The organism is Pantoea sp. AG1095, from assembly GCF_003208415.1.
In the GTDB taxonomy this organism is placed as follows: Bacteria; Pseudomonadota; Gammaproteobacteria; order Enterobacterales; family Enterobacteriaceae; genus Pantoea; species Pantoea leporis.
The window spans coordinates 114,688-172,218 of record NZ_QKMJ01000003.1 but is presented as its reverse complement, the minus strand read 5'-3'; the positions used below and the strand labels follow the sequence as shown (position 1 = coordinate 172,218).

Here is a 57,531-nt window from a genome sequence, read left to right as displayed (position 1 = left end):
AGTTTCACAATCAGCGTATAGCTGGCGGCAGCAGTCACCAGGCCAATCACCGCTTCACCGAACTGTGGGAAAGCGATATGCGCAATCACCGCACACAAGCTACCAATCGCCCAGGCGGCAAAGGCGCTGCCGCGCATACGGCGCAATTGGCGCTGCTCGCTGATTTTGGCCATGAAGATCAAATCAACAATCATCACTGCGCCAAACGGCGGCACCACGATGCCGAGCAAGCTCAGCCATTCGAGGAAATAGGACCACACGCCAGCCAGCGCCAGCGCCCCGCCGATCACGCCGAGGATCACCGTCCACAGACGCATTTTGCTGCTGAACAGATGACTAAAGCCGACTGCGCCGTTATACAGGCAGTGCGTACACACCGAACCGAGATTGATAAACACAAACAGGAAAGCAATCACAGACAGCAGCATGCCGTGCCCCATTAGCATTGGCAGGAAGTTGCCGCCGTTACTCGCCGGATCAACCGCCGCGCCCACCGCCACAATCACCACGCCAAACAGATAAGAGATAACGTTCGCCACCGGGAACGCTGAGAACGCGGCAATCACCGCCGATTTACCGTCTTTTGACCAGCGGGTGAAATCTGCCGTCATGGTGCCTGAATCGGCGAAACCGGCCACCACCATGGTGACGGCGGTGCCCATGCTCATCGCGCCCACTGCGCTGCTGCTGCCGGTAAACTGCGTGATGGTGCTGAAATCGTGATCCTTACTGATCAGCCACAGCGCCACCAATCCCAACACCACGAACAGCGGCGCAGCGATCATGCCGAGCACGGACAATGCGCGCACGCCGAGGAAGGTGATGCCGGTATACAGCACCATGGCAAACGCCGTCACCGCCAGCGCATTCCAGCCAAAGGTTTGATTAATCACCGTGCCGGTTAACCCGGTCTGGAAGGCGTACCAGCCGATCACCACAGGTGAAAGGAAGCCCGAAACCAAAATGTAGCCTTTGGTGCCAAAGGTGCGTTTCGCCTGCAGCGCGAAATTCATGCCGGTATTACCGGCGAACCAGCTCAGCGCACCCACATAGGCAAACAGCACCAGATTTCCCAGCAGAATGGCGATAAGCGCCGGCCAGAAGCCGAGATGCCAGGTAATGATGCCGCCAAATAGCGCATTAGTGAGGATCATCGGGAAACCAAACCACACCGCCGATACCGAACCCGTCGAGTGGCGATGGCTGAGCGGAACCGGTTCATGCTCGAACTCCTGCTCTAAAGCCGGTGAATTTTTGTTAGTCATGGGCAACTCCGATTGAAACAGGTGTGATGTGATTCCAGGGTTGTATGCGCTCGAACGCGGCACTCGCCGCCAGCACCAGGCCATCGTCCAGATGACGACCCACGATTTGCATGCCAATCGGCAATCCGCTGGCGGTAAAGCCCGCAGGAACAGACGCCGCCGGTTGGCCGGTGAAATTGAACGGGAAGCAGAATGAGAGCCAGTGATCGCTGCGCACCATGCGGCCATCGATGATCTCGGGTCCCTGCATATTGAGCGGAAACGGCGGTACCGCCAGCGTCGGCGACAGCAGCAGATCGTAATGCTGCATAAAGCGCCACATCTGATTACACAGCTTTTTGCGTGTGGTATTGGCGTCGGTAAAAGTTTCAGCGCGCCAGTCGCGTTGCAGTATGGCGCTGAGATGCGGTGACATACGTGAGCCGAGTTCAGTCTGCATGTGGCGCATGCCGGTGAGATCGCTCTCAAAGGCCACCAGCGCGGCAAAGGTGGCACCTTCATCGGCGATGCCAGGATCAACTTCATCCAGTTCAGCGCCGAGTTCTCGGGCAAAACGACGCGCGGCTTGCGTGACAATGTCACGCACTTCGGGATTAACGGCGATGTAACCGAAATCCGCGCTGAAAGCGATGCGCAGACCGCTCAATGGCTTATCCAGCGAGCCCAGCCAATCCACATCGTTGCAGGGAATCGAATGGCGATCGCGCATATCTGGCCCCGCCATCACCGACATCATCAGCGCGCTATCGCGCACCGAACGCGTCATCGGGCCGATATGCTCCAGCGACTCCCAGCTGGAAACGCCGGGATAACGCTCGTCGCGACAGCCCGGCCATAAGGGTACGCGCCCCATCGACGCTTTCAGGCCAAACACGCCGCAGTGCGCGGCGGGGATTCTTACCGAACCGCCGCCATCGCTGCCCAGCGCAATCGGACACAAGCGCGCCGCCAATGCCGCACCGGAACCGGCGCTCGATCCGCCCGGCGTTTTAGAGAGATCCCACGGATTACGCGGTGATGGAAACAGTGGATTGTGCCCAACGCCGCTATAGCCAAACTCCGGTGCGGTGGTTTTCCCCAGCAGCACCGCATCGGCCGCCAGCAGGCGCTCAACGGTGATGTCATCTTCTTCCGGGACAAAATCAGCGTAGGCATGCGATCCAGAAGTGGTTTTCACGCCTGCGGTACAAATCAGGTCTTTCACCGCCAGCGGAACGCCCGCCAGCGCCCCCAGCGTTTCGCCGCGCGCGCGTTTTGCATCAACAGCGGCCGCCTGTTGCAGCGCCAGCTTTGGCGTAGCGGTACAAAACGCCTGAATCTGCGGCTCGCGCTGCTCCATGCGATTGATGGCGGCTTGCGTCACTTCCTGCGCCGAAACGTCTCCGCCGCGGATTAACGCCGCCAGCGTAGTGGCATCTTCATCCAACAGTGCATCAAACATGCGAATACTCCCGATTTATCACTTATCGGAAACGTTGCAGTTTGCGTGCCAGAAAATTCCATAAACGAGGGCGCTAGCGGCCAGGCCAGATGGGATACGCTCTTGGATACAAGATCGAATACTTATGTTTCTTTACAATGCAGCGGTTGCGATAGGAAGCACGAAAATGGCGCAGCCATGCGCCACAATGGAGAGCGTCTTAATCAGCCGCAGGAATTAACGCATCCACAACCTGTTCGATCACTTCCACCACACGTTTGACGCGCCGCGGGATAAAGCGCGCATCGGGGAATACCGCGTAGAGAAAACGGTCTGGCAGACGGTATTGGGGCAAGATACGTACCAGCGAACCTGATTTTAATGCCTCCTGCACCAGCGGTAACTGCATGCCGCCGACGCCGATGTCCGCCTGCAGCGCCTGCAGCAATCCTTCGCTGCTGTTGGCGCGAAACACGGTATTCACGGTTAGCGCTACGGTTTCCTGGTTGGATATCAGGCGCAGCGGTGCCTGTTTGTCGATACCGCTAAAGCGAACCTGCGGATGCGCGGCCAGCTCTGCCAGCGAGGTAATCGGTGTTGCGCGTACCCGCTCAGGCGCAGCAAACAGCGGCGTTTCAATACGCGCCAGTAATCTCGCCGGAAACATCTCCGGCGGCATTTCACTCAGGCGCAACGCGATATCCACGCCTTCACTCACCAGTTCGGCCACGCGATCGTCGAGCGCGATGGTCAGATGCAGTTCTGGGTTCGCGCGTTGCAGCGCCAGCAAAGGCGGCAGCAAGCGCTGGCCTAATCCGCTGGGTAATTGGATATGCACGCTGCCTTGCAGCGCTTGCTGCGCCGGGCGCAACTGGCTTTCAACGTCCTGCATCGCGGCCAGCAGCGGCTGCATCTGCTGTAAGTATCGCTTGCCCTGCTCGGTCAATTTCATCGCGCGCGTGGTGCGGTGCAACAACACGATGCCGAGTTCCTCCTCCAGCGCCGCGATTTGCTGGCTCACGGCGGATTGCTTCATCCCGCTCAGGCGCGCTGCTGCCGAAAACGATCCGGCTTCCGCCGCGCGAATGAAGGTATTGATGGCATTGAGTTTATTATTCATTTAATGATTTTTCTGATAAGTGGCATCTGGATAGTGGGATATCAGCAATAAAAATAATAGATAACACTGTGCCTGTCTTGTTCACAGGAGAATCATCATGTCGCAAACACATCACGTCGCGCTGGTCGCGGGCGCAACCGGCATTGTCGGCAGTGAGTTGGTAAAAACGCTGCGTCAGCAGGATTGGCAGGTGATCGGCCTGACGCGCCAGCCTGCAATCTCAACGCAGAATATCCCTTTCATCCATGTCGATCTGCTGGATGCGCAGCACAGTGCACAGGCGCTGGCCCCGCTCAATCAGGTCACACATATTTTCTACAGCGCCTGGCTGAATGCTGCCAACTGGCGTGAAATGGTCGAACCCAACGTGACGATGCTGCGCAATCTGGTGGTTAACATCGATAAAAGCGCGCAGTTGCGCAGTGTCAGTTTGATGCAGGGATACAAAGTTTATGGCGCGCATCTGGGACCGTTCAAAACGCCCGCGCGCGAAAGTGATCCCGGCGTCGCGGGAGCCGAATTCAATGCGCAACAGCTGCGTTGGCTAAGTGACTTTCAGCGCGGTAAAAGCTGGCACTGGCACGCCTTGCGTCCCGGTGTGATCGGCAGCGCGGTACCCGGTAATGCCATGAACCTGGCGCTGAGCATCGCGCTCTACGCATCGCTGTGTAAATCTCAGGGCTTACCGCTACGTTTTCCCGGTTCATCGCACGCCTGGCACAGCATGGTCGATCATACCGATGCGGGATTACTCGCGCAGGCCACGCTGTGGGCGGCCAATGCGCCTGGCGCGCGCAATCAAGCTTTCAACGTTAACAACGGCGATTTATGGCGCTGGAGTGAGCTGTGGCCTGCGATTGCCCGGTGGTTTGAACTGGAAAGCGCGCCGGCGGTGAATCTGTCGTTTTCTCAGCTGTTTCAGGATTACCGCGCGCTATGGCAAACCATCGCTATAGAACATCAGCTGATAGAGTCAGATATCTTGCAGCTGAATGATGGGCAGTTTGCCGATTTTGTCTTTGGCTGGAATTACGACATGTTTGGTGACGGCAGTAAAATACGGCGCGCGGGTTTTAACGGCTATCAGGCAACGGATGAGATGTTCTTTGCTCTGTTTGCGCAGTTACGCGCAGCACGCATTATTCCTTAACGCTAACAGGGAAGCCTGTGCTTCCCTGTTATTACTTCATTAATGCAGAATGGTTTTGGAGAAAACCTGAATCACCACAATGCCTAACCCGATTAACATCAAGCCCGCCATTGCAGCGAAATCTAGTTTCTGGTTGTAGAAAAAATAAGACATGACCGACACCAAAAATATACCCATTCCGGCCCAGATAGAATAAGCAATGCCGACATTCATCTGTTTAACCACTTGAGATAATCCATAAAATGAAATGGCATAACCTATTACCACAACCACGCTGGGAATAAGGCGTGAGAATCCTTGCGAGGCCTTCATCATGGTTGTGGCAATCGTCTCAGCGACGATGGATATCGCCAGTATCACGTAAACATTATTCATAAAGTCCTCTTAAATGCCCGAGAGTAAACACGCGTTATAGAGTAGCTGTTAGAGGTTGTTTTTCCAACGGATTAAATCGCGCTTCAGTAATGTCAGACCAATCGCCACCACCATAATATCTTTAAAAATAAACGAATCGAGTCCGCCTAACTGCGGTAACAGGCTCAGCGCGACTAACCCGGTGAGAATCAACAATCCAGCGCCTATCATGCCTAAATCCGGACGTTTGAAACCCGCAATAAGCAGAATAACCGTGATGAGTTCAACCAGACCAAGAAAATAGCTGCTGCCATGCAGGCCAGGGAAGTAGGGAAAAATACTCAGCCATGTTTTGGTAAATATGGGTTCCAGAGCCTGAACTTCGAATTCAAACCACTTCGCCATACCAAAACCAGGAAATAATAATCACCGATAATCGCAATACCATCAGTTCTTTGCTCGCGTGGAAATAGACCACTCGTGAAATTCAGACTTGATTAGCTGTTGTCAAAATAAACTCTTCAGTGATTTATGCAGCCAGCTCAATAAGAAATGAGCTGGCATAAAGTCATGGTTCATGATCTCGATTACATCTCAACGCTGTCGTAATAGGTAGCGGGCGCTGACACATCTGCTGCGTCCCGGGCCGTCCTCGCGCCGCCGGTCCGTCAGGCAGACGAGCGAAGTGAAGGTACCGCGCAAGCGGCGCGAGGACCGCCGGACCAAAAGTGACTTCGGCCTGCGCACTCGTCGCTGGCTTAACTGGCAAACATGAGGCCATGTATTGTGATGTTAAAAACAGCCATATCTCCGCTTACTTAATCGCTATATACTCCGGTGCATATCGAATTCAGGAGCTTTTATGCATACCTCTTTTAAGCGGATTATTCTGGCGGGATTACTCACTTTCACCTCGTTTCATAGCTATGCCAGCCGCATCGTCACCGATCAAATTGGCCGTCAGGTGGAAATTCCGGACAGGATTGATCGCGTGGTAGTGCTGCAACATCAAACCCTAAACTTGCTGGTACAACTCAACGCTACCGATAAAATTGTCGGTATCCTGGCGAACTGGCAACAGCAGCTGGGCGAAGGGTACGCGCAGCTGGTGCCGGAACTGACGCACAAAGCGATGCTCGGTGATTTGACGCATGTCGATCTCGAAAAGCTGGTGGCGCTGCATCCGCAGGTGGTGTTTGTCACCAACTATGCGCCGAAAGAGATGATCGACCAGATTTCTGCCCTGGGCATTCCGGTACTGGCGATTTCACTGCGTCACGATAACGCCGGTCAGCAAGGCAAAATCAATCCCAGCATGCAGAATGAAGATCAGGCTTACGATCTCGGCATTAAGGAAGGCATCACGCTGATTGGCAATGTGGTCAACAAGCCAAAACAGGCGCAGGAACTGATTGATGCCGCCTTTGCCGGACGCAAAATTATCAGCGATCGATTAAAAAATATGTCTGAACAGCAGCGCGTGCGTGCCTATATGGCGAATCCCGACCTCACCACTTACGGCTCGGGCAAATATACTGGCTTGATGATGGCGCATGCGGGCGCATTCAATGTCGCGGCCGCGACCGTGCAGGGTTTCAAACAGGTCAGCATGGAACAGGTAGTGGCGTGGAATCCGCAAGTGATTTTCGTGCAGGATCGCTATCCCAACGTGGTGCAGGAGATCCAGCAGGATGCGCGCTGGCAAACCATTGACGCTGTGAAAAATCATCGGGTATGGCTAATGCCGGAATACGCCAAAGCGTGGGGCTATCCAATGCCAGAAGCGATTGGCCTCGGAGAGCTGTGGATGGCGAAAAAGCTCTACCCGGAAAAATTCCGCGACATCAATATGCAACAACAAGCCGATCGCTGGTATCAGCGCTTCTACCGGACGCACTATCATGACCACGCTGAAGATTCTGGCGGCCGGTAGTTTGCGCGGCGTATGGCCGGATTTAGTGGTGGCATTTAGCGCGCTTTCCGGCCTCAAAGTCACCACCGATTTCGGACCGGCGGGCCTGCTGCGCCAGCGCATCGAAGCAGGTGAACCCTGCGACTTTTTTGCTTCCGCCAATCGACGGCATCCTAAAGCGCTGTTGCTGTCGGGACGCGCAGCAGAAGTAGGATTGTTTGCCGCTAATATGCTGTGCCTGACAGTGAAGCGTGACAATGTCACGCAAGCGGATGATTGGTTATCGTTGCTATGCCGGGATGATTTGCGCTTAGCGACCTCAACGCCGCTCTGCGATCCTTCGGGCGATTACACCTGGCAACTGTTTGATAACATTGAGCAACGCCATCCCGGATTAGGGATGATGCTGAAAGCCAAAGCGCGTACTTTGGTCGGCGGTACAGATAGTTTGGTGATGCCTACTGGTAAGCTGGCGGCACAATGGTTAATTGAGCAGCAACATGCTGACATGTTTATTGGTTACGCCAGCTATGCGCCGCGTTTGCGGCGCTACCCGCAGCTACAGGTGATAAACATCCCCGTGCCCTTCAACATTCATGCCGAATACGGCTGGGCGTGCTGCTCAGCTGCCGCGCAGCCTTTTGCAACTTTTCTCTCATCCGCAGCAGCGCAAACGATTCTGCAGCAGCACGGTTTTATGCCGTTTACGGATCGGTAGCCGAACGCTTATTACCAAGTTGCTGCTGCAGCCAACTCGCCGCCCTTTTATAGCGACTCAAGCGCTCTGCCGGTGCCAAAACCTGGCGCAGCAGCAGGCAATAATCCATCACCAATCCCGGCGTCCAGGTCATGCCTTCCGCGCGACTGCGCACCAGGCTCAACAGCCAGAAGTCAGGATTGAACAGCACCCATAAACCCTGCAAACCGCGCTCGCCCAATAGACCTTCGGTGGCGACATCCAGCGCCTGAATCACGCTGGTGGAACAGTTACGTGAGGTCAGGTTATAGCGCGTGTCACTGGCGTTGCTGAGCCAGAAATTACGCAGCGCCTGCTGATTGTAGTGAGGCAGCGTCAGGCGTTTGTCGGGCCGACACCACGCTTTGATCTCTTTCTCCAGTGAAGGCAGGAAACAACCTTCTACATCAAACTCCTCTTTCGCCCGCAACGTTTTCAGGAAGCCACGAAAATCGCGAGAAACGTCATCCGCAGGATAGAGGCTGATGTAAATCTCTTCGCCCATCTCCAGCGAAGTATGGCCGGTAGAGACTTCGCCGCGATGGTCAATCGCTGCCACCCAGCGATCAAACCACGGACGACGCCCCACCACATCGCCGGAACCCACCGGCGTCCAGATGTAGACGTTAAGTGGCGTGCTCACCGCATGCTGACTCATCGGCGGATGCACATAGCCTAATCCGTGCGGCGCACGCAGACCGGCACGCGTAAATATTGGCAATGCGGTGACGCTGGTGTTAGCGGGCAAGGCGTGGATTTGTGCCGTCATCACCAACAGATTGATGCCCCAACCCAACAGCAACAACGCAAAACACAGCGGCACAATCATATGCGGTGATAGCGGCCAGTTGGTGGCAATCAGCACGCTGAACACCAACTCGCTACAGCCGAGCGTTAATTTGCGCGTCCAGCGCCGACAGCGCATCAGGCAACATGAGATGACGCGGAAACCGCCATCGAGTAAAAACACCGTGGCGAATGCCAGTGAAAGGCAAACGCCGCTGTCGTGAGGAGCGAGAAACACCAGCGCGCCAAAGATCAGCAATACCGTTGATTTCAGCAGTGACGGCCAGGCGATACCGGCAGGTGCGTAAAATGCATTTAACGCTTCCGCTCCGCCCTCTAATGCCAAAAACATGCCTAAAAGCTGCAAGGGAAAGGAGACCGTTCCTTGTTGCAGCAGATCCATCACGATCCCGGCACTGGCCCCCAGACAAATCACACCTAACGCGGCGAGATAAGGCCAGCCGGATCTGAGTGCCGGCCCACCCATTAGCAGAAACAGTAATCGCAACAAATGAACACTCCAGCGCTTAACTCAAAGCTCAGTAAGCTCTGTAGACGCGGGCAACCTGCAGGAGTTCGGCGATCGCCCTCTCATTCTGACTTCGTTTACTGATGGTTGTAACAATGAGGGCACTGTACGTGGCGAAGCTTAGAATTGGCTTAACGATTAACCGGTTTACACAGCGATGGCCAACAATACCATGCACAACAGCAGCACATAGATACGCGCATGCCAGACATCTGGCACCGCCGGAATACAGCGACGGGCAAAAAGAATTCCTAAAAATCCGGCGACCACCAGCAGCAACAATATCTTCAGGCTGATAAAGCCGAGATAACCGCTGACGGGAATCTGCTGCCAGCCGCTGATGGCGTAAGTTATCGCGCCAAAAACGGCGACCGGCAGCGACAGCGGATTGGCCGCGCTGACGCAGTCGCGCATGGCATAACCATGACGCCGCAGCAGCGGCACGGTCATTACGCTGCCGCCAACGCCGAGCATGGCGGCGATCACACCAATCATTGTGCCGCCCGCGCTGACGGTCAACCGCGACAACCTTCGCAGTGCAGTGCGGCTAAAGAAGCCTCTCCGCAGCAGGCAATCAGCGATAGTCACCACCATGTAAACCATAAACAGCCTGCGCACCCAAATGTCGCTCATCACGCCCGCCAGCCACGATCCCATCACCGCTCCGAGCGCGATAAACCAAATTAGCGGCAACAAAGGAACATCATGCAATTTGCCCGCCCGCCAGTTTTGATAACTGGCCCAGCCGGCGTTGAAAATCATCACGGCGGTCGAGGTCGCCACCGCGATATGCATCGCCTGCGCCGCCAGTAACGGCTGCTGCAACGACAATTGATAGACAAACGGCACCACGACAAAACCGCCGCCAAAGCCAAATAGCATCGTGGTAATTCCAGTGGCAAAACCCGCCAGCCCAATAATTAACAGCTCGTTCATCGCTTTTCTCTGCATCATGAAAAGAGTGATGCAGCTTACGCAGCAAGCTGACCACTTCCCATTTGCGCAGCGCTCATTTACCCTTGCAAATCAGTCAAATTGCGGTGGATGTCGGGGATGCGAAATAGCCACATTGATGAATACGACCATATTGATCGTGACGTGGTGGCGCTGGGCAATGACTACGCGCAGAGATTTGTGCTGCCAGAGCATCGCCATCGCCGCGCGCAGCTGCTTTATGGCGCTATGGGCTTGATGCACGTCGCAACGCAGGCGGGCGAATGGGTGGTTCCGCCGCAGCATGCGGTGTGGATTCCGCCTGACACCGCGCACAGCGTTAAGTTTGTGGGTGTTTCTACGCGCAGTCTGTATATCGAGCCGGTTTGTGCGGCAGCTCTGCGTGAAAGCGATCGCTGTCGCGTCATCAGCGTCTCGCCGCTGCTACGACAGCTATTGATTGAAGCCGTTGATTTACCGCTGTTATACGCATCCGATCGCGATCAATCTCTGATGCAGTTGCTGCTGCTGGAGCTTGCGGCGATGCCTGCACAGGAATTCGATATTCCACTGCCGCCACATCCGGCGCTGTTGGCGCAATGCCAGAACTTCTTACAAGCACCAACCATTCACGACCCGGCCGATCGTTGGGCCAACACACTGTTTATGAGTCCCAGCACCTTCCGCCGCCATTTCCTGCAGCAGACCGGTTTGTCTTTTTCCGCCTGGCGACAGCGCGCCTGCGTGGTGACGGCGCTGGCGTGGCTGGTGGCGGGCAAATCCGTTAACGACGTGGCGCTCTCGCTCGGCTATGACAGCAGCTCCGCTTTCTCCACCATGTTCCGTCGCGTCACCGGTCAGGCGCCATCATTTTACATCGACCATGACTGAGCAAAGTTTCACCACTCATTTGGCGATTTCAGGCTGAAACTCGGCTTTTAGAGGCTACGATCTCATGCATAACACACTGAAAATAATCTTATTCCTTTTGAAACAGATACGTGTCGAAATTCAGTCGGTTAACTGCTGCTGCACCGCATCTAAAAACGCCCGCAGCGCCGCCGGTTGCCGTTCGCGTGACATGTAGAGGCCATAGATCGCCAGCGTTTTTGGCTGATAAGCCGGCAGCACGGTTTGTAGCTGTCCATTGTCGAGGGCGTGACGCGCCTCCATTTCCGGCACCATCGCTAAACCGCAACCGGCAATCGCCGCATCACACAACACCGACGAGATACCGGCGCTGAAATTCCCGTGCACTGCCGCTGAAAGGATTTCGCCCTGCGCATCGGAAAACTGCCAGCTCTGCCCGGCGAAACGGCTGTAATGCAGGCAATTATGCTGTGCGAGATCGGCAGGCGTTTGCGGCGCACCACGCGCCTGCAGATAGCCAGGCGAGGCGCACACCACCGAAACACATTCGCCTAAACGTCGGGCAATGGCGCCAGGTTCGGGATCGTCGGTAATCCGCACCGCCACATCAATGCGTTCGCCGATTAAACTCACCAGTTGATTGTTGATCTCCAGTTCGATACGCACCGCCGGAAAACGCGCGAGAAATGCCGGAATTATCGGGCCCAGAATATGCGTGGCGGTGGAGTGCGCGCAGGCGACGCGCAAGGTGCCGTGCGGTTCGCTATCCGCGCCCTGCTCGGCAATCTCTTCAGCCAATCTCACCAGCGCGCGCGATTTTTCGAGGATCTTCTCGCCAGCGGGCGTAATGGTCAGTTTGCGCGATGAGCGGTGCAGCAAACGTGCACCAGCCCACTTCTCCATTTCATCCAGATAGCGGCTGACCATCGGCCGCGAAATATCCAGCGCACGCGCTGCGGCACTTAAGCTGCCCAGCTCGCAAATACGGTTAAATACCGTTGCCGCCGTGACTCTGTCCATGTTGGCTCCATCTGATCGTTTTATGAAACTGATCATATCCAGTTTCGGGAATTCTACCAGCCAGCAATTTCTCTACAATAAAGCCCTCAAAGACGGCGAGGTGCCGGATAAAGGAAAATTCGATGAAAATGAAAACGTTGACGCTGGCATTGGCCTTTGCCGCCCTGCCGGCCTTCGCTGCGCCGCTCAATTTAGACGTGTATAACCCGCAGAAGAACGGCATTTTCCCGGTCTCTTCGACGCTGGTTTCTGGTCCGCACGAAGCGATACTGTTTGATGCACAGTTCAGCACCAAAGACGGCGAGAAGCTGGTGCAGATGATCAAAGCCAGCGGCAAGAAGCTGACGCAGATTGTTATTACCTCCGGCGATCCTGATTTCTATTTTGGTCTGGAACCGATTGTAAAAGCGTTCCCGCAGGTAGAAATCGTGGCAACGCCGGAGGTGGTAAAACACATAGAAGCCAGTAAAGCCGCCAAGCTGGCATATTGGGGGCCGCAGATGAAGGACGGCGCGCCAAAGCAGCTATATGTTCCGCAGATTACGCATGCCACGACGTTTAAAATTGATGGTGAAACGCTGGAACTGCGTCACGCCAATGATTACGCGGCTTACGTGTGGATCCCGGCGAACAAAGCGATTCTTGGGGGAACCGGCGTGGCTTCCGGCATTCACGTCTGGACCGCCGATACGCAAACGCCTGCTATTCGTCAGCAGTGGCGCAATGTGCTGAGCGAGATGCAAAAGCTGCAACCTAAGCAGGTGATTCCGGGCCATTATCTCGGCGAGCGCCCGGCGGGTGATGCGGCTGTCACCTTTACCCTTAACTATCTGCAATCCTTTGAGAAAGCGCTGCAGCAGCACAAAGGTTCGGCGCAGGTGATCGAGACCATGAAAGCCGCTTATCCGCATCTGCCGGAGGAGAGTTCATTGGATTTGAGCGCCAAAGTGAATACCGGCGAGATGAAGTGGTAATTAATGTTTCAGTGAGTGTAGTCGCCATTAATGGCGACCAGCATCGCAGCAGTAAATCGAGCAAATACAAAGCGCGTTTGATTTGATAGGATTTTGGCCCGAATTTGCGAAATAAGGTGGCGGGTCATGCCTCAAAAGAAGGCGACGCTGATTGGCTTGCTGGCCATTCTGCTGTGGAGCGCGATTGTAGGACTGATTAAAAATGTCAGCGAAGGATTCGGCCCGGTGGGCGGCGCGGCGCTTATCTACAGCGCCAGCGCTATTTTGCTGATTTTCACCGTAGGCTTGCCAAAGTTGCGCACTTTTCCGCGCAGCTATTTAATTATCGGCAGCGTGCTGTTCGTCTGTTATGAACTCTGCCTGTCACTCTCATTAGGCTTTACCCACAGCGGTCGCCAGGCGATTGAAGTTGGCATGGTCAATTATCTGTGGCCAAGTTTAACCATTGTTTTCGCGGTGATAGTCAATCGACAAAAAACCCATCCGCTGATTATTCCGGGTTTGTTGCTGGCGGTTGCCGGCATTTGTCGCGTGTTGGGCGGCGACCAAGGTTTTTCATTCAGCGAAATCACCCATAACGTGATGGCTAATCCGTTGAGTTACGGCCTGGCGTTGAGCGGCGCGATTATCTGGGCGGTGTACTGTGTGGTAACCAAAAAAATTGCCAACGGCAACAATGGGATAACGCTGTTCTTTATCCTGACTGCGCTGACGCTGTGGCTGAAGTTTTTGCTCTCGCCGCAGCCGCCGTTTGTGCTATCCGCTGAGGTTTGCATCAGTCTGGCGCTTGCTGCGATGGCGATGGGCTTTGGCTATGCCGCATGGAATGTCGGCATACTGCATGGCAACGTGACCCTTTTGGCCGCTGCGTCCTACTTCATTCCGATCATCTCTTCGATTCTCGCCGCCTTTATTCTGCGCTCGCATTTGACCGTCGCCTTCTGGCAAGGTACCGCGATGGTCAGCCTGGGATCGCTTATGTGCTGGTGGTCAACGCGGGTGCAGCAAGCATAATGCTTATCCTTAGAACAAAATTAACTCGTTGATCCTTTCCTGCACAAATGGCGATCTGTTGCTATTATAGCGACGCAACACACAGCAATGCGTTGCTACGAGAATTTCAGATTGGTAACCTTTACCTGGCCCGCGCTTAGCGGGCTTTTTTTTGCCGGTTATAAATAACGCGGCTTTTCGGTGCGGAAGCCGAGGCCAATCAAGCGGCCAAACAGATGGCGCAGGAACGGAAAGCGGCTGATGATCTGCGGCACTTTACTTGGTGTGCTGCGTTTGCGCTTGTTGCTGCTCATTTTGATTTGCAGGAATTGGGTGGCGACGGTTGGGAACTGGCGGCGCTGCTGCACTTTTTGCAGATGGTGCAAGGCTACATTGCCCTGCTGCAGCGGTTTGGTCAGCATATTGGCTGCGGCCACCGCATCCTGAATCGCCAGATTAACCCCCACGCCGCCAATCGGCGACATGGCATGCGCAGCATCACCGATACAGAGCACGCCAGGTTTCATCCAGCGATCGAGTCGGTCAATGCGAATCGACAACAGCTTCAGTTTGTCCCAACCATCGACCTCCGCCATGCGCTCTGCACTGAACGGAGCCACCTGCGCCATGGCGCTTTTCAGCGCATCCAATCCCGCCAGTTTTAACTCGTCGAATTGGTTTTTCTGGATGGTGTAGCCGCACTGCCAGTAATCGCCGCGATCGATAACGATAAAGTTTTGCTTCGGTCCTTTATGACCCATGCCGAGTTGCGGATCGTCGGGATGTTTCTCCAGCCGAAACCACAATACATCGCGTGGCGCACCAAAGCTTTTTCCGGTTAATCCGGCTTTGGCTTTGACCTGCGAATTGCGGCCATCCGCACCTATCACTAAAGCGGTGCGAATGATGTGAGGCTCGTTACCCTGTAACGTTTTTACGCCACTGATTACGCCATTTTCATAAATAAAGTCATCAAATGCGGTGGATTGCAGCAGGGTAAAACCTGGAAATTCGGCGGCTTTTTTAGCGAGAAAATTGAGGAAATCCCACTGCGGCATAAAGGCGATAAAGCGGCACTCAACCGGTAGACGTGAGAAATCCGCCATAGTGATCTCTTCACCCGCCACTTCCGCCTGCAGCTTCTCCGCGCGCTGGTGCGGCAAGGTGAGCAGCTCATCGAGCAATCCCAGCTGGCGCATGATCTCCAGCGTTGAGGGGTGAATGGTGTCGCCACGAAAATCGCGCAGGAAGTCGGGGTGTTTTTCAATAACCACGGCGCGTAAGCCCGCGCGCGCCAGTAAATAGCCCAGCATTAATCCCGCCGGGCCGCCGCCAACGATACAACAATCCGCGCTTATCGCGTTTTCCTGTGCTACCTGCATCCTCTGCCTCACGCCAAAAATGATAATCGTTATCATTTATAGCATAACCTGGCGCTAATGTGATGAAACGAACGTCGATGCCTGATGCGCCGGCGGCACGGCAAAGTTGCGCTGCATGCGTTTGATCTCTTCGGCCGGCGGTAAACCGAACAGGCGTTTGAACTCACGATTAAACTGCGAGGCGCTTTCATAGCCCACCGCGTGGCTGGCCGCCGCCGCGGTCATTTCCTGACGTACCATCAACATGCGCGCCTGATGCAATCGTACCGACTTCACATACTGCATCGGCGGCTGATTGGTGATGCTTTTAAAATGGGTGTGAAAAGTGGGCACGCTCATGCCCGCCAGCGACGCGAGTTGTCCCAGCGTTAGCGGCTGCGCATAGTGCGCGTGAATGTGGCTCAGCGCTTTACCCACTTTGCCAAATTGGCCTTGCAAGGTTAACGCCGCTCGCAGCGCGCTGCCCTGCGCACCGGTCAGCACGCGGTAATAGAGTTCACGCACCAGCGCTGGGCCGAGCATCCTCGCATCCAGCGGATGATTTAGCGTTGTGAGAAAACGCAACACCGTCTCGCGCAACGTCTGATCCATTGGGCTCGACATCATGCTTTGCGCCGCCTGGCTCTCAAGGGCCACATCTTGCTGCTCCAGCACCAACAGCAATTCCGTCGCCACGCTGAAATCGAGATGCAGGTAAATCGCCAGCAGCGGATGTTCCGCCGATGCCGCGGTTTCCATGGTAAAAGGTACCGGCACCGCAACCGCCAGATAGTGCTGCTCATCGTAGAGATAAACCTGATCGCCAAAGAAGCCGCGTTTCGATCCCTGACAAACAATCACGATGCCCGGGTCGTACAGCACCGGCGTACGCGCCAGCGGCCGATCGGAACGCAGGATGCGTACGTCCGGCAGCGCGGTGAGGTTGTAACCTTCCTGCGGCGCTAACGTTTTAAGCAGTTTTACGGTTTGCTGCTGGAGCGTTTCTTTCATCGAATAACATCACCTTCATAATATTAGGCAAGAATTAAACAAGATAAGGCCTTATAGCTGTTTCAGCGCCAGAATATTATGCATCCTCTACTTTTTTGAGGAGAAACCGCAAATGTCCAACGTTAAAACATTATTCATCACTGGCGTCAGCAGCGGATTTGGCCGCGCGCTGGCACAGGTTGCGTTAAATCGTGGCTATCGCGTAGTCGGTACGGTGCGCAATGCTGCGGCAAAAGCCGAGTTTGAAAATTTGCATGCGGAAAATGCCTTCGTCTATGAATTGGATGTCACCCATTTCGCCGCCATTGAGGCGGTAATTGCCGATGTTGAAACCCACGTTGGCCCAATTGATGTGTTGGTGAACAACGCCGGTTACGGTCACGAAGGCGTGATGGAGGAATCACCGCTGCACGAGATGCGCCGTCAGTTTGACGTCAACGTGTTTGGCGCGGTGGCGATGATTAAAGCGCTGCTGCCCTTTATGCGCCAGCGCCGTCAGGGCCACATTCTCAACATCACCTCGATGGGCGGTTTTATCACCCTGCCTGGCATCAGCTATTACTGCGGCAGCAAGTTTGCGCTGGAAGGGATTTCGGAAACCCTGAGCAAAGAGCTGGCGCCGTTCAATATTCATGTGACCGCCGTCGCACCCGGATCGTTTCGCACCGATTGGGCCGGGCGTTCGATGGTGCGCAGCGCACGCAGCATCGCCGATTATGATGCGCTGTTCGATCCGATTCGGCAGGCGCGTGAAGAGAAGAATGGCAAACAGTTGGGCGATCCGTTTAAAGCCGCCAGCGCGATGCTCGATGTGATCGAAAGCAGCAATCCACCGGCGCATCTGTTGCTGGGCAGCGATGCTTTGGCATTGGTGCGGCAGAAGATGGAATCATTTAGCGCGGAGATTGATCGTTGGGAAGCACTGACGCGATCGACGGATGGCTGATGGAATAATTGCGGTGATATTCAGGTGCGCATGAATGCGCACCCTATAAAATCTCGCCACGCTGACATTCATGGCGACCGATTTACCCTCAACTGACAGGCATTATTGCAGCACTTCCAACCCCTTTCGCTCGATAAGATTGAGCAATCGCAGTGCTGCTCCGTTAGGTTTTTTCTCTTCTCGTTCCCACTTCACTACCGTCCCCACTGACATGCCGACGTAGGCGGCCAGCATCGCCTGGCTCAGATTATAACGTTGACGTAACTTATTTATTTCATCTCCCGACATCATGTGCAGGACCGGTAGCGAAGCGCGCAATTCACGCAATCTCACACGAGAATCAATTTTTTCTTTAAGCTCATCGGTGACCACGCCAATTTCATTAAAATCCTTGGCGATCTCTTGTAAATCTTTCAGATGATTAACCATCACATTTTACCTCACGCATCTTGCCAGTCTTGATGGCTACTTTTGCTTGTTCTGATGTCATTTCAAACAGTTGTTTGGCCACTTCCTTGTAGAGAGCGAGATCAGATTCAGATATCTCTCGACCACTACTTTTGAATGCGGATTTAGCATAGCCGTTGACGAAAAAAAGATGTTTTTCAGTTTTAAAGGCTACAACCGCCCGGGCCCCGCCACTTTTTCCAGCAACTAAAGGAATGCGCTTCTTGTAAACTCCCCCGCCGAAACTGGCTTCATAAATCCCTGCCATGACTTCCAGCGCCGCTTTGCATAATTTTGCACTATCGATAGCGTCACCTTTAGTGTTTCTATCGAATGGCTTTAAGACATAAATTGCCATGTGTTCCCTCCGTTCTTAATGAGGACTCTCCTTGTCCTGGCATGAAAACCTATTGTACTAAGTGCAATACATATACTCAAGCACAGTCTTCATCACTGAGCATTGTATGAAATACACTCAACCTCCCTGACCTGTTCATTAAGTGATTGTTAACAATAAATTAGCACTTCTGGCCAAATGACTAGGCAACTGATTCGCCATATTCCTGTACATATTAATTAAACTTGTATAAGTTTGATGGCTAAAGTTATACGTCAACCTTGAGGATGGAACCATGCGTCAGGATCGTAACTTTTCCACAGCGTCGGAAGCTATTGCACGCTACTTCAAAGAAGCCTCTTTGCCTTCGCAGCAGGAAACGCTGGGGCAGATTGTGGTCGAGATCTTGCGTTCAGGCCGAACGTTAAGTCGTAAAACGTTGTGCACCAAGCTGCTGTGCCGTATGGAGCAAGCACGCGGTACTGAAGCGGAAATTCACTATCAGCAATTAATCGGCCTGATGTTTTCCGTAGAACGAGAAGCCTAAATCAGGCGCCGCTGGCCTGAGAATTAACCAAGTGGTTTCCGCCTCATTCAGCTACTGGTTAGACTGAATCCACTTCGTTATTTGCCGCAGGTCTGCCGCGGTAATCAGAGAGAATATATGTACAGAAGTGATGAAGAACGGCTCACCGACATCATCATGGGCGATGCGATTTTACAGTTGCTGAAAAAATCCGGCCCGGTTTCTACTCGCGCGCTGCTTGATAAATTGCGCGTGATGGCTTCGATTGAACGCGATCCGCCGCGCCAGCAAGCGCTGAGCCGTGCGATGTCGGAAGTGATGAATCATATCGAAACTCCGCAGCAGAGCGGAATAGCGATCAAAAACACCGATAACGTGACGCATATTTTCCGCAATCGTGACGGTTCAGGTAATGGAACCAAGCACTAAACGTTGGGCGAATGCTGATTGATCCGCGTTCGCCCTTTTGTTTTTCAATGTAAACACATCACGCTTGTTTTCTTCGCGCGCCACACTGGACCGGAAGGATCGCCTTTAGCCGAGAGCAGCCTGCTGACTCAGCTTATTCCTGAAATGCAGATGGATGCATTGCAAGATCGGATATTGGTGAAGCGTTATCCTAATAAACCTACATCAACTCAATACCCAAACGCTTGAGCAGCGTGGCCCAAAGTAGAAATAGCAAGATGGTGAGTACGCAACTCGCGATCAACGTCGGCCAGAATCCGAGGCGTTGATAGAGAAATGGAAAGGCAATAAACATCGGCAAGGTCGGCACCACATACCAGAAGGTGTACCACGCGTGACTGGCAATTTTGGCCTGACTTTGGCCTTCCAGCTTCATCCAGATCAGCACCAGCACCGTCACCAAAGGCAGTGCGGCAATCAGCCCGCCAAGGCGATCGCTACGCTTAGCCACTTCAGATATCAGCACTACCATGCCAGCGGTTATGGCGTATTTGGCGATGAGCCAGAGCATCCGATTATCCTTCCTGCTTCAGGCGATTAATGCCGAATCGCACATCCGCACTGCGACATTTCGCCCGGCACATGTTTGCCGTGATGCGAATGGCGCACCTGCATTTCGCCCTGCTGCCAGGCGTTACTGGTATCGGCACGGTTTTCCAGTAAACGATTCAGCGCTTCGGCGACCAGCAGATCCCGTCGCTGCGCCCAACTGGTGAGATGCCAGGTTGACGCGCGCGCCTCATCGACATCATCAAAACCCACCACCGCAACATGTGCGCCTTGCGCGAAGTCGCGCACCGCTTGTAACGCGCCGAACGCCAGCACATCGCTTTCGCAAAACAGCGCATTGATGCGCTCGGCAGCGCGCGTTTTCTTCAAGTACGCCATCATTGCCTGATAAGCCAGTTCGCGATCGTTGCCACCGGCAGAGAGCTCGATATTCAGTTCTTTCTGTTCAGCTTGCAGGCTAGCGACAAAACCGTCCATCTGGCGCGCGGGCGCGCTATTTACCTGACTGTGCATAAAGCCGAAACGTTGATGACCTTGCGACAGCAGCAGCAATCCCATCTCTTCGCCTGCATCATAACCATCCGCAATCACAACGTTAGCATCCGCGCTGGCGCTGTGGCTGAGATGAACCGTTGCCGTCTGCGGCAGAATATCGGCCACCACACTCAGTTCATCGCTAAACAGCGAAGTCAGAAAAACCAAGCCGCCAACAGGAAGTTGCGCCGCATTACGCAGCGCGCTTTGAAAACTTTCGCGGGAATTCGCATTCAGCAGCAGCGTAATAAAACCACGCTCATTCAACTGGCGCGTGACTTCATTAAGCAGCTTTACGGTGTGGGGGTTGATGAACTCATCGCTGACAATGCCGACGATAGTGGAATTAACGGCCATGTAATGACTCTCCTGCAACTTAGCGTGCGGTAATTATTTGTAGGTAACAAAGTTAAGCATTCCACGTTACCCGAATAATCCGCGAGCGCCAATCGCTGGCCGTTATTCTTGAGACGAATTTGTTAACGACGCGTCAGCGCCAGGCGTACGCCTAAACCGATAAAGGTGATGCCCACCACACGATCAAGCAATTTCTGCAACATCACATTGCGCGACACCGCGCTAGCCGCGCTGCCAGCAACCAGAGCAAATATCACGTCAGTCATTAAACCCACAACCGCATACGTCAGGCCGAGCAACAGAAACGAGCTGGCATGATGATCGCCATCAACTACCACGAATTGTGGAAAGAAGGAGATGAAAAAAAGCAATACTTTTGGATTGGTAATCGATGTAATAAAACCGCGAATTAATAAGCTGCGCGTATTAGAGCGTGGAATTTCAGCCTGCGGTGTTTTCTCTTCTTCACGGCTAAAAAAAGTTCCCCACACCATTTTACTGCCCAGATAAATTAAATACGCCGCACCAATATATTTAATCACCGTAAATAACAGTGGCGAAGCGGTAATTAGCGCCGTTAACCCGATTGCGCTGGCAATGGCATGCGTGCAACTTCCTAGCGCTACGCCACTGGCTGATATCACACCGCTACGTCGTCCATTCGCTACGCTTTGTCCTACGACATAAGCTAAATCCGGTCCCGGTGTAATACACAGCAGAAATACGGATGCGAGGAAAAGCGGAAAGTGCGTGATATCCAGCATAGTGACTCCTTGTAAAAGGTGAATAATTCCAGCACCTATCGTAGCGGCGCAATTAATTGCGCACAATAGAAGTAAGAGACACACAATGATTAAACATATCGCGATAAATCGCGTAAGGCCGATAAATTAAGTACCGCATCAAATCACCGTACATTTCGTAGCGACGCGAATTATCGCGCAATAAATTGCGCCGCTACGGTTCACTGCAGTTGCAAATACTCAACTACGCCTCCAGCAAAATCGCGAATCCGCCATAGATCATACGCTTACCATCGAACGGCATATTCTCGCCCATCTCTTTCATACGCGGATCGGACATCATTTTGGCATTGGCGGCGTCACGTACTTCCTGCGATGGGTATTCGATCCAGCTGAACACCACCGTTTCGCCCTCTTCAGCTTTTACCGCGCGATAAAAATCGGTCTGCGCGCCTTCGGGAACATCGTCTGCCCAGCACTCGACAACACGCGTGGCGCCAAACTCTTTAAACAGCGGTGCGGCTTTAGCCGCCATGGCACGATAATCCTCCTTATTAGCCTCCGGCACCGCTACAACAAAACCATCTACATACGACATAGCTCGTTACTCCGTCGTCATTTGCGCGGTCAGTAATAACCGCCCATTCATTGTATGAATAACGCGCAACAAGAGCCGAAACAGAGATGAAAATTTGCGCGCTTACTCGCAGATTCTGCGCGCGCCAGACGATTTACGTTACACTGACGCCTTTGATCGTTACGTCACCGAGAAATCTATGCGCATCACCATTGAACCGGCCGATCAGCCGTTTATTCACCGTTTGTTGGGTGAAGAGATTGAGAGTATTGACACCGCATCCACCGATGCCACGCTATTACAGCAGGCGCTGCACAGCGCACGACAGCAGAAGAATCACGAAGCCGACCTCGACTGGCGCCGCAACGCGCTGTTTCTGCTACTGTTTGTATTTTTATATGCCGCACTCGGTGCGTCGTTAACGCTGGATCTCACGCCGCAGGCATCGAGCCATAAAAGCCTCGCTTACGCGCTGGAAGCGGTGCCGGTACTGATTGCTTTTTCTGGTTTATTCATCTCGCTGCTGTACGTATTTCTGACTCGTAGCGGCGCTCGACGCTTGCGTAACTGGGAACAGGGAATTTTTGTGCTGGAGAAATACAGCGGCGTGAATTTCAGTCGGCAAATTAATGAAATGGGATCACGCACCACGAATTATTCGCAATCGGCAATTAACGTTGCGCTGGCGCTGTTTATTTGTGTGACCTGGGTGGTGATGTATAACTATTTCACTTTCACCACCAGCGGCGTGATTGGCAGCGTGATTTCACTGTTCATCACCACCATGACCTACGTGATTCTGGATATTCAGCTGCTGAAATCTAATTCATCCATCGCTATTGATGAACCGCTGATTCCAGTTGAAGACGAAAAAGAGAAGCCATAAGGATCTCAATGTGCGACATCCCTGTCGCACATATTTCGCTAGAGTTCTTCGCCGTTGCTGGCGATGACCCGGCGATACCAGTCAAAACTCTTCTTCTTTGAGCGGGAAAAATCTCCGCTACCATCATCGTTTTTATTTACGTGAATAAAACCATAGCGCTTACTGTATTGGCCGGTGGTGAAAGATACGCAGTCAATACATCCCCAAGGGGTATATCCCATAAGATCGACGCCATCTTCGGTCACGGCTTTCTTCATCTGTTCAATATGCGCCCGCAGATAATCGATGCGGTAGTCATCATTGATCTCGCCCTTTTCATCCATTTTGTCGATGGCACCAAAACCGTTTTCCACCACGAATAGCGGCTTTTCGTAACGCTCATAAAGAATATTCAGCACATAACGCAGCCCGACCGGATCGATCTGCCAGCCCCAATCTGAGGCTTTAACGTGCGGGTTCGGTACGCTGCCCTCGAAGCCTGAAAGCGCCGTCCCGCTACCGGCATTTTCTTTACTGACCGCATTACTCATGTAATAGCTCAGCCCGATATAATCGGCACAGCCTTCCCGCAGGATCTGCGCATCATCGGCTTCCATTGCAATGTGGTATCCCTTGCGTTGCCATTCATTGAGAATATAAGCCGGATAATGACCGCGCATGTGCACATCACTGAACAGGAATCGCTCCCGCATCGCTTCCTGAGCATACATCACGTCATCCGGATGACAGGAAAACGGATAGAGCGGCACCATGGCGATCATGCAGCCAATTTGTAGTGCAGGATTAATTTCATGTCCCAACTTCACAACTTGAGCACTCGCCACAAATTGATGGTGCAGAACCTGATACATGCACTCTTCAGGATTAGGCTCGTGGGTGAAAATAACGCCCGAGCAGCAATAACCAAACAGCGGGGTTTTCCAGTTGCGCTGATTATTAATTTCGTTGAAGGTCATCCAGTATTTTACTTTGTGCTGGAAACGATTAATGACCACCGCGCTGAAGTGGACAAAGAAGTCCAAAACTTTTCTATTTTTCCAGCCGCCATATTCGGTTACCAGGAAGTTTGGCATCTCAAAATGGGACAGCGTAATTACCGGTTCAATCCCGTATTTCAGCAGCTCATCGAATAGCGCATCGTAAAAATGCAACCCCTCTTCGTTCGGCTCGGCTTCATCGCCGCGTGGAAAAATACGCGACCAGGCAATTGAGGTGCGGAAGCAGCGGAAGCCCATTTCTGCCAACAGCGCGATATCCTCAGGATAGCGATGGTAAAAGTCTGATGCCTCGTGATTGGCATAAAAGCAGTCATCCTGAATGTCGGCGGTGATGACGCGATCAACACCGTGCGCCCCGCTGGTCAGGACATCGACTATGCTCGGGCCTTTACCGCCTTTATCCCAGGCTCCCTCGACCTGATGAGCGGCAACAGCACCGCCCCACATGAAATTTTCTGGAAATTGCTTATTCATAATCTGTATCTCTATTTATCAGAGGGTGCCAGGCTGCGGCACAGAGCGAACGTCAGGTTGGCTGTTTTCTTTGAATCCCGCGACCCAGGAGAAAACCATGCCCAATATGAAGGCGACGAATATGGATACCAGGAAGCCGAGGAACTGCGTCATGTGCCCCTCTTTAAAGAACACCGGCAGGACGGCAATGCCGGGAATGCAGTAACTCCATGAAACCGCGTTGAAAGCCCCGGCGATCATGCCGCCGGCAGCGCCCGCCAGGCAGCCACAAATCATCGGTCGTTTAAGACGCAGAGCCACACCGTAAATGGCGGGTTCAGTGATGCCGAACAGCGCCGTTACACCCGCAGAAAGCGCCATGCGCTTAAGCTCAGCGTCTTTCGCCTTCAGGTATACGCCCAGCACCGCGCCCGCCATACCGAATACCGCGGAGGCTTGCAGTCCGGTAAAAGTGTCGTAGCCCAGGGTGGCATAGTTACCGACGGTCACTGGCGTGATGCCCCAATGCACGCCCAAGGTAACCAGTGGCATCCACAAGGCACCAACCACAAATCCGGCAATGGCAGGACTGAGATGATAAAGGGTGTTATAGACGCCACCGATGGCGCCGCCGAACATATTGCCGATCGGGCCAAATGCCAGAAGCGTGAACGGAACCATGATGGCGAGGCAGAACATGGGCGTGAACAGGTTGCGTATCACCATCGGAAGCAGGCGCTCGAAGAAACGCTGTACATACGACATGCCCCACACCATCAAAATAATGGGGATCACTGACGAGGTGTAACTCAAATACTCTACCGGCAGCCCCATAAAGGTCAGCGGCGCGGCATCAAGCGGAATGCCAGCGATCTGCACCATCACCTTTGAAATCTCGGGATTTTCAACCACGCCCTTCATCAAGGCCTGCACTAAGGGATCGGCTGAGTTGGCGGTAAGGATTTTGTTGGCCGTCAACATATTAAGGTAATCCGGCGACACCAGCGCGCAGGCGGAGATAACCGCTGTGAACGGATTGACGTTAAATTTTTTTGGCGGCGGTAAACGCAACCATCACGGGCAGGAAGGTAAAGCCGGTCCACGAAACGAAGTTAAGGATGCGATAAGTGCCGCTTGCCGGATCCATTAGGTCGATGGCGGTCAGCAGCGAAATGATGCCCTGCAGCACACCGCAGGCTGCCAGTGGATAGAGAAAAGGCGCAAATATGCTGGAGATGATATCCATAATGCGGCTAACGATACCGATATTAGGCTGTGGTACCGCTGCACTTTCGTCGATAGTGATTAGATTCTGCACTTCGCGGTAAGCATCACCAACGTGATTACCAATCACCACCTGCATCTGGCCGCTGGCCTGCATCGCGGTGATAACGCCTTTTACCCGCTTTAGTGATTCAACCTCGACCAGAGAATAATCTTTCAGCACAAACCTCAGACGTGTAGCGCAATGTGTCACACTTATCACATTATTATCGCTACCTATCAGTCTAACGATCTCTTTCGCAGAATCCGCATAATCTATTGCCATGGTTTTCTTCCATTGCCAGAGGGAATTCAGCCCGTCAGGAGCGGACTAATTCCGGCAATGTTAGAAAATCATCCCGGCAATGTCACGAGGTCACAATATGTTATAACGGGTCGCTAATTACAAAAATGTCACACCGCGTGACATATCGCTGACATTATTCACCACCAGCTTTCTGCCTATCGATTCAAGAATAAAAATGACCGGAACCTGAGTGGTAATATCGTATTCGCTTTCTATCAAAATGCGAGAAACATGGTAAGGAACAATAAAGTCAGAAAGTTTTGCCAGTGTTGAATCCGGGTTACAGGTAATAGAAATTACTTTGCACTTGTGAATAACAAACTGCCTGGCAAGCTTCAATATTTCGGGAGTTTCGCCAGAGACTGAAAGTACGATAGCCACTGAACTCTGCACCATATCGGTACTCACCGGATAATAGGGATCATCAATGTGATTACTGAACTTGCCTACATTAGAGAAGAAACGCGCACCATACCTGCCAAGCGTGCCAGAGCTGCCTGCGCCAGCAAAGAACACCCGTTCGGCATCACGAATGTATTGAGCCGCCTGGTTGATCATCTCATCAAATTCATCGTTTCTGATGCTTTTAAAAAAGGTCAATATTTCCTCAGCTCCATGAGGAATCAGTAATGTGCTATTTTTGTTCAGGTGCAACTTCATACTCGCTTTGAGTTCTGAGTAACCTTTGAAATCCATTTTTTTACAGAATCTCAGAACAGTCGCGGTAGATACGCCAGAATTATCAGCTAGCTCTCTTATCGTCATATAAATAACGGCATTGATGTTTTTAATAATGTAATTATGCACGCTGCTTTCGAGGGCATTTAAGGTTGATAGTTTTCTGGCGTTAAACATCTATTCAAACATCCTGACGATTCAATTATGACGCTTATCATGTCACAAACCGTGACATCTGAGGGATGTTTAACGAGTAAACCCGCGCGGCAAACCAAAAGAAATTGTATTAATTGTGATAGCTCGCACAATTTGGATCAAGCATGGCGGAATGCACATTAGTTTTCCAGCGCAGTAAGGATCGTCGCTTCCATTTTTTCTGGTTTGGTGATCGGTGCAAATCGCTTGATCGGTTTGCCGTCGCGCCCGATCAGAAACTTAGTAAAGTTCCATTTGATCCGCCCGCCCAACACACCGGGTAATTCGGCTTTCAGGTAGCGAAATACGGGGTGCGTTGCGGCGCCGTTAACCTCGACTTTCTCGAACATCGCGAAGCTCACACCGTAGTTGATGAGGCAGGTCTGCGCGATATCATCGGCTCCGCCAGGTTCCTGCTTGCCAAACTGATTGCAGGGGAAACCCAATATCATCAGCCCATTGTCCGCGTACTTCTTGTAGAGCGCTTCAAGGCCTGCATATTGAGGAGTAAATCCACAATGGCTGGCGGTATTCACCACCAGAACCAGCTTCCCGGCGTAATCGGCCATAGAGATGGGCTGGCCTTGCAAGCTGATGGCATTAAGTTGATGAAAGGTGGTCATGTATCAATCCTCAGAGCAGAATCAGTTCGGCATTAAAGACGGTGCTTTGATCAGCGGCCTCTGCGCCTTATTCTATGATTAAAGCGCCTGCGATTCATGTTAGACGTGATGTGTGAAACGTCATGACTACCGCACCAAGAAGTAATAAACCACTCAAGCCGAAAGCACTTTGCCAACCCAGACTGTCGAAAATCAAACCCCCAACGGTTGATCCAAGCGCAATGGAGAGTTGGATGACAGCAACCATCAGACCACCACCTGCCTCTGCATCTTCGGGTAGCGTCCGCGCGAGCCATGTCCACCATCCGGTTGGCGCGGCTGTCGCAAGCATTCCCCACAGGCTCAGCAAAACGGCAACAATCCACATGCTGTGGCCAAACAAAAGTAACGTACCGGCAATCGCTGACATAAGCAGTGGTATCAAGATTAATGTCGGATAAAACCTTGAGTTCAGGAAGGTCGAAACAAACGTTGTGCCGATAAAACCTGCTGCGCCTATAGCAAGTAAAATCCAGGACAGGCCAGGCGCGCTCACTCTGGTCACGTTCTCCAGAAACGGTCGCACGTAGGTAAATAAGGAAAACTGTCCCATAAAGAAGAGTCCGCAAGCCAACAGCCCCATTGATACGATAGAGACTCTGAAAAGACCAAGCACCGATCCCTGTGGCTTGCGCGCATTATCGCTTTCCATCGAAGGCAGGCTGAGGCATTGCCAGATGAATGCAACTATCGCAAGCGGTACCAGACATAAAAAGGCACCCCGCCATCCGACAGTCGCCCCCAGGTAGCTACCCAGCGGTGCCGCCACAACGGTGGCCAGCGCGTTCCCGCCGTTAAAAGTCGCTAGCGCGCGGGTAACCTTGTGCTGCGGTACCAGCCGAATGGCTGTTGCGGCCGACATTGACCAGAATCCACCGATGACGATTCCAATCAGCGCTCTCCCGAGCATATAAACCGAATAACTGGCCGCCAGCGCGACAATGATTGCCGATACCGCCATCAAAATCGTTAGTCCCAGCAGAAGATATTTCCGATTCAGGTCCCCGGCAATGCGGGAGATAGTCAGGCTGGTAATCACCGCCAGCGCGCCAGAGATGGCAATTCCCTGTCCTGCCAGTCCTTCCGTGACATGCAAGTCGCGGGCAATAGGTGTTAGCAGACTGACCGGCATAAATTCAGAAGCGATCAATACAAAAACGCAGAGCGTCATCGCAAAAACGCCCCCCCAATACGACTGAGTTTTATGGTGAGAGGATTTAATATTTACTGTGGACATTATCAACTACTCTTCAAATCGATCCGACCTGATTCAGGCGAAAGTGGGAGATGCGCTTTTCAGGGAATAACATCATCATTTCACTGCGTTACATCAGGCGAGTTAATGCCTAATGCTCGTCAGTTAAGACATGAAAACCCGTAATTACCGAGAGCACGCATTGTAGCGGCGCAATTTATTGCGCGATAAATCGCGCCGCTACAAAAGGTGCGGCGATTTGATACGGCGCTTAACTGAACGGCATCAGGGAAGTTAATGCCAGCCGTGAAGTAGAGGTGGCATGGTAAATGCAAATTATTTCAGAAAGTTACCTTAAATTTGATTTGAAAAATTGTTCAAACTTAGCAAACGGGATCTTTCCAGCCACGTTGTCATATAAGTCCACATGATTTGCCCCGGGAATAATCACCAGCTCTTTCTTTTTACTCCCGATCGCCTTAAAAGCGTCTTCAGCAAAATAACGTGAATGGGCTTTTTCACCGGTCACAACAAGCGCAGGGATAGTGATTTCATTTGCATAACTCAGCAGCGGCATATTCATAAATGACAGTGGCATTGTTGCATTCCATGCGCCGGTTGAGTTGACCGAACGCGCATGGAAACCGCGTGGCATGCGGTAATAATCAAAGAATTCTTTCAAGACTGGATTTGGATTAGCGGGTAACGTTTCCGGCAGAATACGCTCAGAAGCGCTGACTTTACCTTTTTCGTCAACATCAATGTCGTGACCACCGGGCACGAAAGTGCCGTTTTCCGCATCCTTCCAGCGCTGCGCGTTCAGATACTGCAACACAGCACGACGATCGGCGCTGGTGTAACGATCTTTGCCATCGCCTACGCCGTGGCCCATCGCGCGGCTCATGTCATACATCACGCTGGTTGCTACTGCTTTAACGCGTGTATCCATCGCAGCGTCGTTTAACGCCATGCCGCCCAGACCGCAAATACCTAGTAGACCGATATGGTCGCGGTCTACCTCATTTTGCAGACCTAAGAAATCAATTGCCGCGCTGAAATCCTCAGTATTGATATCCGGAGACGCCACATTACGCGGGTAGCCGCCACTTTCGCCCGTATATGAAGGGTCAAACGCGAGGGTGACAAATCCCTTTTCAGCCAGCGTTTGCGCGTACAGGCCGCTGGATTGTTCTTTGACTGCACCGAAGGGCCCGCTGATGGCAATGGCTGCCAGCTTGCGCTCGCCGCGATCCTTTGGAAGATAAAGATCCCCAACTAAAGTGATCCCATAGCGGTTCTGAAAGGTAACCTTACGGTGATCAACTTTCGTACTTTCAGCAAAGGTTTTATCCCAATTTTTGACCAGCGAAATAGGTGCGTTCGGATTGCTGGTATCAGCATAACTCATCGTTGTAACTCCACTTAATGATGCGCATAGCAGCATTGCAGGTAACACTGCTGTCAATTTTTTAGTGAAAACAGTCATTAAAATCCTCCTGAATAAACATCAAAGAGGCAGGTTTCATACCGACAACGCTGCTGTGCTTTGTTGCAATGTGCACATTCTAGTTAGCAGCATGTGTTCTGATTAGAGGGGAATTTTTGCTAAGATTGATATCAAATTGTTCCAAATAACGATGTAGTCATAAGGGCGGGATGATGGCAAAACGGGAAAACTACAACGATCTCTACCTGTTCATGCTGGTGGTGCGCGAGGGGAGTTTTACCGCTGCGGCGAAACGCCTTGGCCTGGCACAATCAGGTATCAGTCGTTCAGTGCGTGAACTTGAAGAAAGACTTGGCGTTCAACTCATTGTTCGCACCACGCGCAGATTATCGCTCACCCATGCCGGTGAGCAGCTTTATCTAACCGTTGAGTCAGGATTCGATGCTTTAGATATGGGGCTCGCTAAGCTGGCCCACTATCGCCAGACCCCATCCGGTACGGTGCGTATCAATGCCAGCCAGCACGCGATAGATAAAGTACTCCTGCCAAAACTTGCGGTATTCAAACAACGCTATCCCGATATCAGACTGGAGCTCATCAGCGAAAGCCGGTTTGTGGATATCATTGCGGAGAGATTCGATGCGGGTGTACGTCTGGGGCCGGAGGTTGGCAGCGGCATGATCGCTGTACGCATTTCGCCCGACATGGAGATGGCCGTTGTCGGTACGCCAGAACACTTTCGTCGCTACGGCTTTCCGCAGATCCCCGCAGATTTGGCCGTTCATCCCTGCATCGCTTATCAGTTAGGCGATGGCAGCCTTTATGCCTGGGAACTTCATCAGGATGGCAAAAAAATCACCCATCGGCCGCAAGGGCAATGGGTTTTTGCTGACAGCTATATGGAAGCGAAAGCCGCTACTCTCGGGCTCGGGCTGGCTTATGTCCCGGAAGAGCTGGTTTCTGAGGATCTGGAACAAGGAAAGCTGATCAGGGTTCTGCAACGGCACAGCCAACGTCTGGAAGCTTCATTTCTCTATTATCCGCATCGCAATGTGTCACCCGCTTTGCGCGCGGTTATTGATACATTGAGAATTTAAAAGGTTTTCAATGGAAAATATGTATACCTGCCAATATCATCATCTCTCTCATTCGCCCACTGTTAATTAATCCTGAAGTAAATAAAGGCTTCTTAGCAACCTGAAACTTTAATCAGCATTGGCACTCTCCCTCCCGACGTTTTCTGGAAATCGATTAAACACCAGCAAATACACGTATTTTTGCTGTTTGGCCGTGCATAATTTGACATGTTGGGAAGCGGCGCAAAAAGCAGATTTTGCTCTGGTATCAACAGTCTAAATAATCAAGATGAATTCAGAGCTTATCTGAAAAACCATAGCCTTACATAACCCAAATACTCTTTTATCCTCTCAATAACGAGGACATTTAAATTAATTCTGTTAATTTTTTGCACTCGCCAGCAGGGGGAAGAATGAAGATTATCGTCGGTGGAAACGGCTACCCAGAAAAGAGAAACATCATTACAGACCCTGCAAATCGCTATCTGGATTACCGTCCCAGAAATATCTGGACCTGGATCAACGTTATAAGGCGGCGCTTATTGCATAAAAATAAACTGTTTATTTTTCGACCGCTGCCCCTGATGTCTTCAGGTGATGCGGACATTATCCACCTTTTTAACGAAGTTTCTTCGGGGCCAGGCGACTGGGTAGCGACCTTTGAAACCGAACTGCCCCGTGTTCTTCCCGTTGAGGGAATACCCAAATTTGCCAACCCCGAGCTGGCGCGGGAACTCCGGTACGTCTGCTCTACGCGCTGCAAAGGTATCATCGCTATCTCAGAAGCCACACGACAGATCCAACTGCGGCTGCTGGAACATTTCCCCAGGGAGCAGGCTATCATCGGGCCCAAACTGCACGTACTGCATCCCCCGCAGCCGGTACTGCAGGAAAAAAATGCTCTGGTTGAAAAAGGCCCGCTGAATTTTACCTTCGTGGGCAAGGAGTTCTATCGCAAAGGAGGGGCAGAAGTTGTGCTAGCCTTTAGCCAGTTATTAAGGGAAAACCTGATAAGTGTGAACGACGTCCGTGTAAATCTGGTAGGTGATCCTGGCAGAACGCATAACGTGGCTCACCAGGCGTTCCAGGATGATGACGCATTTAGAAGAAGCGTGGAGGACACACTTCGTGAATGCCCCCTATTCCAGCACCATACGTCGCTGACCAACGACGCGGTACTGGCGTTGATTAAGACCTCTGATGTCGGGCTGCTGCCCACATGGCAGGAGACATACGGCTTTTCCGTTCTGGAAATGCAGGCCTGCGGCTGCCCGGTAATAACGACGAATGTCAGAGCCTTGCCGGAAATCAATACGGAAAATGCCGGCTGGCTGATTCGCTGCCCCCTGAATCCGATGTTGGAGCTGACGGTGGCATCAGTAAGTGACAAAACCTCTCTGAGAAGTGCCATCATATCTCAGCTTAAAACCTATATATTGCAAATTATCAGCGATAGAAAAATCGTATCAGAGCGCGCTAAAAATTCGTTAGCGCGAATATGTCTGGAACACGATCCAATATTATTTAGAAAGCGACTCAATACGATATATATGGGTGTGAAGACCGAATAAAATAAAAGGCTTATCTAATCGGGTACCGTCCTTCTACTCGGTATTAGCATCCAGTCAGGTATGTGACAGTTGCGCTCGGGCATCAGGTGAGCTAAGTAAAGCGGCAGCCGTCGTAGTCAAGCCGGCTATACGAAACATGATTGTCCCTGAGTTCACGTGACGCATCACGCCGAAATCTATAATTTTTATTTCAGAGGATAATAGCGATGTGGATAGGGTATCAACCGAGTAAATAGCGAAGAAATAGTGGGCGAATCTGTTTCCAGTTAATAACCGTAGTGCACAGCATCAGCGCTAATGATGTTTGTCACAATTATTGAGTCGCTATGAGCTTTTGCGCTATATGAAGAGATAGCGAATTTTATCTAGCTCGTGACTAAAATTTCTCTTGGTTACGTCATAAGCGCGCCATTATAAACAATTTTGGTTAGTGATAGGTCATGGTAAAAGACGCCGTGGCGCTCAACGATCCTGAGCGGGCATTGGTTGAGGTCATGTAATACGCGGCCTTGAAGGGAATATTGACGACCTCTCCTGGCGAGGTCGTCGTGCCGTATTTAATAAGCTTGCCGAACTGAACGGGCACATCGTTGTACTTCAGCTGAATGCCCAAACCTTTTGCTGTCGAGCTACTGTTTAATCCCAAAACTCCGTTGGCAGGATCGGCAAGCGGGCTGACGTTATCCAGCGTCACATTTACTGCGGTCTGTTCGCTACAAATAAGCGGTATGGAAAACGTTACCGGATTTTGGATGCTGCCCACGCCAGTAAACTTCGGCATCAGCGCAATTCCCATATTAATATTCAAATTACTATCCCCAATTTGACAGGATGCGGTGCTGATATTGATTGGCGAAAATATATATTTATAAAGCGGCAGGCGAGTAATGTTATTACTGACCGGCGTACTGTATTCCATATTTAGCGTCAGCGCGGGTATTGAGCCCGTCGCCGGGGTGGTACTCGTTTTGATCAGCTCAAAGGTATCCGTGAACGTTGATACGCCATTCTGAAGGATCCCTCGCCTCCAGCTCGCGTTATTGAGGTTCAATCTGGTGACAAATTCGCTGGTTCCGGTTGTGCTGGAAAAGTTTTTCCACCGGATGCCAATGCCCTGGACCTCCGTTGCCCGTACGTTGGCCAGCGGCGAGGCGCCATAATCCGCATTCGTCCCCGATAGCTGAATAAACCACGAGCCATCATATCCAATGACCTGACCCTCAGGGTCACATTGCATGGCATTACTCGTGGTTATCGTGGCTAATACCGTCCCGACGGGCGCATCCCGCTGAACGATAATATTGTTATCAAAGTTGACCGCTACGTCATTTGCAGAACACAGCGCAAAGGCATTCAGTGAGATGGCGCTACCCATCGCAGCCATCGAGATTTTAAATACGGTGGACATCTTATGTTCCTTCATTTAAGCAAGGCGCAGGCCTTCTCTCGCAAGAGTAATAATGCGAATCAAGGCAATGAGAAATTTAGCGACATACTGCAGTAGTACGTTGGATTTTACCCGGTAACCCGTTTAGGGTTATTTTGGCGCGGCAGGTTTTCGCTCCCCACTGTACCGTAATGCCGTCACCGTCGTTCAGACCGCTCATATAAACCTCGCCATCGCTTCCCACAATGCTCATCGCATCGCTTTCGTTGAGCTTTGCCGTCGCGCCAAATGGCACAGGCGAATTCTGATACATCAGCGTTATTAGGGCGCGCCGCCCCGTTCGCGTATTGAACGTAGCGCGCACCACCGCGCCGCGCGTAGGCACAACGTTGACCACCGACTCGGCCACATCCACGTCTGCCCCCAGCGAACCCGTGTCTAATGCAATACGGTTTTCCTGATAGGCACTGGCATAAGGCACCACGGCGTATCCGCGCGAGTCCGTTTTAACGCCGGGGTTATTGCGCACCCTCACGCCGGATGCGCCCTGTGCCTCCAGCAGCACTACGGTATCTCCCAGCGGCTGAGAGAACGTCACGCCATGCTCATGGCCGATAATCCCCCCCTGTAGGCCGAAGTTCAGCTGACTGTTCTGTCGGCTTTGGTTGTAGCCCGCGCTCACGGTGCCGTGGCCGCCCTTGTAGGTTCCACTCAGTGAGCTTCTCGATTCACCGCCCGACGAGGTATAGCCCTGCTGGACCATGTAGCTCAGGTTATTATCGTCGAGCGCGGTGCCGCTCAGCCCCACCTGGTGCGTTTCAGGACCGTTTTTTTGCATATTCACGCTGTAGCTGGCCCAGCTTTGCGATAGCCATTTGCTCAGAGGAACCTGCAGGCTAAAGGCTATGATCTGATCCTTACGGTCTTTGCCTGGCGTTTCGCTATAGGTGTAGCCGAGTGAATAATTGATATCGCTGATACTGGTGTTAAAGCCGGTACTGACGTTGCGTTCATAGCCCCGTTTGCTCCAGTAGTCCTGCTGGTAAGCCGCAATATAAAAATTTCCCCAACTTTGCAGCGATTGACTAAGGTTGAGCTGCAGTCGGCTTCGCTTGTTGTAGCGCTGGCTGCTGAATTCATTCACCTCCTGAAAGGTATAAAACCCTTCCGTGGAGTAGCGATAGCTGGCGAGCGTCACGGTGGTATCGGTCGCGGCCACCGTTTTTGAATATTGCACACGATACGACTGTCCCCGGCTGCGCCGGTTTTTCTCATCAACGAGTTGGCTCTCGGCAGCGGTGATGTCTGCCGAGAGCGAACCTATATCGCCAAAGCTAAGGCCGGTACCGAATACACCTGACGCATAGTTGCTTGCCCCCAGGACGCCGCCGTACAACGTGAGATTATTGTTGAGGCCATAGGCGAGCGTGCCCAGACCGAATGAAGGCGTTAGCGCGCCATGCTTCGTGGTTCGGTATTCACCTACGCTCAGCGCATACTTTATGCGCCCTTCCCGCAGCATGACGGGAACCGCGGAGAAAGGCTGCACGAAATGCTGGACGCTGCCGTCGGCTTCGGTGACGACAATTTCCAGATCGCCGCTCGCCGATGTGGGATAGAGATCGCGAATTTCAAAGCTGCCGGGCGCCACGTAGGTTTGATAAACCGTGTAACCGTTTTGCTTCACTGTAACCGTGGCGTTGGTGCGAGCGATCCCTCGAATGATGGGGGCGAAACCGCGCATGCTCTCCGGCAGCATGGTGTCATCGGAAAAAATCTGCGTGCCACGAAACATCACGCTGTCAAACACGTCACCTGGCGTGCTGGTTTCACCCACCTGAAACTGCCCTCTCAAAAACTGGACGTCGCGGCTCAGGGTGGTATTCAGCGACGAAAACGACTGCTTTCCGTTGTTCTTCGTCGCGGTACTGTAGTTACGCAGGCGCCATGGCCCCACGTTAATACCGCTTTGCAGGTTGGTGTAAAACTGCTCCTGCGTCTCACCGTATCGGCTCCAGTTGCGCGAGCCATTGATACTGTAATTTACCAGCAGTGCAGAAATGCCTTGATCCCAGAGCGAAGGGTCAACAGTGCCGCGCGCCCGCGTATTAAGCGCAGATTGAGGGATTGAGATATCCAGTCTCTGCTTGTCAAAATCCAGCCGGGTGGTGGCATCCGGTATAAATGCGCCGGGATCAGTAATAATAACTTCAGCCGGAAGCATGGCTAATTCAGGAAATGCCTTAACCCTGACACCAAATGATTCCAGCACTCTACGATTAAGCTCGGGCGCCAGCCCAAACCCTTTCACAGGGACAAAAGAGACATTTTCCGTCCGGATATAATTTTCATTAAGCCATATTTCCACCCTATAGGTGCCGGGTAACTGCTCTCCCCGCTCGAAGCAGCTCAGATCAATGTCCTGGGATGTTGAGTGTGTTTTTTCAAGTGCATCGGCCATGAAATAAACATCGTCTGCGGCTGCGGGAAAAATGCCCGACAATAAAAATGCTATCGTCGAGAGTCGACATACGCAGTGAGACCCCGATCCAGAGAAAATTGCATTTTGAGAAAAAGAAACAGTATTCACCTTGCTTACCTGCGCGAGTAACTTAGCGTATTGTTAATATTCTTCACTTCAGCACTTGGCGTTTTTCTGTCGTTACTCCACCAAAGTCATTTATGGCTTTCCAGGTAACCTGCTTTCCAATGCCGGCCACCGTTTCAGAACTAAAAGGTGATATCATTGGTGGCTGAGAAATAGACTTATCACCAACCTTTAATGAATAAAGAGAAACGTAGAACGGCGTAGGATTGATAATCAGCAGGTGTTCACCACGTGGCTCAAACTTTAATTTCCCCCATGCCTCACCTGCTAATTCTGACGCCAGTAATGCTGGCCGGTAGAAAAGCTTCATGCGCGTCTTAACGGCAATGAGCAACCGATTCTCATCTGACCGGGTCATTGAAGGGATAGACTTAACGTTAAGCCAAAAAACTGATTCGCGATTTTCAGGTAGCTTCTTTTCGCCGGTATAAATGATCCGCAGCGTATTTTCATGGCCAGCATCAAGACGAAAAAGCGGCGGCGTGACGATAAAAGGAACCTGCCCCTCTGAATTTTCACTTAACTCAACCCATGACTGAATTAAATAGGGAACACCATCCTGAGTGTTACTCACAGGGAGTGAGGCTTCGTTTTCAGATGCATTATAAATTAATCGCGTTCCCCCGACGGTTATGCTGGCCTGACACGTTAAAGAGATTATGCAGGCGCCTGATAATAATATCGTTCGAATTAGTTGATTCATTATACATTTCCGACATTTCAGCAATAGGCAATAGGGCGCACCTCAGGTACGCCCGGCGTATTACTGGTAGGTAATGGTGAAATCTGACGTTGCGTTTGCTGTTCCCGCAACCACGGCGGCCTGGGTCGCCTTATATTTCGCTACGAAGGTCATTTTATTGCTGTTGGAGGGCTCTTCGCCTGCGCTGGTGTCAAGAGTGATGCTCTTAGATTGTGTAGCCAGCGGAATCGCAGTAATGCCATCCTCCTCATAAAACGCGATACCAACGCCTTTCGCCGTTTGACCGCTGTTCAGCGCAAGAATATTGGTGTCGGAGCTATCCGCGTTACCATCAAACTTAATGGAAGCAGAGGTAACCGCAGCAGGGCAATTGTTCAACACAATGCTAAAGCGGGTTGCGGCAGCAACGGCCCCGGCCGCGTTAAACGAGCTTTTTGGTATTTTGCCGAGGTTGACGGTCTGATTAGCCGTATTAGTATCAATCGTACAGGCAGAATCCAGAATGGTGCCAGTAAAGTTGATTTTTCCATCTGCTGCGCTGGCGGAAAAAGTTATTCCAGAAACGGCTGCGGCCGCAACTAAATTTCGAAATAGATTACTTAACTTCATTTGCATAGCTATTTATCCTCAGGATTAAAGGTACCTGCGCAAAAGAAAATTTTGCGCAGTAAGGGCGGAACAGTGCCGCTAAATTAAAGTTTTTTATTCAAGGCATTGATTGGGAATTATTTATCTATGAGTACCTCGGGCTCTGCGATGATAAAAGTAAAATAAGCTGCTTCATCTCCAGACCGCTGCCTAACGCCAGACGATTTCGCAAATAGTAATTCTTATTAACTTCGCATTTATTTCTCATTCGATACTGGCGCGTCGATTTATCATAAACCTTCAGGAGAAAGTTCAAATGTTCGTTCGACAGTCGCGTCGATAGCCTCTGATACAACACGTCTTTTAATACGCATGAACTTTCCGTCGTCCGGAATTTAGAGGCGCGCTCGCACAATTGCTTAAGATCTTTAAGCGAGGTGACAAGTCGGAATGATTTTAAGAAAACGTTATCTGCATTATCTTCTGGTGCAATAAAATAGGTTAGCGATAATAACCCCCTTTCCTCAAGCCGATAATAGATCCACCGAATGTTTTCGCTACTTTCTCCTATTGTATCGATAAGAATGTAGGACTTACTCAGGACGGTCGCACTTACTAAAAATTCCAACCGGCTATCGAAATAAAATACTTTTCCATTGGCTAAGATTAATGAAGTAACTGCCTGCTCTATGGCAAAATTTCGTGAAAAAACCAATAGCGCTGTCAAAATTTATTCCTTATAAATTTATCATCGTCATTGTGAAGAAGCTCTGAAAACATATATGCGTTCTAAAGAATCGCAGTCGATTTTGTACGCTTTCCCATACATTCTTATAAAAGGGTATCGTTCAAATCCCACGCTATTAAACGCGTGCTGGATTTTCTTCATCATGGACAACAAATAGGATTTCGAGCACCGCAGTCCATAATCTTCAAAAACGTGTACGATGATGTCATTATCGAAGACAATGTCGTTATCCATCCCCGCGAGGAGATATTCGAACAGTCTCGCTTTCGTCTTACCGAATCTTTTAATACGTCCATTCTTGGTATTGATAAGTGTTCTTGTTAAAAGCCGATACTCAAGATGATTGAAAATCGTGTATCCATACAGAAGCTCGTCAGAGACACAAGGCACAAAGACTCCTTAGAAGTTTATCGATCCCATTTCCATGTCGGCGCCTTCTCCATTAGAAAGGTTTTGGTGTTCATCTGATGCAATGAAATGTTATTAAAATGGAGAAAATGTGACAATGGGACTAATTTATTAAAGCAAAAAACCACTTATTACATAAAGATCAACATAAAAATCCATATATTTCTATTTTATAAGTTTAAAACCCTGGATGTTTATTTTTTGTTTCTATCTATCGCGTTATAAAACAAAAAATTCACAAAAATATATTTAGCTAAAATTCACTTTAAAATAGCAAATATATCTGCAAAACATAAATATCACTTTACAATCAATTATTTAAAAAGATAACGCAGTCCAGCTAAACCTAGCCTTAATAAGGATATTTTAGGATTTTTCGTGGCGTTAATTACGAATTTTCGGGACAAAAACTGACAAGCACTGAATTTCCTTTACATTTATGGCAGTTCGGCACTTATAAAAAGCAAAAAACGCATCTAAGCAATAAGCTGAATAGAATCATTTCTTCGCTCAATGTTCTCAATTCAAATTAACAACGGTAGCCGCTGCGTCCTATATGTAAGAAAGTCTTCAGCTAATAAGATGTCGATTTGTCCCGCGCGCCCGACACGTCATAGCGATCTGTGCCACACTCCCGGTACTTTTCGCTGGAAAACAGACATTTCCCTCATTATCATCAGCTCACTTATTCACCCACTGATAACTAAGGAGGATTACTATGCCACTGTGTGAATTGTTTATTTACTCACACTTCTACAGTAATTGGCCGCGTTCAGGCATTTCCGCACTCGTGCTGCGATAATCCGTCCTGAGCGAAGTTAACTGAAAATCTAATCCCTTCCTCCGGCTTACCGGGTTGTCGTCAGCGATTTCTGACGTCGGGCCTTTTTGCGCCTGCAACTTATGAGTAAGCACATGAGCACTTTACTGTCCGCCCACGCTGCCGGTTTCGATAACGCCTTCGGCTCGCTATTTCACGATATCCATTTCAGCCTGAAAAAAGGCGATCGCATCGGTTTGCTGGGTGATAACGGCACCGGTAAAAGCACCTTATTGAAAATTCTCAGTGGTGAACTGGAAGCCAGCCACGGCAGCGTTACGCCGGCTAATCACTGTTTACTGGCGCGCATCGAGCAGCATCTGCCAACAGAACTGCACAACGCGTCGCTGCTGGATGGCGTGATGGCGCGCTTACCGGAACAAGCCGATCGCTGGCGCGCCGAAGCGCTGCTAGGCAGCCTGGGTTTCACCGCTGAGCAACAAACGCAAACCGCCGCAACGCTAAGTGGCGGTCAGCATATGCGCCTGCTGCTGGCGCGTGCGCTGATCCTGCAACCGGATCTGCTGCTGCTCGATGAGCCCAGCAACCACCTCGATTTGCCGACGCTATTGTGGCTGGAGAATTTCCTCAACGGCTGGAGCGGCAGCTTCGTGCTGGTTTCCCATGACAGCACCCTGCTCGATCGGGTGACCAACTGCAGCTGGATTCTGCGCGATCGCGGTCTGCAATTCTTCCGTCTGCCCTGCAGCGCGGCGCGTCAGGCGCTGATCGAGCAGGATGAGGCTGACACGCAGCGTTATCAGGCCGAGCAGAAAGAGATCGAACGCGTCGAAAAAAGCGCCAAACGTCTGGCGATCTGGGGCCGCACTTACGATAACGAAGGTTTGTCGCGCAAAGCGCAGCAGATGGAGAAACGCGCCAATTGGTTGAAAGAAGCACAAACCACGCTGAGCGAAGGATCGCTATGGCGGCTGCAGCTGCAAGGTGAAGCGCTGGATGCCGATCGCGTGCTGGCATTGCCGCAGATGTCGATTCGGCCAGCCGATGACGCACCTGCACTGTTTTCACTACCAACGCTGCAGGTGAAAAGTGGCGATCGCGTAGCGATCGTTGGCCGCAACGGTTGCGGTAAATCGTCGCTGCTGCGCCATTTGTGGCGTGAATTTCAACAAGCAGATAGCGCGCTTTTTCATCCCCGCGCGCGCCTCGGTTATTACGATCAAAGTCTGCATCAGTTGCACGATGCGGAAACGTTAAGTGATGCGCTGGCGCATTTTGCGCCGCTCAGCGATGAGCAGCGCAAGATGGCGTTGATCGGTGCGGGTTTTCCGTATCTGCGTCACCAGCAGCTGATTGGATCACTGAGCGGCGGCGAGCGCTCGCGTTTACTCTTTGTGGGGCTGACGCTGGCGCGCTATTCACTGCTGCTGCTCGATGAACCCACTAACCATCTGGATATGGTAGGGAAAGATGAGCTGGCGGAGGCGCTGAATCAGTTCGAGGGCGCGGTGTTGCTGGTGTCGCACGATCGTCAGTTAATCGCCAACAGCTGCAATCGTTTCTGGCTGATAGAGGACCAGCAACTCAGCCAGTGGCACGATTTTGACGCGGTGACCGAGCGCCTAAGTGCTGAGCAGGTGATAGCCATGTCTGAGGTTGTTGCACCTGCGGCGACGGAAAACGCGTTGGATGAAGATGCTTTGCTGCTGGCGTTATTAGAGGTGGAAAGCAAACTGGATGAGGATCTGGCGCGTAAGCCGAAGCATCAGAAACCCGCGTTGCAAGCGCAGTGGCGTGAGGAGATCGCGAAGCTGAAAACCCAGCTCGATCTGTAAATCGGTAGTGAACCGGACGCCATAAATGGCGTAATGCCGCTCAGTTAAGCGTTGCATCAAATCACCGCACCTTCCGTAACGGCGCGACTTATCGCGCAATAAATTGCGCCGCTACAATATGTGCTCTCGGTGATGAGGGGGTTTCATGTCTTAACTGACAAACATTTCGCCATAAATGGCGACCCTACGCCCAATCAGTGACTCAGATACGCTGTAAACAACCCAGCCGCCCTTTCTATTCGGAAAACTTTAATCATTTTTCAACCAGCGCGCATTACCCAGATAAATCCGGCGAATTTTCTCCAGTTTGTTCCCTTAAGTGATTATGATTCTCGCTTCATATAAGGGACGCTTATGCTCAATATCTCAAAAAAGTGGCTATTCGCTACGCTCGCTGCCGTCATTCTCCTGCTGTTGATCTGGCATTTCGCCGGTTCACGCCATAAACCTAACGCGGTGGTCACCGCCGAAGTGCGTCAGGGAAATATCGAAAACGTGATTGCTGCCACCGGCAAAATGGATGCGGTTGAACGCGTCAACGTCGGTGCGCAGGTTTCTGGTCAGGTGAAAAAGCTCTATATCAAATCTGGCGATAGTGTCAGCAAAGGCCAGCTAATCGCCGAAATTGACGATCAACCGCAGCGCAGCGATTTGCGTAACGCGCAGGCGGCGCTGAGCGTGGCGCAGGCCGATTTGGAAACCCGCGAAGCCGCGCTGGTGCGACAGCAAGCGCAATATCAGCGCTTGCAGCAAATGATTAAAACCAATGCGATCTCGCGTCAGGATTTTGATACCGCCGAACAAGAGTGGCGCAGTGCACGCGCCGAGCTAACCGCGCAAAAAGCGCGCGTGATTCAGGCGCAGATTGAGGTGGATAAGAAGCAGCTCGATCTCGGTTATACCCGCATCATGGCGCCAATGGACGGCACGGTCATCGCCATCGTCACTAAGCAAGGTCAAACGGTGAACGCGGTACAAACCGCGCCGACCATCGCCAAGCTGGCGCAGCTCGGCACCATGACGATTAAAGTGCAGATCTCCGAAGCCGACATCAACAACGTGCAGCCAGGCCAGCAAGCGTGGTTCACCACCTTCTCCAATCCAGACAAGCGCTACAACGCCACGCTGCGCAGCCTCGAACTGGCGCCGGAATCGGTGATGAAAGATGACGCGCTGATGGGCAACAGCGAAAGCACGCCAGCCAGCAGCACCAACGCCGCAGTCTATTACAACGCGCTGCTGGATGTGCCAAACCCCGACAACGCGCTGCGCATCTCCATGACGGCGCAGGTCAACCTGCTGCGTGATTCCGCCAAAGACGCTTTGCTGGTGCCGGTGCAGGCGACGAAGAAAGACGCGGATGGCAAAACCTACGTGGAAATCCCCGATCAGGATAATCAGCCGGTCAAACGCATCATCACCACTGGCATCACTGACAGCGTTGATATTCAGGTGCTGAGCGGTTTAAAAGTCGGCGAGAAAGTGATCCTTGCTACGCAGACGGCGGGCGCTGACGAGGTGTTGATGTGAATATCATCGAACTGAAAAACATCCAGCGCAGCTATGTTAACGGTTCGCAATCTCTGCATGTGCTGAAAGACATTAACCTGAGTATCGCTAGCGGCGAGCTGGTGGCGATTATCGGGCCGTCCGGTTCGGGTAAATCGACGCTGCTGAATATTCTTGGTTGCCTTGATGCGCCGGATAGCGGCGACTATTTCATTAGTGGCCAAAACACCGCCACGCTGTCGCCGGATGCGCTGGCGAAAGTGCGCCGCGAACATATCGGCTTTATTTTCCAGCGTTATCATCTGATGCCGGATCTCAGCGCCTTGAGCAACGTCGAGATTCCATCGATCTACGCCAATCTGCAGGGCAAAGCACGGCTGCAGCGCGCGGCGGATCTGCTGGCACGTTTAGGTTTACAGGGCCGCGAACATCACAAACCGGGCGAACTATCCGGCGGCCAGCAGCAGCGCGTCAGTATCGCGCGCGCGCTGATTAACGGTGCCGAAATTATTCTTGCCGATGAACCGACCGGCGCGCTGGATTCGCATTCCGGCGAAGAGGTGCTGCGCATCCTACACGATCTCAATCGCGAAGGTCACACGGTGATCATCGTCACGCACGACATGAAAGTGGCGCAGCACGCCGATCGCATTATTGAGATTCAGGACGGCGAGATTTTTGCCGACAGCGGCCGCAAACAGGATGCAACCCGCGCGCAATATGTCCCCGCCGCGCCTAAAAGCCAGAGCAAGCTGCGCGGCTTGCTCGATCGCTTTCGCGAATCATTGCGCATGGCGCTGAATGCCATGAACGCGCATCGGCTGCGCACCGCGCTGACCATGACCGGGATTATTTTTGGCATCGCGGCGGTGGTCACGGTGGTGGCGCTCGGCCAGGGCGCGCGGCAAAAAACGCTGGAGAGTATTTCCGGGCTCGGCACCAATGTGGTGTCGATCTATGCCGGCGGTGATTTTGTCGAGGATGAAGCGCATCCGGTGCTGACGCTGGTGATGGCCGATGCCGACGTGATTGGGCGTCAGCAGTTTGTCGCAGCGGTCAGCCCGGAGATGATCGCCAATCAGCCGATTCGCTATCTCTCCAACGCGTCCAAAACCTCGGTGTACGGCGTCGGCAAAGCGTATTTCCAGATTCAGGGCATTAAATTGCTGGAAGGCAGCAACTTCAGCGATGAACGCCACGCACGTCAGGAGATTATTATCGATACCAACACGCGCAACAAACTGTTTGGCGAACACGGGGAAAGCCCAATTGGCAAGATGATCGTGCTGGGTTCGGTGCCGGTGCGCGTGATTGGCGTGGCGGATAATAACGATGGCATGTCGCCTAATCGCCTCAGCGTGTGGCTGCCGTGGAGCACTGTGATGTATCGCATCAGCGGGCAAACCGCGCTAACCAGCATCAGCATTAAGCTGAAGGACGATGTGGTGAGCGGCCCGGCGGTGGAATCGCTGACGCAACTGCTAACCGCGCGTCACGGCAGCAAAGATTTCCTGGTGTTCAACCGCGACAAATACCGCAAAGCGATTGAAGATGCCGCCGCGACATTAACGCTGTTGATTCTGCTGGTCGCCTCGATTGCGCTGATGATTGGCAGCATCGGCGTGATGAATATCATGCTGGTGTCGGTAACGGAACGTACCCATGAAATCGGCGTGCGCATGGCGGTGGGCGCACGGCGCGGCGACATCATGCAGCAGTTTATGATCGAAGCAGTTTTAGTCTGTCTGGTGGGCGGATCGCTCGGCGTCGCGCTGGCGCTGGTGATTGGTCCGATTATCAGCCTGCTGGCGGGCGGCATGATCAAGGCGATCTTCTCATGGCAATCAGCAGGCGCGGCCTTTGCCTGCTCCACCATCATCGGCATGATTTTTGGTTACCTGCCTGCGCGCAAAGCCGCACGCATGGATCCGGTGGCGGCATTGGCGAGCGAATAACTGAATTACCGCTTTAAGCTATTAGCACTGTTCCGTAGCGGCGCGATTTATCGCGCTCTTTTGACCTTTTTACTAATGTAAAAACGCGCAATAAATCGCGCCGCTATGGATTTGCCGTTTTACATCAACATCGGCAAGGTCGCCGTTGCCGTCTGCTGGCTGGCCGCTTTATATCGGGCATCATGCGTCATCAACTCGTTAATCAACACTTCCACCAACATCATTGCACCCACTTTACCGCTCAGCGCGCCAGCGTTGAACGGGCCTTCCGGCCGCGCAGCCACCAGCAGCATATCGGCTAAACTGCCCATCGGGCTGCGCAGCGTGTTGCTCAGCATCAGCACGCGCGCGTTTTGCTTCTTCGCCAGCTTCACTACGTGCATTACATCTTTAGTCGAGCCGGAAGCGGAGATGGCGATCACCAAATCGCCCTCTCTGAGCGTCGAGGCATTCATCGCCGCACGATGCATATCACCAAACAGCTGCGCCGATTTACCTATGCGCAACAGGCGATAGTGCAAATACTCACCGGTAATCGCGCTGGCCGCCACGCCGTAGATCTGGATGGTATTAGCCTGATGCAGCGCTTCCACCGCGCTCTGAAGTACCTCGCGGTTAATGAATTTCCCGGTATCGCGCAGCGCCTGCACCGTTTCCTCCACCAGCATGTCGATGCTGTCACCGCTAGCAACGGCCGCGGGCTGATTGTGTTGCACATCCAGCGCCAGCGCCATTTTGAATTCGGTATAGCCTTTGCAGCCGAGATGACGACACAGCCGCGTGACGCTCGCTTCGCTGGTGTCGGTCTCGCGCGCCAGTTCAGTGATGGTGAGATACAGCACTTTCTGCGGGTTGGTGAGAATGAAATCGCCCAGCTTTTGCAGCGTCGGACTGTAGCCCGGCAAGCCCTGGCGCAGGTGCAGCAAGATGTTTTCGTTGTCCGTCATGGCGGCCTCTTCTTCACGACATTAATGGCGCACAGTGTGCAGCAGATTCGGGCATAAGTGAAAGCTATCACAATAATGATGGAAATTTTCATCTTATGAATTAGATTGTGATAATAATTTTTACCACAACATCACTTCAGGGATAAAAATTTATGTCATCACTGTTCAGCGGTGCCTCTTCAGGGGGGTGGTTTGAAAAAGCCCAGCGGTTTGGTAAGTCGTTCATGTTACCGATCGCCGTGCTACCGGCGGCCGGTTTGCTGCTGGGCATTGGCGGCGCACTCTCCAATCCCAACACCGTCAAAGCCTATCCATTCCTCGATGTCGCCTGGCTGCAAGGCGTGTTCACCATCATGGCGAGCGCCGGATCGGTGGTGTTCGCCAACCTCGCGGTGCTGTTTGCGGTTGGCGTAGCGGTAGGATTGGCCAAAAGCGACAAAGGCACCGCCGGATTGGCCTCGCTGCTGGCTTATCTGGTAATGAACGCCACCATCAATGCGCTGCTGACGCTGACCGGCGTGCTGGCGCAGGGCAACCTTAGCGCGGTGGGACAAGGCATGGCGCTCGGCATTCAGACGCTGGAAACCGGCGTATTTGGTGGCGTGGTGATCGGGCTGGTGACGGCCATGCTGCATAATCGCTACAACAAAATCGCCCTGCCGCAGTTCCTTGGCTTCTTTGGTGGCTCGCGCTTCGTGCCGATTATCAGCTCCTTCGTCGCCATTCTGGTGGGTGCGGCGATGACCATCGTCTGGCCGCATTTCCAGAAGCTGATTTTTGGTATGGGCGGATTGGTGGATGCCACCGGTTATTTCGGCACCTTTATTTACGGCTTTGTACTGCGCATGCTCGGCCCGTTCGGCCTGCATCACATCTTCTATCTGCCGTTCTGGACCACCGCACTCGGCGGCAGCGAAGTAATCAACGGACATCTGGTGGAAGGCACGCAGCGCATCTTCTTCGCCCAGCTTGCCGATCCCCACACGCAACAATTCTACATTGGCACCGCGCGCTTTATGTCCGGGCGCTTCATCACCATGATGTTTGGCCTGATCGGCGCGTGTCTGGCGATGTACCACACCGCTAAGCCGGAAAACCGCCAACGCGTGGCCGGATTGCTGCTGTCGGCGGCGCTGACTTCTTTCCTTACCGGCATCACCGAACCGATTGAGTTCTCGTTCCTGTTTGTCGCGCCGGTGCTGTATGTCATCCACGCGCTGTTTGATGGGCTGGCGTTTATGATCGCCCACATCCTGCACATCACCATCGGCCAAACCTTCTCGGGCGGCCTGATTGATTTCATTCTGTTCGGCGTATTGCAGGGCGAAGCGAAAACCCATTGGTGGTATGTCCCGCTGGTTGGCGTGCCGTGGTTCCTGCTCTATTACTTTACTTTCCGCTTGCTGATCACCCGCTTCAATTTCAAAACGCCGGGGCGCGAAGACGCCAGCGTTGAAACTGCGCCGATGGTCGCCGGAGAGCGTCCACTGCAGGTGATCGCGGCTTTAGGCGGCAAGCAAAACATCGCCGAACTGGATTGCTGCGCCACCCGTCTGCGCATCACGCTCATCGACAGCAGCAAACTCGATGAAAACGCATTGAAAGCTACCGGCGCACGCGCCGTGATCCAACGTGGCAAAGGCGTGCAGGTGATTTATGGCCCGCACGTCACCATTATCAAAAATGAAGTAGAGGAGTTACTCGCGCTATGAAAGGACCGATGCTGGCCCAGATTCAGGGGAAACTGGTGGTCTCGTGTCAGGCTCTGGAAGATGAGCCGTTACACAGCCCGTTTATTATGTCGCGCATGGCGTTAGCGGCGATGGAAGGCGGAGCGGCGGCGATTCGCGCCAACAGCCTGATCGACGTACAGCAGATTATGCAAACCGTGGATTTGCCGATTATCGCCATTATTAAGCGCGACTATCCCGGCAGCGATGTGTATATCACCGCGACGCTGCGGGAAGTGGATGAGTTGATGGTGGCGAATCCGGCGATGATTGCGCTGGATGCCACGTTACACACACGTCCCGGCGATTTGCAGCTGCCGGCGTTGGTGGCAGCGATTCGCCAACGCTATCCGCAACTGTTGCTGATGGCGGACATCGCCACGGTGGAAGAAGCGCGTCAGGCGGCGCAATTAGCTTTCGATTGTGTCGGCACCACGCTGCACGGCTACACCGCAGAAACGCAAGGCTGCTATTTGGCCGCCGATGATTGCCGCTTCCTGCGTGACGTATTGGCTGCGGTAAAGGTGCCGGTGATTGCCGAGGGGAATGTTGAAACGCCGGAAATGGCAGCGCATTGTCTGGCGCTGGGCGCGCATGCGGTGGTGGTCGGCGGCGCGATTACGCGTCCACAGCAGATAACGCGCCGCTTTGTGAATGCCATCAATTAATTTTTGAGGTGCCCATTAGGCACCTCGCCTAAGGTTATCCACAATCCCCGTGCGTAGAGTCGCCGTTAACCTGTGGATAAAACTCGCCTCGCACCACACCGCGCCCGATGCGCGCAGGCGGTTATTTTTCGCACGATTGTGAATCACAAACACGCTAACACACTTGATGCGTTAGCGTGTTTGGGTGAGTCAGTATCCGGCGTTAAACCGAATCTTCTTTTTCGATCACTAATACGCGCGCTTCGCCTTGCGGGTGCGCAACATGCTCGGTGCCGATGCTGGCGTAAAAAATGTCGCCGCTATTCAGCAGCACTTTCTTCACCTCACCTGCTTCGCGGTAATGCATCTCTACCGCACCATCCAGCACCGCAAACACTTCTTCGCCATCATTGATGTGCCACTTGTAAGGTTGATTGGTCCAGTGCAGACGCACGCTGGTGCCGGCGAAGTTGGCGATGTCTAACGCTTCCCAGGCTATGGCAGGAGAGAAGTTTTTGCTGACGTAGGTTTTCATGCGATATCCGTGTGGGGGAGAACTGCGTTGATGATACACACAGCCCGGGCGTGCGGCGGGACATGCGCAGGCCATTTACGGACATTCAGATACAACAAAGCCGCCCGAAGGCGGCCTTAACACAACTGCTTGTGCAATTAACTTATTTGTATAACTCGGCAGTCATGTGTACGCGGTTGTTAGTGTTGGCTTCAGTAATTTTATACTGAGCGCCCTGCTCTTGCGCCTGCGCTGCGATTTTCGCTTCTGCACCATCCAGAGTAGAAGACTCAACAGATATACTCTGTGCAAAGCTAGCAGCAGACATCATTGAAAGAGCAGCAACAGCGGCGATAGACAGTGTTTTGATAGTTTTCATGGTCATAATCCTTAATGGTTTAACGAGAAGGCTGTGTGCCTTCGATGAGAATAATAATAACCCAGGTTATCGTTTCAATATTAACCATTAGTGCGATCACGATAACTTACGTAACTATACAGTTTCTGCGGTTATATCGACAAAAAAGGCCGCCCGTGGGCGACCTGTTCTGGCACATCCGTATGCAACCATCCGTTATTTGTAAAGTTCTGCGGTCATATGTACGACGTTACCGTTGCTCGCTTCAAGAATTTTGTATTGCTCACCATTCTGTTTTGCCTGTGCAGCGATTTTGGCTTCAGCGCCATCCAGAGTCAGCGAAGTGGCTGAAACGGTTTGTGCGAAGCTGGCAGCAGACATCAGAGAAAGAGCGGCAGCAGCGGCGATAGTCAGAGTTTTGATAGTTTTCATGGTCGTATTCCTTTGGTTGTTTGATTTGAAAGCTGTGCGCCTTCGATGGAAACAATAATAACCATTGAAACTATTATCAGATTAACTATTAGTGCGATCACAGTTAATCAGCTCATTATCACTACGCCAGGTCGAGCTCTGTAATGACCCTTTTGACTTCTACCACATCCGCCGCCGACAGCGAACGTAACGGGCGCGGCAGGCAATCGTTCTCTACAAGGCCCAGCGCGCTGGCCGCTGCAGAGATAACGCGGATACTGCCGCCATGTTGGGTAAACAGCGCCCAAAGCGGTTCCAGCCGCTGCGACTGTTCAGCCACCGATGCAAAATCCCCTGCCATCGCAGCATCCGTTAGCGCTTTAGCGGTGCGCGGGAACAGTCCGCCGCACACGGAATACCACACTTCACAACCGGCGATGAGGCCCACTGCGGCAAAGGCATCACCGCTGACACCAATAGTGACGTTTTGAGGTAATTGCGCGCGCAAAGCGCTGACCCGGTGCGTAGCAGCAGTGATATCGGCAGGCACGCCGGGAATTTTTATCGAGGCGATATGCGGCAGCGTGGCAATACGCGCATGCAGCGCATCGGAGAACACAAAGTGGCTGGTGCCTGGATTGTCATAAATACATACCGGCAGCGAAACGTGGCGCGTGACATCCTGATACAGGCCAAACACCTCGTCATCGTTAAGCTTCTGATAGGAAACCGCAGGCAGCAGCAATGCGCTGGCACCGGCCTGTTGCGCATCCTCGGCAAGTCGTAGCACTTCATCGGTGCTCACCGCGCCAATGCTGACCATAACCGGAATCGCCTCCGCATGCTGCACCGCCAGCGTCGTGATGCGCTTGCGCTGTTCGCGCGTGAAATAGGCGTAGCTACCGGTGGATCCCAGCACGCCAAGCGAATCCACTTTTGCTTCAGTGAGCCTCACGAGGAGAGTGAGAAAAGCGTGCTCGTCGATACCCGAAGCATTAAGCTGGGTCAGGGGAAACGCACTCAAACCTTTAAACATAGCCAGCGCCTTATTCATTATTAACAGAGGAAAACAGCTTCACCTGCACTGTTATAAGCCATCAGAAACAAAAATGCCCTCTTACGAGGGCATGGATTATCGCTACAGGTCGGGGATTATTTCAGCGCGATGCGCGCAATCTGATCCTGGCCTTTGGTTGAGGAGTCTTTGTTGAACTCCGCTTTCAACGTGACATACAGCGTGTTGTTGTCCGGGCCAATCAGGAGGCTGTTTGGATTGTTATCAAACGACCAGCTGTTTTTCACCGCGTAAGTGGTGGCATCCAGCTGCAGTACTTTCTTCGATTCGCGCTGGCTGATGTAGATCTCATTACGCTTAGCGTTGAATTTAATCGCCAGCGCATCACCTTCAATACGCTTTATCACTTTCCCAGTGCGCTCATCAAACACCAGCGTGGCTTTGCCTTTAGAATCATCGGTTACGAACAGGCGGCCGGTAGCCGGATCTTCCGCCATGTTCAGGAACAGATACTCTTTACCGTCGCCGGCGGTCCAGCGCTTCTCAATTTTGTGGGTGCGTGGATTGATCACCAGAATCTCGCCCGCGCCGTTGGTCGCGTAAATGCGCTCAGTCAGCGGGGAATAGATGATGCCGGTTACCCATTTGCCTGCATTCTTGATGGTGGTTTTCAGCTTGAAGGTTTTCTCATCAACCACCGAGATGTAACCCGGATCGGCTACGCGACCGACATACAGCTCGTTGCCGTGCCACAGCACTTCACGCGCGCCCGCAGGATAACCTTCTTTATCTTTCTTACCTGGGAAGACTAAACGTTCCAGCACTTTGCCGCTCTGCGCATCCACTTTAGAGATAGCGCCATCCAGCGAGTTGGTGGTGTAGAACACGTTGCCCGCTTCATCGATCGCCGTACCAAAGTTTTTCAAATCGGTATGCGTAACGCCTTTGGTTTCCAGTGTGGTTGGGTCGAGACGATAAATTACACCACCGTTAACGTCTTTAAAGCTCTGCGCGCTGGCAACGTATAACGCTTTCGCAGCAGGCGAATACGCCATTTCATACAGGCCATCGCCCAGCGTGCGCTGGGTCAAAGAAGTATCAACTGGCTTGGCAGCGGCGGCTGGCGCTTCGGCTTTTTTCGCCGGAGCCTGGCAAGCGGCCAGGCTGAATGCAGCGACGATCGCTGCCGCTACGGCGGCTTTGCGCGGGCTAAATAACGATTTCATGCTCAACTCCATCAATGGATGAACGGCTCCGTTACGCGCGTACGCGTACGGAAAATACAAGAAGAATGAGAATCATACGCATTAGCATAAACTTAGCAACTTTCTCGACGATCTACCTTACGTTGCCGTAGATCGATTCCAGCATGCCGCACACCTTTCTTTACTAAAAACGTCCAAATATCGCCTGAAAAAATAGGAAAACGTGAGCAATTAACAGGTTATTTTCACCCGTAAGCCATTGATTCATAACTTACTTACACATTATTACAATTACAGTTGCAACCTTCCGCAGATTCTTTAAAGCAAATGATTATCATTGGCTTTCTCAATAAATACGCAGTAGCGGTTTGCGTGCCTGCTCTTCTGCCCATTTGGGCGAATGAGTTACGACGTAAACGATAAAAAACGAAGCAAAACAGCTTCCTATAACACGCGTTTCAACAGGAAATTTTATGTCTGGCATCAGGAAAACCTCTAACGTCTCACTGCTGGCGGTGACGATTCATGCCCTGCTTACGCCAAACCTGGCGCAGGCGGCAAGCGATTCGCAGCAGGATTTGGTGGTCGATGCATCTGCAAGCGGCGAGAGCGATAACAATGAAAAGCAGGATTACGCGGTAAAAACCACGCGAGCGGGCACTAAGCTGTTGCTGACGCCACGCGATGTACCGCAGTCGATGAGCGTGGTAACGCAACAGCGCATGCAGGATCAGAACCTGCAATCGGTGAACGATGTGCTGACCAACGCCACCGGCATCTCGACCAATCTGATCGACAGCGAGCGCTCGGAATACTATTCGCGCGGCTTTAAAGTCACCAACTTCTCGTTCGACGGCATCCCAACGTCAGTTAATGACAACTGGAACTACGGTGATGCCGCTTCTGATACCGCCATTTACGATCGTATTGAGATCGTACGCGGCGCCACCGGATTGATGACCGGTGCGGGCAGCCCGTCAGCCTCGATCAACATGGTACGTAAACACGCCGACAGTAAAACCTTCACCGGTACGGTCAGCGCCAGCTACGGTAGCTGGAACAAACAGCGTTATGTTGCGGATCTCTCTGCACCGCTAAACCAGGATGGCAGCCTGCGCGGCCGCGTGGTAACCGGTTACAGCGGTGAAGACAGCTGGCTCGATCGCTACCACAAAACCAAAAAATTCCTCTACGGCGTGATTGATGCCGACATCACTGAGCACACCACGCTGTCGCTGGGCTACGACTACGAAGATGCTAACACCGGCAATCCAACGTGGGGCGGCTTGCCGATGTTCTACAGCAACAACGCCACCACGCATTACGATCGCAGCCTCAACTCCGCCGCCAACTGGGCGCGCTACAACACCAATTCGCGCAAAATATTCGCCGACATCGATCATAACTTCGATAACGGCTGGAACATCCACGTCAACGGCACGCACGCCGAGAACACCTTCAACGATAAGCTGCTGTATGTGATGGGCAGCGCCGATCAGGACAGCGGCGAAGGCACCACCGGCTTCGGCAGCATGGATCGCGGTAAACGTCAGATGGATTCGTTCGACGGCTACGCCAGCGGTCCGTTTGAGCTGTTAGGTCGTCAGCATCAGTTAATGGCGGGCGTGAGCTACAGCCGCCAGCACAACGCCACTTACAGCCAGGATGGCGTTACCGATCTGGAAAACTACAACATCGCCTCAAACGATATGGGCATTTTCAATAACAGCTGGAACGGCAACACTGCCGAGCCGCAGTGGCAAGGTTGGTATCAGAATGCCGACGATACCATTCGCCAGAAATCGGCTTATACCGCCGCGCGCTTCTCGCTGGCCGATCCGCTATCGCTGATTATTGGTGCGCGTTACACGCAGTGGAGCACCAACGGCAGCAGCGGCGATATGACAAACAATAACACCACGCCATATGCCGGTTTGGTGTACGACATCAACGATACCTGGTCGGCATACGGCAGCTATACCTCGATCTTCCTGCCGCAAACCGATCGTGACATCAACGGTAAATACCTGTCGCCGGTAACCGGCAAAAGCTATGAAACCGGTCTGAAGTCCGCCTGGTATGATGGTCGATTAACGGCGACGGTGGCGGTATTCCGTATTGAGCAGGACAACGTGGGTCAGGCGATTAATGGCGTCTACCTGAGCGGCAACGAACAGGCTTATGCGCCCGCCAAAGGTGCGGTCAGTAAAGGTGCGGAGTTTGAGCTGAATGGCGCGCTAACGGATAATCTGCAGCTGACGTTCGGTGCCACACGCTACGTGGCGCGGGATAAAGAGGGACGTTTCAACAGCTATCAGCCGCAAACTTCCTTCAAGCTGTTTAGCCGTTATCAGCTGCCGATGTTGCCGGATCTCACGGTTGGCGGCGGCATCAACTGGCAGAACCGCGTGTTTGAAGATGCCACCAATGCCAGCGGCGATAGCGTGCGTGTTTATCAGGGCAGCATTCCGCTGGCTTCGCTGTTTGCGCGTTATCAGGTGACTAAACAGGTGGCGGTGCAGGCGAACGTCGATAACCTGTTTGATCGCGAATATTACAGCTACATGAACAGCTACGTTTATGGCGCACCGCGCAGTGTTTCGATGAGCGTTTCGTATCAGTTTTAAGTAAAGTCTCAAGGTGCGCATTTATGCGCACCTCTCATCAAACCTTGTTTTTATAATTGAAACTTATCTGCGAATTCTGTTCTTTCGGCAAGCGCCGCGCCTCTAAATAAACCGATTTCCAGTACGGATTATTTAGCGAAGAGCGCATCACGCCCTGACTCACCGACGCGTGCAGGAATTGATGATCGGTGTCATAAAAGCCGACGTGCAGCTCACGTTTAATGCGGAAGAACACTAAATCACCGGGTTGCAAATGCGCCTGATCCACCGGTTTGCCCATGGCAATTAACTCTTTGGTGGTGACGCGATCCATCGGAATATTGAAACGATCTTTCAGCGTGCGCCAGACAAATCCCGAGCAATCGACGCCGGTTAATTGTGTGCCGCCCCACTGATATTTGGTCCCTTCCCACGAATGCATTTGATCGTGCAGCGCGGCAATCACCGGGATTAAATCGGGCTGTTTGCCGTTGTCTGCCGAGGTATCAACGCTTTCCTCAGCAGGCGCATGCGAAGACTTCGAAGAACAACCTGCCAAAGTGAAAACAAACAGGCAGGCGATAACTTTGCTGGCGGCAGAATTGATCATGTGTTGGTGATTTCGCTGAGGGAGACAGTGGTCAGAGATTTATACCGTAAAAAAGTTGCAGAAATAAATAGGCGCGCAGTGAAATCTTTTATTTGTCGGTTGATTTTACCTAAGTTTACGCAACGGTAACATCTTGTATTTGAGTTAAAAATCTATTTCCCGCGCTGCGCTTTTTCTGTGCAGGAGAATATTTGCGCTCCTGCACAGAACGACATCAATTTCGACTTACAGCTGTACGTTTAATACTTGCCGGAGAAATTCGCGCTAATACGCTGCGCCAGATAATCCTTCGCGGAAATAGGCGGGTATTTTTTCTCCGGTCCTTCAATAATCACATCTTCATTCGCCTGGCAGAAAAACGCCAGGCTGTAGCGTGCCAGCACCGATTCACCAGGCAGCGGATTGCTGACGCGATGGAAGTTCGACGGTAACTTGTCATCACTCCAGCGCATCAACATATCGCCGATATTACAGGTAATTAAGCCTTCCAGCGGCGGGATCGGCGTCCAGATTTGCTCTTCCATCTCTTTGCCCGGACACACCTGCAAACCGCCCTGCCCATCACGCTGGAACAGCAAGGTCAGACAATCGAAATCGGTGTGCGCCCCGGCGCGCCATGGACCATCTGGCTCGCCGCTGATGGCAAAGTAGTGCAGCATCCGCAGCGTGCTTTGGTAGGTTTCGCGCGAAGGCTCATGCGCTTTGGCAAAGAAATCGTCGGGGAATCCCAGCTTCAGGGCAAAACAGGAGAGCAAGCGCATGCCGACTTCCCAGCACTGACGCTCGAACTTCAGTACATCATGCTGAAAACCCGGCAAGGTGGCCTCATCCGGCCACAAGCCTGACATGCGCGGACGCGTCACCTGATACGACTCTTTTTGGTCCGGTTTACCGGTAGATGGACGGATTTGCGCGCGGTATTCCCAGCCGGCATTGCGGCTAAGTGGATGACGCGCTTTGTCACTTTGCGACAGCGAGAAAAAGCGCTCTGCGTTGGTAAAAGCCGCATTGATGTCGTCGAGCGGAATACCGTGGCCGGAAACCTGGAAAAACCCAATCTCGGTGGCGGCTTGCCACAGCTGATCGGCTATTTCCGCTTTACGTTGGTCGAAATCGGAGAGATCGATGATACGCACATCACGTGCAGCTTCTACGCCGCGCGCGCCCATACGCGACTCTTTCGCCAGTTCATGCATGTCATAAGTGGTCTTTTCCATTGGTGCACCTCGTTATTGAGCGATAACGGATGACCCGCCCGCAGCGTGGCAGTCATCCCCGCGCCTGCTAAATGCCGCAGGCGATCGAGCAATGACCCACCGGGTGAAACCACGGTTGACAGCTTCTACTCAGTTTCAGCCAAGCAAAGGCTGTGCCAGCACGCTGCGCCGCTTAAAATCAATACGTTAGGGAATCTGCCACATCCGGTCTGCACAATGGCGGTGCAAAACGCGCTGACTTGCCTCATCAATGAGCGGTCAATGAAGCAAAAGCCCGGCACCATCAATATCAACTCGATTGCTTTCAGTGGGTTGCACGAATGGCATGCGCTTTGCTAAATCCCCACTGAGTATAAGCGGTCAGCGTGACAACAGATGCACGCAGGACATTGCTCTACAGCATTAGCTGTACCTCGTCAGGGGACGATGCGCATACGCATCGTGAGCACGCCATGCGCCGCTACGCCCCTGATGACGACAACAAACTCAACGTTTATTGGGGGTTATATGACAATGTCGCGTTTCCGTTTCTCCTTATTCGCTGCTCTGCTGAGCAGCTCTGCACTGTCGCACGCCGCCGACAAACTGGTATTGCAAACCACCTGGGTCGCGCAGGCTGAACAAGGCGGTTATTACCAGGCGCTCGCCACCGGCATTTATAAAAAATATGGGCTGGATGTTGAGGTGCGCTCCGGCGGGCCACAGCTGAATAACATGACGCTGCTGCTGGCGAATCGTGCTGATGTCATCGTCAGCTACGATCTGCAAGTGCTGCAGGGCGTTGAGCGCAACTTCCCACTGAAAGCCATCGCCGCGCCGTTTCAGTTTGACCCGCAAGGCATTGTCACCCACGGCGATGTGAAGTCGCTGGATCAGCTGAAAGGTAAAACCGTGCTGGTTTCTGCCAGCGGACAAGCCAGCTGGTGGCCGTGGCTGAAAGGCAAATATCAGCTGCAGGATGGTCAGGTGCGCCCTTACACCTTCAACATGCAACCGTTTCTCGCCGACAAAAACACCACGCAGCAGGCTTATGCCACCTCCGAAGTGCAGCAAATTAAAGAGGTGCAGCCGGACAGCAAATTCTATCTGTTTGCCGATTATGGCTATCCGGCATACGGCGGCATTCTGGTGACGCGCGA

General features: G+C 52.4%; 52 protein-coding genes and 1 pseudogene (2 of these 53 cut by a window edge). 19 read left to right on the top strand and 34 right to left on the bottom strand.

Features of this window, described 5'->3' with window-relative positions:
- The 3 genes from DEU53_RS09455 to DEU53_RS09445 all read right to left on the bottom strand — a co-directional run.
- Window positions 1-1,265 carry the 5' portion of a cytosine permease gene (locus DEU53_RS09455; protein ID WP_110866829.1) on the bottom strand. 46 nt of this gene lie to the left of the window's left edge, so 1,265 of the gene's 1,311 nt are visible here — the first part of the coding sequence; the start codon lies at window positions 1,263-1,265; its stop codon lies off the left edge, out of view.
- Entirely contained in the window at window positions 1,258-2,706 is a 1,449-nt protein-coding gene (locus DEU53_RS09450; protein WP_110866828.1) for an amidase, read from the bottom strand. The genes DEU53_RS09455 and DEU53_RS09450 overlap by 8 nt, the downstream gene beginning before the upstream one ends.
- A 199-nt stretch (window positions 2,707-2,905) precedes the next feature.
- The gene (locus tag DEU53_RS09445; protein WP_110866827.1) at window positions 2,906-3,805 is read right to left on the bottom strand and encodes a LysR family transcriptional regulator; all 900 of its coding nucleotides are present in this window, start codon (window positions 3,803-3,805) and stop codon (window positions 2,906-2,908) included.
- Window positions 3,806-3,902: 97 nt separating this feature from the next.
- Here DEU53_RS09445 and DEU53_RS09440 point away from each other — a divergent pair, with 97 nt between their 5' ends.
- Complete coding sequence (locus DEU53_RS09440; RefSeq protein ID WP_110866826.1) at window positions 3,903-4,955, top strand: SDR family oxidoreductase; 1,053 nt, start codon at window positions 3,903-3,905, stop codon at window positions 4,953-4,955.
- 39 nt (window positions 4,956-4,994) lie between these two features.
- On the opposite strand, the gene DEU53_RS09435 is transcribed toward DEU53_RS09440, so the two are convergent.
- Window positions 4,995-5,330 (bottom strand): multidrug efflux SMR transporter, encoded by a 336-nt coding sequence (locus DEU53_RS09435; protein WP_008106908.1) that lies wholly within the window; start codon window positions 5,328-5,330, stop codon window positions 4,995-4,997.
- Window positions 5,331-5,378: 48 nt separating this feature from the next.
- Entirely contained in the window at window positions 5,379-5,714 is a 336-nt protein-coding gene (locus DEU53_RS09430) for a DUF417 family protein (RefSeq protein WP_370445557.1), read from the bottom strand.
- Window positions 5,715-6,171: 457 nt separating this feature from the next.
- Between DEU53_RS09430 and DEU53_RS09425 the strand changes: the two genes are divergently transcribed.
- Window positions 6,172-7,242 carry an ABC transporter substrate-binding protein gene (locus DEU53_RS09425; RefSeq protein ID WP_110866825.1) on the top strand — a complete coding sequence of 357 codons (1,071 nt, stop codon included), beginning with the start codon at window positions 6,172-6,174 and terminating at the stop codon, window positions 7,240-7,242.
- Window positions 7,211-7,939 carry a substrate-binding domain-containing protein gene (locus DEU53_RS09420; protein ID WP_110866824.1) on the top strand — a complete coding sequence of 243 codons (729 nt, stop codon included), beginning with the start codon at window positions 7,211-7,213 and terminating at the stop codon, window positions 7,937-7,939. The genes DEU53_RS09425 and DEU53_RS09420 overlap by 32 nt, the downstream gene beginning before the upstream one ends.
- Here the strand turns inward: DEU53_RS09420 and DEU53_RS09415 are convergent.
- Together DEU53_RS09415 and DEU53_RS09410 are read right to left on the bottom strand one after the other, a co-directional pair.
- Window positions 7,926-9,251 (bottom strand): HdeD family acid-resistance protein, encoded by a 1,326-nt coding sequence (locus tag DEU53_RS09415; protein ID WP_233501693.1) that lies wholly within the window; start codon window positions 9,249-9,251, stop codon window positions 7,926-7,928. The genes DEU53_RS09420 and DEU53_RS09415 overlap by 14 nt on opposite strands.
- 168 nt (window positions 9,252-9,419) lie before the next feature.
- Complete coding sequence (locus DEU53_RS09410) at window positions 9,420-10,208, bottom strand: sulfite exporter TauE/SafE family protein (RefSeq protein ID WP_110866822.1); 789 nt, start codon at window positions 10,206-10,208, stop codon at window positions 9,420-9,422.
- A 117-nt stretch (window positions 10,209-10,325) separates the two neighbouring features.
- Here DEU53_RS09410 and DEU53_RS09405 point away from each other — a divergent pair, with 117 nt between their 5' ends.
- A complete protein-coding gene (locus DEU53_RS09405) occupies window positions 10,326-11,096 on the top strand; it encodes a helix-turn-helix transcriptional regulator (protein ID WP_110866821.1) in 771 nt (256 codons plus the stop codon).
- A gap of 120 nt (window positions 11,097-11,216) precedes the next feature.
- Here the strand turns inward: DEU53_RS09405 and DEU53_RS09400 are convergent, their stop codons facing one another.
- Window positions 11,217-12,095, bottom strand: a complete 879-nt coding sequence (locus DEU53_RS09400; RefSeq protein ID WP_110866820.1) for a LysR family transcriptional regulator — start codon at window positions 12,093-12,095, stop codon at window positions 11,217-11,219.
- 122 nt (window positions 12,096-12,217) lie between these two features.
- Between DEU53_RS09400 and DEU53_RS09395 the strand changes: the two genes are divergently transcribed.
- Together DEU53_RS09395 and yddG are read left to right on the top strand one after the other, a co-directional pair.
- Window positions 12,218-13,069, top strand: a complete 852-nt coding sequence (locus tag DEU53_RS09395; RefSeq protein ID WP_110866819.1) for a Vmh family MBL fold metallo-hydrolase — start codon at window positions 12,218-12,220, stop codon at window positions 13,067-13,069.
- Window positions 13,070-13,195: 126 nt separating this feature from the next.
- Window positions 13,196-14,083, top strand: a complete 888-nt coding sequence (gene yddG / locus DEU53_RS09390) for an aromatic amino acid DMT transporter YddG (protein WP_110866818.1) — start codon at window positions 13,196-13,198, stop codon at window positions 14,081-14,083.
- Window positions 14,084-14,241: 158 nt separating this feature from the next.
- On the opposite strand, the gene DEU53_RS09385 is transcribed toward yddG, so the two are convergent.
- Both DEU53_RS09385 and DEU53_RS09380 read right to left on the bottom strand, forming a co-directional pair.
- Window positions 14,242-15,444: an FAD-dependent oxidoreductase gene (locus tag DEU53_RS09385; protein ID WP_110866817.1), complete on the bottom strand. Its 1,203-nt coding sequence runs from the start codon at window positions 15,442-15,444 to the stop codon at window positions 14,242-14,244.
- 54 nt (window positions 15,445-15,498) lie between these two features.
- A complete protein-coding gene (locus tag DEU53_RS09380; RefSeq protein WP_110866816.1) occupies window positions 15,499-16,434 on the bottom strand; it encodes an AraC family transcriptional regulator in 936 nt (311 codons plus the stop codon).
- A 112-nt stretch (window positions 16,435-16,546) separates the two neighbouring features.
- Here DEU53_RS09380 and DEU53_RS09375 point away from each other — a divergent pair, with 112 nt between their 5' ends.
- Window positions 16,547-17,380 (top strand): oxidoreductase, encoded by an 834-nt coding sequence (locus tag DEU53_RS09375; RefSeq protein ID WP_110866815.1) that lies wholly within the window; start codon window positions 16,547-16,549, stop codon window positions 17,378-17,380.
- A gap of 102 nt (window positions 17,381-17,482) precedes the next feature.
- Here DEU53_RS09375 and DEU53_RS09370 read toward each other — a convergent pair whose 3' ends face one another.
- Together DEU53_RS09370 and DEU53_RS09365 are read right to left on the bottom strand one after the other, a co-directional pair.
- Window positions 17,483-17,809: a DNA-binding transcriptional regulator gene (locus DEU53_RS09370; RefSeq protein WP_110866814.1), complete on the bottom strand. Its 327-nt coding sequence runs from the start codon at window positions 17,807-17,809 to the stop codon at window positions 17,483-17,485.
- Window positions 17,802-18,185, bottom strand: a complete 384-nt coding sequence (locus DEU53_RS09365; RefSeq protein WP_110866813.1) for a type II toxin-antitoxin system RelE/ParE family toxin — start codon at window positions 18,183-18,185, stop codon at window positions 17,802-17,804. Before DEU53_RS09365 ends, DEU53_RS09370 begins: the two co-directional genes overlap by 8 nt.
- A gap of 274 nt (window positions 18,186-18,459) precedes the next feature.
- Between DEU53_RS09365 and ycgZ the strand changes: the two genes are divergently transcribed.
- Together ycgZ and DEU53_RS09355 are read left to right on the top strand one after the other, a co-directional pair.
- On the top strand, window positions 18,460-18,711 hold the full coding sequence (gene ycgZ, locus DEU53_RS09360) for a regulatory protein YcgZ (RefSeq protein WP_110866812.1): 252 nt from the start codon (window positions 18,460-18,462) through the stop codon (window positions 18,709-18,711).
- Between the two features lie 117 nt (window positions 18,712-18,828).
- Window positions 18,829-19,119 carry a hypothetical protein gene (locus DEU53_RS09355; RefSeq protein WP_101761585.1) on the top strand — a complete coding sequence of 97 codons (291 nt, stop codon included), beginning with the start codon at window positions 18,829-18,831 and terminating at the stop codon, window positions 19,117-19,119.
- Between the two features lie 199 nt (window positions 19,120-19,318).
- Here the strand turns inward: DEU53_RS09355 and DEU53_RS09345 are convergent, their stop codons facing one another.
- The 4 genes from DEU53_RS09345 to DEU53_RS09330 all read right to left on the bottom strand — a co-directional run bounded on the left by DEU53_RS09345 (window position 19,319) and on the right by DEU53_RS09330 (window position 21,900).
- A complete protein-coding gene (locus DEU53_RS09345; protein WP_110866811.1) occupies window positions 19,319-19,669 on the bottom strand; it encodes a DUF3147 family protein in 351 nt (116 codons plus the stop codon).
- Between the two features lie 26 nt (window positions 19,670-19,695).
- Window positions 19,696-20,559 (bottom strand): substrate-binding domain-containing protein, encoded by an 864-nt coding sequence (locus DEU53_RS09340; protein ID WP_110866810.1) that lies wholly within the window; start codon window positions 20,557-20,559, stop codon window positions 19,696-19,698.
- 122 nt (window positions 20,560-20,681) lie between these two features.
- Window positions 20,682-21,323, bottom strand: a complete 642-nt coding sequence (locus tag DEU53_RS09335) for a LysE family translocator (RefSeq protein ID WP_110866809.1) — start codon at window positions 21,321-21,323, stop codon at window positions 20,682-20,684.
- Between the two features lie 223 nt (window positions 21,324-21,546).
- Window positions 21,547-21,900, bottom strand: a complete 354-nt coding sequence (locus tag DEU53_RS09330; RefSeq protein WP_101761588.1) for a DUF1428 domain-containing protein — start codon at window positions 21,898-21,900, stop codon at window positions 21,547-21,549.
- A 178-nt stretch (window positions 21,901-22,078) separates the two neighbouring features.
- Here DEU53_RS09330 and DEU53_RS09325 point away from each other — a divergent pair, with 178 nt between their 5' ends.
- Entirely contained in the window at window positions 22,079-22,765 is a 687-nt protein-coding gene (locus tag DEU53_RS09325) for a hypothetical protein (protein ID WP_110866982.1), read from the top strand.
- Between the two features lie 38 nt (window positions 22,766-22,803).
- Here DEU53_RS09325 and DEU53_RS09320 read toward each other — a convergent pair whose 3' ends face one another.
- The 6 genes and pseudogenes from DEU53_RS09320 to DEU53_RS09295 all read right to left on the bottom strand — a co-directional run bounded on the left by DEU53_RS09320 (window position 22,804) and on the right by DEU53_RS09295 (window position 30,002).
- Window positions 22,804-24,240, bottom strand: a complete 1,437-nt coding sequence (locus DEU53_RS09320) for a 6-phospho-beta-glucosidase (RefSeq protein WP_110866808.1) — start codon at window positions 24,238-24,240, stop codon at window positions 22,804-22,806.
- 15 nt (window positions 24,241-24,255) lie between these two features.
- A pseudogene (locus DEU53_RS09315) lies at window positions 24,256-25,765 on the bottom strand (PTS transporter subunit EIIC).
- Window positions 25,766-25,882: 117 nt separating this feature from the next.
- A complete protein-coding gene (locus tag DEU53_RS09310; protein WP_110866807.1) occupies window positions 25,883-26,641 on the bottom strand; it encodes a MurR/RpiR family transcriptional regulator in 759 nt (252 codons plus the stop codon).
- A 158-nt stretch (window positions 26,642-26,799) separates the two neighbouring features.
- Window positions 26,800-27,282 carry a glutathione peroxidase gene (locus DEU53_RS09305; protein WP_110866806.1) on the bottom strand — a complete coding sequence of 161 codons (483 nt, stop codon included), beginning with the start codon at window positions 27,280-27,282 and terminating at the stop codon, window positions 26,800-26,802.
- A 94-nt stretch (window positions 27,283-27,376) separates the two neighbouring features.
- On the bottom strand, window positions 27,377-28,558 hold the full coding sequence (locus DEU53_RS09300) for an MFS transporter (RefSeq protein WP_110866805.1): 1,182 nt from the start codon (window positions 28,556-28,558) through the stop codon (window positions 27,377-27,379).
- A 307-nt stretch (window positions 28,559-28,865) separates the two neighbouring features.
- Window positions 28,866-30,002, bottom strand: coding sequence for an alpha/beta hydrolase (locus DEU53_RS09295; protein WP_110866804.1), 1,137 nt, complete (start codon window positions 30,000-30,002; stop codon window positions 28,866-28,868).
- A 173-nt stretch (window positions 30,003-30,175) separates the two neighbouring features.
- Between DEU53_RS09295 and DEU53_RS09290 the strand changes: the two genes are divergently transcribed.
- Both DEU53_RS09290 and DEU53_RS09285 read left to right on the top strand, forming a co-directional pair.
- Window positions 30,176-31,060 carry a LysR family transcriptional regulator gene (locus tag DEU53_RS09290; protein WP_110866803.1) on the top strand — a complete coding sequence of 295 codons (885 nt, stop codon included), beginning with the start codon at window positions 30,176-30,178 and terminating at the stop codon, window positions 31,058-31,060.
- 392 nt (window positions 31,061-31,452) lie between these two features.
- Window positions 31,453-32,610: a glycosyltransferase gene (locus DEU53_RS09285; protein WP_110866802.1), complete on the top strand. Its 1,158-nt coding sequence runs from the start codon at window positions 31,453-31,455 to the stop codon at window positions 32,608-32,610.
- A 427-nt stretch (window positions 32,611-33,037) separates the two neighbouring features.
- On the opposite strand, the gene DEU53_RS09280 is transcribed toward DEU53_RS09285, so the two are convergent.
- From DEU53_RS09280 to DEU53_RS09265, 4 genes are all read right to left on the bottom strand, one after another.
- On the bottom strand, window positions 33,038-34,018 hold the full coding sequence (locus DEU53_RS09280; RefSeq protein WP_110866801.1) for a fimbrial protein: 981 nt from the start codon (window positions 34,016-34,018) through the stop codon (window positions 33,038-33,040).
- A 76-nt stretch (window positions 34,019-34,094) separates the two neighbouring features.
- Complete coding sequence (locus tag DEU53_RS09275; protein ID WP_233501690.1) at window positions 34,095-36,587, bottom strand: fimbria/pilus outer membrane usher protein; 2,493 nt, start codon at window positions 36,585-36,587, stop codon at window positions 34,095-34,097.
- Window positions 36,588-36,630: 43 nt separating this feature from the next.
- A complete protein-coding gene (locus DEU53_RS09270) occupies window positions 36,631-37,308 on the bottom strand; it encodes a molecular chaperone (protein WP_110866799.1) in 678 nt (225 codons plus the stop codon).
- Between the two features lie 60 nt (window positions 37,309-37,368).
- Complete coding sequence (locus DEU53_RS09265; RefSeq protein ID WP_110866798.1) at window positions 37,369-37,923, bottom strand: fimbrial protein; 555 nt, start codon at window positions 37,921-37,923, stop codon at window positions 37,369-37,371.
- A 2,044-nt stretch (window positions 37,924-39,967) separates the two neighbouring features.
- On the opposite strand from DEU53_RS09265, the gene DEU53_RS09250 reads away from it, so the two are divergent.
- The 3 genes from DEU53_RS09250 (at window position 39,968) to DEU53_RS09240 (ending at window position 45,132) form a co-directional block, all read left to right on the top strand.
- Window positions 39,968-41,668 (top strand): ABC-F family ATP-binding cassette domain-containing protein, encoded by a 1,701-nt coding sequence (locus tag DEU53_RS09250; RefSeq protein WP_110866795.1) that lies wholly within the window; start codon window positions 39,968-39,970, stop codon window positions 41,666-41,668.
- A gap of 354 nt (window positions 41,669-42,022) precedes the next feature.
- Window positions 42,023-43,198 carry an efflux RND transporter periplasmic adaptor subunit gene (locus DEU53_RS09245; RefSeq protein ID WP_110866794.1) on the top strand — a complete coding sequence of 392 codons (1,176 nt, stop codon included), beginning with the start codon at window positions 42,023-42,025 and terminating at the stop codon, window positions 43,196-43,198.
- Entirely contained in the window at window positions 43,195-45,132 is a 1,938-nt protein-coding gene (locus tag DEU53_RS09240) for a MacB family efflux pump subunit (protein ID WP_110866793.1), read from the top strand. The genes DEU53_RS09245 and DEU53_RS09240 overlap by 4 nt, the downstream gene beginning before the upstream one ends.
- A gap of 119 nt (window positions 45,133-45,251) precedes the next feature.
- Here the strand turns inward: DEU53_RS09240 and DEU53_RS09235 are convergent, their stop codons facing one another.
- Window positions 45,252-46,079 carry a MurR/RpiR family transcriptional regulator gene (locus DEU53_RS09235; protein WP_110866792.1) on the bottom strand — a complete coding sequence of 276 codons (828 nt, stop codon included), beginning with the start codon at window positions 46,077-46,079 and terminating at the stop codon, window positions 45,252-45,254.
- Between the two features lie 152 nt (window positions 46,080-46,231).
- Here DEU53_RS09235 and DEU53_RS09230 point away from each other — a divergent pair, with 152 nt between their 5' ends.
- Together DEU53_RS09230 and DEU53_RS09225 are read left to right on the top strand one after the other, a co-directional pair.
- Complete coding sequence (locus DEU53_RS09230) at window positions 46,232-47,791, top strand: PTS transporter subunit EIIC (RefSeq protein WP_110866791.1); 1,560 nt, start codon at window positions 46,232-46,234, stop codon at window positions 47,789-47,791.
- Window positions 47,788-48,477, top strand: a complete 690-nt coding sequence (locus tag DEU53_RS09225) for an N-acetylmannosamine-6-phosphate 2-epimerase (protein ID WP_110866790.1) — start codon at window positions 47,788-47,790, stop codon at window positions 48,475-48,477. Before DEU53_RS09230 ends, DEU53_RS09225 begins: the two co-directional genes overlap by 4 nt.
- Window positions 48,478-48,679: 202 nt before the next feature.
- On the opposite strand, the gene DEU53_RS09220 is transcribed toward DEU53_RS09225, so the two are convergent.
- The 5 genes from DEU53_RS09220 to DEU53_RS09200 form a co-directional block, all read right to left on the bottom strand.
- Window positions 48,680-48,991, bottom strand: a complete 312-nt coding sequence (locus tag DEU53_RS09220) for a cupin domain-containing protein (protein ID WP_110866789.1) — start codon at window positions 48,989-48,991, stop codon at window positions 48,680-48,682.
- 142 nt (window positions 48,992-49,133) lie between these two features.
- Window positions 49,134-49,349, bottom strand: a complete 216-nt coding sequence (locus DEU53_RS09215) for a YdgH/BhsA/McbA-like domain containing protein (protein WP_110866788.1) — start codon at window positions 49,347-49,349, stop codon at window positions 49,134-49,136.
- Between the two features lie 195 nt (window positions 49,350-49,544).
- Window positions 49,545-49,760: a YdgH/BhsA/McbA-like domain containing protein gene (locus DEU53_RS09210; protein WP_007890154.1), complete on the bottom strand. Its 216-nt coding sequence runs from the start codon at window positions 49,758-49,760 to the stop codon at window positions 49,545-49,547.
- Between the two features lie 121 nt (window positions 49,761-49,881).
- Window positions 49,882-50,775, bottom strand: a complete 894-nt coding sequence (locus tag DEU53_RS09205) for a dihydrodipicolinate synthase family protein (protein WP_110866787.1) — start codon at window positions 50,773-50,775, stop codon at window positions 49,882-49,884.
- A gap of 116 nt (window positions 50,776-50,891) precedes the next feature.
- The gene (locus DEU53_RS09200) at window positions 50,892-51,980 is read right to left on the bottom strand and encodes a YncE family protein (RefSeq protein WP_110866786.1); all 1,089 of its coding nucleotides are present in this window, start codon (window positions 51,978-51,980) and stop codon (window positions 50,892-50,894) included.
- Between the two features lie 452 nt (window positions 51,981-52,432).
- On the opposite strand from DEU53_RS09200, the gene fhuE reads away from it, so the two are divergent.
- Entirely contained in the window at window positions 52,433-54,586 is a 2,154-nt protein-coding gene (gene fhuE / locus DEU53_RS09195) for a ferric-rhodotorulic acid/ferric-coprogen receptor FhuE (protein WP_110866785.1), read from the top strand.
- Window positions 54,587-54,623: 37 nt separating this feature from the next.
- On the opposite strand, the gene DEU53_RS09190 is transcribed toward fhuE, so the two are convergent.
- Both DEU53_RS09190 and DEU53_RS09185 read right to left on the bottom strand, forming a co-directional pair.
- Window positions 54,624-55,175, bottom strand: coding sequence for a C40 family peptidase (locus tag DEU53_RS09190; RefSeq protein WP_101761687.1), 552 nt, complete (start codon window positions 55,173-55,175; stop codon window positions 54,624-54,626).
- Window positions 55,176-55,414: 239 nt separating this feature from the next.
- Window positions 55,415-56,392, bottom strand: coding sequence for an isopenicillin N synthase family oxygenase (locus tag DEU53_RS09185; protein ID WP_110866784.1), 978 nt, complete (start codon window positions 56,390-56,392; stop codon window positions 55,415-55,417).
- A 507-nt stretch (window positions 56,393-56,899) separates the two neighbouring features.
- Between DEU53_RS09185 and DEU53_RS09180 the strand changes: the two genes are divergently transcribed.
- Window positions 56,900-57,531, top strand: the 5' portion of a protein-coding gene (locus DEU53_RS09180; RefSeq protein ID WP_110866783.1) for an ABC transporter substrate-binding protein. It continues 337 nt past the right edge of the window; only the first 632 of its 969 coding nucleotides appear in the window; its start codon is at window positions 56,900-56,902; the stop codon falls past the right edge of the window.

Coding starts and splice junctions, on each gene's coding strand:
- DEU53_RS09400 (WP_110866820.1), bottom strand. CDS start 12,095: ATGGACAGAGTCACGGCGGCAACGGTATTTAACCGTATTTGCGAGCTG.
- DEU53_RS09300 (WP_110866805.1), bottom strand. CDS start 28,558: ATGTCCACAGTAAATATTAAATCCTCTCACCATAAAACTCAGTCGTAT.
- DEU53_RS09215 (WP_110866788.1), bottom strand. CDS start 49,349: ATGAAAACTATCAAAACACTGTCTATCGCCGCTGTTGCTGCTCTTTCA.
- DEU53_RS09445 (WP_110866827.1), bottom strand. CDS start 3,805: ATGAATAATAAACTCAATGCCATCAATACCTTCATTCGCGCGGCGGAA.
- DEU53_RS09395 (WP_110866819.1), top strand. CDS start 12,218: ATGAAAATGAAAACGTTGACGCTGGCATTGGCCTTTGCCGCCCTGCCG.
- DEU53_RS09385 (WP_110866817.1), bottom strand. CDS start 15,444: ATGCAGGTAGCACAGGAAAACGCGATAAGCGCGGATTGTTGTATCGTT.
- DEU53_RS09425 (WP_110866825.1), top strand. CDS start 6,172: ATGCATACCTCTTTTAAGCGGATTATTCTGGCGGGATTACTCACTTTC.
- DEU53_RS09370 (WP_110866814.1), bottom strand. CDS start 17,809: ATGGTTAATCATCTGAAAGATTTACAAGAGATCGCCAAGGATTTTAAT.
- DEU53_RS09450 (WP_110866828.1), bottom strand. CDS start 2,706: ATGTTTGATGCACTGTTGGATGAAGATGCCACTACGCTGGCGGCGTTA.
- DEU53_RS09230 (WP_110866791.1), top strand. CDS start 46,232: ATGTCATCACTGTTCAGCGGTGCCTCTTCAGGGGGGTGGTTTGAAAAA.
- DEU53_RS09325 (WP_110866982.1), top strand. CDS start 22,079: ATGCGCATCACCATTGAACCGGCCGATCAGCCGTTTATTCACCGTTTG.
- DEU53_RS09410 (WP_110866822.1), bottom strand. CDS start 10,208: ATGAACGAGCTGTTAATTATTGGGCTGGCGGGTTTTGCCACTGGAATT.
- DEU53_RS09285 (WP_110866802.1), top strand. CDS start 31,453: ATGAAGATTATCGTCGGTGGAAACGGCTACCCAGAAAAGAGAAACATC.
- DEU53_RS09235 (WP_110866792.1), bottom strand. CDS start 46,079: ATGACGGACAACGAAAACATCTTGCTGCACCTGCGCCAGGGCTTGCCG.
- DEU53_RS09435 (WP_008106908.1), bottom strand. CDS start 5,330: ATGAATAATGTTTACGTGATACTGGCGATATCCATCGTCGCTGAGACG.
- DEU53_RS09335 (WP_110866809.1), bottom strand. CDS start 21,323: ATGCTGGATATCACGCACTTTCCGCTTTTCCTCGCATCCGTATTTCTG.
- DEU53_RS09210 (WP_007890154.1), bottom strand. CDS start 49,760: ATGAAAACTATCAAAACTCTGACTATCGCCGCTGCTGCCGCTCTTTCT.
- DEU53_RS09250 (WP_110866795.1), top strand. CDS start 39,968: ATGAGCACTTTACTGTCCGCCCACGCTGCCGGTTTCGATAACGCCTTC.
- DEU53_RS09440 (WP_110866826.1), top strand. CDS start 3,903: ATGTCGCAAACACATCACGTCGCGCTGGTCGCGGGCGCAACCGGCATT.
- DEU53_RS09355 (WP_101761585.1), top strand. CDS start 18,829: ATGTACAGAAGTGATGAAGAACGGCTCACCGACATCATCATGGGCGAT.
- DEU53_RS09290 (WP_110866803.1), top strand. CDS start 30,176: ATGGCAAAACGGGAAAACTACAACGATCTCTACCTGTTCATGCTGGTG.
- DEU53_RS09345 (WP_110866811.1), bottom strand. CDS start 19,669: ATGCTCTGGCTCATCGCCAAATACGCCATAACCGCTGGCATGGTAGTG.
- DEU53_RS09405 (WP_110866821.1), top strand. CDS start 10,326: ATGCGAAATAGCCACATTGATGAATACGACCATATTGATCGTGACGTG.
- DEU53_RS09205 (WP_110866787.1), bottom strand. CDS start 50,775: ATGTTTAAAGGTTTGAGTGCGTTTCCCCTGACCCAGCTTAATGCTTCG.
- ycgZ (WP_110866812.1), top strand. CDS start 18,460: ATGCGTCAGGATCGTAACTTTTCCACAGCGTCGGAAGCTATTGCACGC.
- DEU53_RS09420 (WP_110866824.1), top strand. CDS start 7,211: ATGACCACGCTGAAGATTCTGGCGGCCGGTAGTTTGCGCGGCGTATGG.
- DEU53_RS09270 (WP_110866799.1), bottom strand. CDS start 37,308: ATGAATCAACTAATTCGAACGATATTATTATCAGGCGCCTGCATAATC.
- DEU53_RS09365 (WP_110866813.1), bottom strand. CDS start 18,185: ATGGCAATTTATGTCTTAAAGCCATTCGATAGAAACACTAAAGGTGAC.
- DEU53_RS09310 (WP_110866807.1), bottom strand. CDS start 26,641: ATGTTTAACGCCAGAAAACTATCAACCTTAAATGCCCTCGAAAGCAGC.
- DEU53_RS09185 (WP_110866784.1), bottom strand. CDS start 56,392: ATGGAAAAGACCACTTATGACATGCATGAACTGGCGAAAGAGTCGCGT.
- yddG (WP_110866818.1), top strand. CDS start 13,196: ATGCCTCAAAAGAAGGCGACGCTGATTGGCTTGCTGGCCATTCTGCTG.
- DEU53_RS09340 (WP_110866810.1), bottom strand. CDS start 20,559: ATGGCCGTTAATTCCACTATCGTCGGCATTGTCAGCGATGAGTTCATC.
- DEU53_RS09330 (WP_101761588.1), bottom strand. CDS start 21,900: ATGTCGTATGTAGATGGTTTTGTTGTAGCGGTGCCGGAGGCTAATAAG.
- DEU53_RS09430 (WP_370445557.1), bottom strand. CDS start 5,714: ATGGCGAAGTGGTTTGAATTCGAAGTTCAGGCTCTGGAACCCATATTT.
- DEU53_RS09295 (WP_110866804.1), bottom strand. CDS start 30,002: ATGACTGTTTTCACTAAAAAATTGACAGCAGTGTTACCTGCAATGCTG.
- DEU53_RS09280 (WP_110866801.1), bottom strand. CDS start 34,018: ATGTCCACCGTATTTAAAATCTCGATGGCTGCGATGGGTAGCGCCATC.
- DEU53_RS09245 (WP_110866794.1), top strand. CDS start 42,023: ATGCTCAATATCTCAAAAAAGTGGCTATTCGCTACGCTCGCTGCCGTC.
- DEU53_RS09190 (WP_101761687.1), bottom strand. CDS start 55,175: ATGATCAATTCTGCCGCCAGCAAAGTTATCGCCTGCCTGTTTGTTTTC.
- DEU53_RS09200 (WP_110866786.1), bottom strand. CDS start 51,980: ATGAAATCGTTATTTAGCCCGCGCAAAGCCGCCGTAGCGGCAGCGATC.
- DEU53_RS09380 (WP_110866816.1), bottom strand. CDS start 16,434: ATGAAAGAAACGCTCCAGCAGCAAACCGTAAAACTGCTTAAAACGTTA.
- DEU53_RS09265 (WP_110866798.1), bottom strand. CDS start 37,923: ATGCAAATGAAGTTAAGTAATCTATTTCGAAATTTAGTTGCGGCCGCA.
- DEU53_RS09305 (WP_110866806.1), bottom strand. CDS start 27,282: ATGACCACCTTTCATCAACTTAATGCCATCAGCTTGCAAGGCCAGCCC.
- DEU53_RS09220 (WP_110866789.1), bottom strand. CDS start 48,991: ATGAAAACCTACGTCAGCAAAAACTTCTCTCCTGCCATAGCCTGGGAA.
- DEU53_RS09375 (WP_110866815.1), top strand. CDS start 16,547: ATGTCCAACGTTAAAACATTATTCATCACTGGCGTCAGCAGCGGATTT.
- fhuE (WP_110866785.1), top strand. CDS start 52,433: ATGTCTGGCATCAGGAAAACCTCTAACGTCTCACTGCTGGCGGTGACG.
- DEU53_RS09225 (WP_110866790.1), top strand. CDS start 47,788: ATGAAAGGACCGATGCTGGCCCAGATTCAGGGGAAACTGGTGGTCTCG.